Annotated in this window: 53 protein-coding genes and 1 tRNA gene (2 of these 54 running past the window's edge); 18 read left to right on the top strand and 36 right to left on the bottom strand. The window is 70.2% G+C overall.

The genetic code is table 11. The features are described from left to right. The 9 genes from AUV07_RS12470 to AUV07_RS12430 form a co-directional block, all read right to left on the bottom strand. A protein-coding gene (locus AUV07_RS12470; RefSeq protein WP_082802944.1) for a polysaccharide deacetylase family protein crosses the window boundary here: on the bottom strand, window positions 1–223 show its 5' portion. It extends 887 nt beyond the left edge of the window; the window shows 223 of its 1,110 coding nt (coding positions 1–223); it begins with the start codon at window positions 221–223; its stop codon lies beyond the left edge, outside the window. Window positions 224–225: 2 nt separating this feature from the next. Further along, window positions 226–1,341 carry an adenosine deaminase gene (locus AUV07_RS12465; RefSeq protein WP_062636557.1) on the bottom strand — a complete coding sequence of 372 codons (1,116 nt, stop codon included), beginning with the start codon at window positions 1,339–1,341 and terminating at the stop codon, window positions 226–228. Between the two features lie 48 nt (window positions 1,342–1,389). Beyond that, window positions 1,390–2,682: a thymidine phosphorylase gene (locus AUV07_RS12460; RefSeq protein WP_062636555.1), complete on the bottom strand. Its 1,293-nt coding sequence runs from the start codon at window positions 2,680–2,682 to the stop codon at window positions 1,390–1,392. Then, window positions 2,679–3,098: a cytidine deaminase gene (locus AUV07_RS12455; protein ID WP_062636553.1), complete on the bottom strand. Its 420-nt coding sequence runs from the start codon at window positions 3,096–3,098 to the stop codon at window positions 2,679–2,681. The genes AUV07_RS12460 and AUV07_RS12455 overlap by 4 nt, the downstream gene beginning before the upstream one ends. Window positions 3,099–3,126: 28 nt before the next feature. Further along, window positions 3,127–4,410 (bottom strand): ABC transporter permease, encoded by a 1,284-nt coding sequence (locus AUV07_RS12450; protein WP_082802943.1) that lies wholly within the window; start codon window positions 4,408–4,410, stop codon window positions 3,127–3,129. Further along, a complete protein-coding gene (locus AUV07_RS12445) occupies window positions 4,410–5,717 on the bottom strand; it encodes an ABC transporter permease (RefSeq protein ID WP_062636550.1) in 1,308 nt (435 codons plus the stop codon). The genes AUV07_RS12450 and AUV07_RS12445 overlap by 1 nt, the downstream gene beginning before the upstream one ends. Then, window positions 5,714–7,228, bottom strand: a complete 1,515-nt coding sequence (locus AUV07_RS12440) for an ABC transporter ATP-binding protein (protein WP_025105661.1) — start codon at window positions 7,226–7,228, stop codon at window positions 5,714–5,716. Before AUV07_RS12440 ends, AUV07_RS12445 begins: the two co-directional genes overlap by 4 nt. Before the next feature lie 105 nt (window positions 7,229–7,333). Beyond that, window positions 7,334–8,452, bottom strand: coding sequence for a BMP family lipoprotein (locus AUV07_RS12435; RefSeq protein WP_062636898.1), 1,119 nt, complete (start codon window positions 8,450–8,452; stop codon window positions 7,334–7,336). A 147-nt stretch (window positions 8,453–8,599) separates the two neighbouring features. Continuing rightward, entirely contained in the window at window positions 8,600–9,715 is a 1,116-nt protein-coding gene (locus AUV07_RS12430) for a mannose-1-phosphate guanylyltransferase (protein WP_060921492.1), read from the bottom strand. A 165-nt stretch (window positions 9,716–9,880) separates the two neighbouring features. Between AUV07_RS12430 and sdhC the strand changes: the two genes are divergently transcribed. The 6 genes from sdhC to AUV07_RS12400 all read left to right on the top strand — a co-directional run bounded on the left by sdhC (window position 9,881) and on the right by AUV07_RS12400 (window position 15,558). After that, the gene (sdhC, locus tag AUV07_RS12425; RefSeq protein ID WP_082758508.1) at window positions 9,881–10,315 is read left to right on the top strand and encodes a succinate dehydrogenase, cytochrome b556 subunit; all 435 of its coding nucleotides are present in this window, start codon (window positions 9,881–9,883) and stop codon (window positions 10,313–10,315) included. Continuing rightward, the gene (locus AUV07_RS12420; RefSeq protein ID WP_025105657.1) at window positions 10,315–10,755 is read left to right on the top strand and encodes a succinate dehydrogenase hydrophobic membrane anchor subunit; all 441 of its coding nucleotides are present in this window, start codon (window positions 10,315–10,317) and stop codon (window positions 10,753–10,755) included. The genes sdhC and AUV07_RS12420 overlap by 1 nt, the downstream gene beginning before the upstream one ends. A 19-nt stretch (window positions 10,756–10,774) precedes the next feature. Next, window positions 10,775–12,601, top strand: coding sequence for a succinate dehydrogenase flavoprotein subunit (sdhA, locus tag AUV07_RS12415; RefSeq protein ID WP_025105656.1), 1,827 nt, complete (start codon window positions 10,775–10,777; stop codon window positions 12,599–12,601). A gap of 2 nt (window positions 12,602–12,603) precedes the next feature. After that, window positions 12,604–13,371, top strand: a complete 768-nt coding sequence (locus AUV07_RS12410; RefSeq protein ID WP_025105655.1) for a succinate dehydrogenase iron-sulfur subunit — start codon at window positions 12,604–12,606, stop codon at window positions 13,369–13,371. Window positions 13,372–13,503: 132 nt separating this feature from the next. Beyond that, window positions 13,504–14,709 (top strand): YihY/virulence factor BrkB family protein, encoded by a 1,206-nt coding sequence (locus AUV07_RS12405; protein ID WP_062636545.1) that lies wholly within the window; start codon window positions 13,504–13,506, stop codon window positions 14,707–14,709. 9 nt (window positions 14,710–14,718) lie between these two features. Next, window positions 14,719–15,558 carry an exodeoxyribonuclease III gene (locus AUV07_RS12400; RefSeq protein ID WP_062636543.1) on the top strand — a complete coding sequence of 280 codons (840 nt, stop codon included), beginning with the start codon at window positions 14,719–14,721 and terminating at the stop codon, window positions 15,556–15,558. Here AUV07_RS12400 and AUV07_RS12395 read toward each other — a convergent pair. Further along, entirely contained in the window at window positions 15,552–16,217 is a 666-nt protein-coding gene (locus AUV07_RS12395) for a DUF4166 domain-containing protein (protein WP_231868263.1), read from the bottom strand. The two genes, AUV07_RS12400 and AUV07_RS12395, sit on opposite strands and share 7 nt — an antisense overlap. 62 nt (window positions 16,218–16,279) lie before the next feature. Between AUV07_RS12395 and trpS the strand changes: the two genes are divergently transcribed. Both trpS and AUV07_RS12385 read left to right on the top strand, forming a co-directional pair. Continuing rightward, window positions 16,280–17,284 carry a tryptophan--tRNA ligase gene (trpS, locus tag AUV07_RS12390; RefSeq protein WP_025105651.1) on the top strand — a complete coding sequence of 335 codons (1,005 nt, stop codon included), beginning with the start codon at window positions 16,280–16,282 and terminating at the stop codon, window positions 17,282–17,284. 26 nt (window positions 17,285–17,310) lie between these two features. Further along, window positions 17,311–17,943, top strand: a complete 633-nt coding sequence (locus tag AUV07_RS12385; protein ID WP_157524057.1) for a hypothetical protein — start codon at window positions 17,311–17,313, stop codon at window positions 17,941–17,943. Window positions 17,944–17,962: 19 nt separating this feature from the next. Here the strand turns inward: AUV07_RS12385 and pth are convergent, their stop codons facing one another. Both pth and AUV07_RS12375 read right to left on the bottom strand, forming a co-directional pair. Further along, window positions 17,963–18,544 (bottom strand): aminoacyl-tRNA hydrolase, encoded by a 582-nt coding sequence (gene pth / locus AUV07_RS12380; RefSeq protein ID WP_062636539.1) that lies wholly within the window; start codon window positions 18,542–18,544, stop codon window positions 17,963–17,965. A gap of 96 nt (window positions 18,545–18,640) precedes the next feature. Beyond that, the gene (locus AUV07_RS12375; protein WP_062636537.1) at window positions 18,641–19,258 is read right to left on the bottom strand and encodes a 50S ribosomal protein L25/general stress protein Ctc; all 618 of its coding nucleotides are present in this window, start codon (window positions 19,256–19,258) and stop codon (window positions 18,641–18,643) included. Window positions 19,259–19,482: 224 nt separating this feature from the next. Between AUV07_RS12375 and AUV07_RS18135 the strand changes: the two genes are divergently transcribed. Next, on the top strand, window positions 19,483–19,608 hold the full coding sequence (locus tag AUV07_RS18135) for a hypothetical protein (protein ID WP_255218687.1): 126 nt from the start codon (window positions 19,483–19,485) through the stop codon (window positions 19,606–19,608). Here AUV07_RS18135 and AUV07_RS12370 read toward each other — a convergent pair. Together AUV07_RS12370 and AUV07_RS12365 are read right to left on the bottom strand one after the other, a co-directional pair. Beyond that, on the bottom strand, window positions 19,593–20,117 hold the full coding sequence (locus AUV07_RS12370) for a gluconokinase (protein ID WP_062636536.1): 525 nt from the start codon (window positions 20,115–20,117) through the stop codon (window positions 19,593–19,595). The two genes, AUV07_RS18135 and AUV07_RS12370, sit on opposite strands and share 16 nt — an antisense overlap. Before the next feature lie 17 nt (window positions 20,118–20,134). Then, window positions 20,135–21,193: a D-2-hydroxyacid dehydrogenase gene (locus AUV07_RS12365; protein ID WP_062636534.1), complete on the bottom strand. Its 1,059-nt coding sequence runs from the start codon at window positions 21,191–21,193 to the stop codon at window positions 20,135–20,137. 163 nt (window positions 21,194–21,356) lie between these two features. Between AUV07_RS12365 and gndA the strand changes: the two genes are divergently transcribed. Then, a complete protein-coding gene (gene gndA / locus AUV07_RS12360; RefSeq protein WP_062636532.1) occupies window positions 21,357–22,811 on the top strand; it encodes an NADP-dependent phosphogluconate dehydrogenase in 1,455 nt (484 codons plus the stop codon). Between the two features lie 51 nt (window positions 22,812–22,862). Here the strand turns inward: gndA and AUV07_RS12355 are convergent, their stop codons facing one another. The 3 genes from AUV07_RS12355 to AUV07_RS12345 all read right to left on the bottom strand — a co-directional run bounded on the left by AUV07_RS12355 (window position 22,863) and on the right by AUV07_RS12345 (window position 26,425). After that, complete coding sequence (locus AUV07_RS12355) at window positions 22,863–24,113, bottom strand: FAD-binding oxidoreductase (protein ID WP_082802942.1); 1,251 nt, start codon at window positions 24,111–24,113, stop codon at window positions 22,863–22,865. A 75-nt stretch (window positions 24,114–24,188) separates the two neighbouring features. Continuing rightward, window positions 24,189–24,908: an ABC transporter ATP-binding protein gene (locus AUV07_RS12350; RefSeq protein ID WP_197462150.1), complete on the bottom strand. Its 720-nt coding sequence runs from the start codon at window positions 24,906–24,908 to the stop codon at window positions 24,189–24,191. Window positions 24,909–24,955: 47 nt separating this feature from the next. Then, window positions 24,956–26,425 (bottom strand): ABC transporter permease, encoded by a 1,470-nt coding sequence (locus AUV07_RS12345; RefSeq protein ID WP_062636529.1) that lies wholly within the window; start codon window positions 26,423–26,425, stop codon window positions 24,956–24,958. A gap of 164 nt (window positions 26,426–26,589) precedes the next feature. On the opposite strand from AUV07_RS12345, the gene AUV07_RS12340 reads away from it, so the two are divergent. Then, entirely contained in the window at window positions 26,590–27,318 is a 729-nt protein-coding gene (locus AUV07_RS12340) for a response regulator transcription factor (RefSeq protein ID WP_025105641.1), read from the top strand. Window positions 27,319–27,344: 26 nt separating this feature from the next. Continuing rightward, window positions 27,345–28,835, top strand: coding sequence for a sensor histidine kinase (locus tag AUV07_RS12335; RefSeq protein WP_062636527.1), 1,491 nt, complete (start codon window positions 27,345–27,347; stop codon window positions 28,833–28,835). A 510-nt stretch (window positions 28,836–29,345) separates the two neighbouring features. Here AUV07_RS12335 and AUV07_RS12330 read toward each other — a convergent pair. From AUV07_RS12330 to AUV07_RS12305, 6 genes are all read right to left on the bottom strand, one after another. Then, window positions 29,346–30,920 carry an FAD-dependent oxidoreductase gene (locus AUV07_RS12330; protein WP_062636525.1) on the bottom strand — a complete coding sequence of 525 codons (1,575 nt, stop codon included), beginning with the start codon at window positions 30,918–30,920 and terminating at the stop codon, window positions 29,346–29,348. Further along, the gene (locus AUV07_RS12325) at window positions 30,917–31,810 is read right to left on the bottom strand and encodes an FAD:protein FMN transferase (RefSeq protein WP_062636523.1); all 894 of its coding nucleotides are present in this window, start codon (window positions 31,808–31,810) and stop codon (window positions 30,917–30,919) included. Before AUV07_RS12325 ends, AUV07_RS12330 begins: the two co-directional genes overlap by 4 nt. 15 nt (window positions 31,811–31,825) lie before the next feature. Then, window positions 31,826–32,302, bottom strand: a complete 477-nt coding sequence (locus AUV07_RS12320; protein WP_062636521.1) for an FMN-binding protein — start codon at window positions 32,300–32,302, stop codon at window positions 31,826–31,828. A gap of 92 nt (window positions 32,303–32,394) precedes the next feature. Then, window positions 32,395–33,429, bottom strand: coding sequence for a ribose-phosphate diphosphokinase (locus tag AUV07_RS12315; RefSeq protein WP_025105636.1), 1,035 nt, complete (start codon window positions 33,427–33,429; stop codon window positions 32,395–32,397). Between the two features lie 7 nt (window positions 33,430–33,436). After that, the gene (glmU, locus tag AUV07_RS12310) at window positions 33,437–34,867 is read right to left on the bottom strand and encodes a bifunctional UDP-N-acetylglucosamine diphosphorylase/glucosamine-1-phosphate N-acetyltransferase GlmU (protein WP_025105635.1); all 1,431 of its coding nucleotides are present in this window, start codon (window positions 34,865–34,867) and stop codon (window positions 33,437–33,439) included. Window position 34,868: 1 nt separating this feature from the next. Then, a tRNA-Gln gene (locus tag AUV07_RS12305) sits at window positions 34,869–34,940 on the bottom strand. A gap of 123 nt (window positions 34,941–35,063) precedes the next feature. Here AUV07_RS12305 and AUV07_RS12300 point away from each other — a divergent pair. Together AUV07_RS12300 and AUV07_RS12295 are read left to right on the top strand one after the other, a co-directional pair. After that, the gene (locus AUV07_RS12300; RefSeq protein ID WP_062636519.1) at window positions 35,064–35,573 is read left to right on the top strand and encodes a GNAT family N-acetyltransferase; all 510 of its coding nucleotides are present in this window, start codon (window positions 35,064–35,066) and stop codon (window positions 35,571–35,573) included. After that, complete coding sequence (locus tag AUV07_RS12295) at window positions 35,570–36,064, top strand: MarR family winged helix-turn-helix transcriptional regulator (protein ID WP_062636517.1); 495 nt, start codon at window positions 35,570–35,572, stop codon at window positions 36,062–36,064. The genes AUV07_RS12300 and AUV07_RS12295 overlap by 4 nt, the downstream gene beginning before the upstream one ends. 158 nt (window positions 36,065–36,222) lie before the next feature. Here AUV07_RS12295 and AUV07_RS12290 read toward each other — a convergent pair whose 3' ends face one another. Then, on the bottom strand, window positions 36,223–36,693 hold the full coding sequence (locus AUV07_RS12290) for an RrF2 family transcriptional regulator (protein WP_062636515.1): 471 nt from the start codon (window positions 36,691–36,693) through the stop codon (window positions 36,223–36,225). Window positions 36,694–36,755: 62 nt separating this feature from the next. Between AUV07_RS12290 and AUV07_RS12285 the strand changes: the two genes are divergently transcribed. Beyond that, a complete protein-coding gene (locus AUV07_RS12285) occupies window positions 36,756–37,505 on the top strand; it encodes an SDR family oxidoreductase (protein ID WP_062636513.1) in 750 nt (249 codons plus the stop codon). A gap of 219 nt (window positions 37,506–37,724) precedes the next feature. After that, window positions 37,725–38,648, top strand: a complete 924-nt coding sequence (locus tag AUV07_RS12280) for a pseudouridine synthase (protein WP_062636511.1) — start codon at window positions 37,725–37,727, stop codon at window positions 38,646–38,648. Window positions 38,649–38,653: 5 nt separating this feature from the next. Here the strand turns inward: AUV07_RS12280 and AUV07_RS12275 are convergent, their stop codons facing one another. From AUV07_RS12275 to AUV07_RS12250, 6 genes are all read right to left on the bottom strand, one after another. After that, the gene (locus AUV07_RS12275) at window positions 38,654–39,313 is read right to left on the bottom strand and encodes a methionine ABC transporter permease (protein ID WP_062636509.1); all 660 of its coding nucleotides are present in this window, start codon (window positions 39,311–39,313) and stop codon (window positions 38,654–38,656) included. Beyond that, the gene (locus tag AUV07_RS12270; protein WP_062636507.1) at window positions 39,313–40,356 is read right to left on the bottom strand and encodes a methionine ABC transporter ATP-binding protein; all 1,044 of its coding nucleotides are present in this window, start codon (window positions 40,354–40,356) and stop codon (window positions 39,313–39,315) included. The genes AUV07_RS12275 and AUV07_RS12270 overlap by 1 nt, the downstream gene beginning before the upstream one ends. 106 nt (window positions 40,357–40,462) lie before the next feature. Then, a complete protein-coding gene (locus AUV07_RS12265) occupies window positions 40,463–41,365 on the bottom strand; it encodes a MetQ/NlpA family ABC transporter substrate-binding protein (RefSeq protein ID WP_062636504.1) in 903 nt (300 codons plus the stop codon). 100 nt (window positions 41,366–41,465) lie between these two features. Continuing rightward, window positions 41,466–43,244: a Na+/H+ antiporter gene (locus tag AUV07_RS12260; RefSeq protein ID WP_062636503.1), complete on the bottom strand. Its 1,779-nt coding sequence runs from the start codon at window positions 43,242–43,244 to the stop codon at window positions 41,466–41,468. A gap of 39 nt (window positions 43,245–43,283) precedes the next feature. Next, the gene (locus tag AUV07_RS12255) at window positions 43,284–45,176 is read right to left on the bottom strand and encodes an ABC-F family ATP-binding cassette domain-containing protein (protein ID WP_062636501.1); all 1,893 of its coding nucleotides are present in this window, start codon (window positions 45,174–45,176) and stop codon (window positions 43,284–43,286) included. A 42-nt stretch (window positions 45,177–45,218) separates the two neighbouring features. Then, entirely contained in the window at window positions 45,219–45,983 is a 765-nt protein-coding gene (locus AUV07_RS12250) for an alpha/beta fold hydrolase (protein WP_062636499.1), read from the bottom strand. Window positions 45,984–46,085: 102 nt separating this feature from the next. Between AUV07_RS12250 and AUV07_RS12245 the strand changes: the two genes are divergently transcribed. Next, window positions 46,086–47,537 carry an HNH endonuclease signature motif containing protein gene (locus AUV07_RS12245; protein WP_062636497.1) on the top strand — a complete coding sequence of 484 codons (1,452 nt, stop codon included), beginning with the start codon at window positions 46,086–46,088 and terminating at the stop codon, window positions 47,535–47,537. A gap of 98 nt (window positions 47,538–47,635) precedes the next feature. Next, window positions 47,636–48,817, top strand: a complete 1,182-nt coding sequence (locus tag AUV07_RS12240) for a Cmx/CmrA family chloramphenicol efflux MFS transporter (protein WP_062636495.1) — start codon at window positions 47,636–47,638, stop codon at window positions 48,815–48,817. Window positions 48,818–48,924: 107 nt separating this feature from the next. On the opposite strand, the gene AUV07_RS12235 is transcribed toward AUV07_RS12240, so the two are convergent. The 6 genes from AUV07_RS12235 to mgrA all read right to left on the bottom strand — a co-directional run. Beyond that, window positions 48,925–50,043 (bottom strand): substrate-binding domain-containing protein, encoded by a 1,119-nt coding sequence (locus tag AUV07_RS12235; RefSeq protein WP_062636493.1) that lies wholly within the window; start codon window positions 50,041–50,043, stop codon window positions 48,925–48,927. Between the two features lie 59 nt (window positions 50,044–50,102). After that, window positions 50,103–51,473, bottom strand: a complete 1,371-nt coding sequence (gene mmsB, locus AUV07_RS12230; protein WP_025105620.1) for a multiple monosaccharide ABC transporter permease — start codon at window positions 51,471–51,473, stop codon at window positions 50,103–50,105. Next, the gene (gene mmsA, locus AUV07_RS12225; protein WP_082802941.1) at window positions 51,470–53,011 is read right to left on the bottom strand and encodes a multiple monosaccharide ABC transporter ATP-binding protein; all 1,542 of its coding nucleotides are present in this window, start codon (window positions 53,009–53,011) and stop codon (window positions 51,470–51,472) included. Before mmsA ends, mmsB begins: the two co-directional genes overlap by 4 nt. Before the next feature lie 132 nt (window positions 53,012–53,143). Beyond that, window positions 53,144–54,157 (bottom strand): LacI family DNA-binding transcriptional regulator, encoded by a 1,014-nt coding sequence (locus AUV07_RS12220; RefSeq protein ID WP_082802940.1) that lies wholly within the window; start codon window positions 54,155–54,157, stop codon window positions 53,144–53,146. 120 nt (window positions 54,158–54,277) lie between these two features. Beyond that, complete coding sequence (locus tag AUV07_RS12215) at window positions 54,278–55,210, bottom strand: 4-(cytidine 5'-diphospho)-2-C-methyl-D-erythritol kinase (RefSeq protein WP_062636489.1); 933 nt, start codon at window positions 55,208–55,210, stop codon at window positions 54,278–54,280. A gap of 7 nt (window positions 55,211–55,217) precedes the next feature. Next, a protein-coding gene (gene mgrA / locus AUV07_RS12210) for an L-glyceraldehyde 3-phosphate reductase (RefSeq protein WP_062636487.1) crosses the window boundary here: on the bottom strand, window positions 55,218–55,962 show its 3' portion. Its footprint extends 323 nt past the window's final position; only the last 745 of its 1,068 coding nucleotides appear in the window; its start codon lies beyond the right edge, outside the window; the stop codon is at window positions 55,218–55,220.

The following is a 55,962-nucleotide window of genomic DNA, read 5'->3' as shown; positions in this document are numbered from 1 at the left end:
AGATCACGGCACACGCACGAGGATCATCCGCGTCGGCCACGAGCTGTTGCGCCGGCGTCAGCGGATGCGCGATCGGCGCGGACTGTGCCTTCCCGGCCGGGTTCTCCGGCGCCCGATCCATCCCGGCGAAGGCGGCGACGCCTCCCGCGATGAGCAGGACGCCGACGGCGGAGCCGATGACGGCTGCCGTGCGTGATCGTCGGTTCTTCCCCCCGGAAGCCACGATCAGGCGTCGAATCCCTCGGCGATCATCTCCACCAGTTCCTCCCGTTCCTCGACGGGGAGGAAGGCCGCGGCGGCGGCGTTGAACTGGAAGGCCTCGAGGTCGTCGAGGTCGTACTCGAAGGTCTGCACGAGCAGCGCCAGTTCCCTGGTGAGCGAGGTGGCGCTCATGGTGCGGTTGTCCACGTTCACGGTCACCGCGAAGCCGAGCTGGTAGAGCAGGTCGAAGGGGTGATCGGCGAGCGTCGTGCCCCACGCGGCGACCGCACCCGTCTGCAGGTTCGACGACGGGGAGAGCTCCAGCGGGATCTCCCGGTCGCGCACCCAGCGCGCGAGGTCGCCGAAGCGCACCTGCACCTCGTCGCCCTCCTGCGTGACGACCTCGAGGTCCTCCGCGATGCGGACGCCGTGTCCGAGGCGGAGCGCACGACCGTCCAGCAGGGCCGAGCGGATCGAGGCGAGACCCGCCGCCTCCCCCGCGTGCACGGTCACTGGGAAGAAGTTCTCGGCGAGGTAGTCCAATGCCGCGCGGTGGTCCGACGGCGGGAAGCCGTCCTCGGGTCCGGCGATGTCGAAGCCGACGGCACCCCGTCCGCGGAAGTCCACAGCGAGCTCGGCGATCTCCCTGGCGCGGTCGGTGTGCCGCATGGCGGTCAGGAGCTGTCCGACGCGGATGCTGCGACCGTCCCGGTCCGCCGCATCCTCGCCCTCCTCGATCCCCTGCTGCACGGCCTCGACGGCGTCCTCCAGCGAGAGCCCGCCGGCCTGGTGCTGTTCCGGCGCCCAGCGCACCTCGCCGTAGATGACGCCGTCGGCCGCGAGGTCCTGCACGAACTCGCGCGCCACGCGGGTCAGTCCCTCCCGGGTCTGCATGACCGCGGTGGTGAGCTCGAAGGTCTTCAGGTACTCCCCCAGCGACCCTGCGTCGCTCTTCTTCGCAAACCAGGAGCCGAGCGCCGCCGGGTCGGAGGCCGGGAGGTCGAGACCGATCGCGTCGGCGAGCTCGATGATCGTGGCCGGACGCACGGCGCCGTCCAGGTGGTCGTGCAGCGACACCTTCGGCAGACTCCGCAGGGAGACGCCCTGGATGGCGACGTCGCCGTTCGCATCGATCGACATGGGGATCCTCTCGGTCGCGGGGTGTCCGTCCAGGCTAGCGCCCGGGCCTCACGCCGTGATGCGCTCGCGGACGATCGGCCCCACGGTCGGCGCGTCGTCGCCGAGCTCCCAGGCCCCTTCGAGAGCCTCGATGGCCCGTGGGAAGCGCGCCTCGTCCGCCGCCGACAGGGTGAACAGCGGCTGCCCGGCGGCGACCCGGTCGCCCGGCTTCGCGTGCAGGTCGATGCCCGCCTCGAAGATCACCGGGTCCTCGGCCCGCGCGCGGCCGGCGCCGAGACGCCACGCGGCGATGCCGAAGGGGAGCGCGTCCATCCGGGTCACGACGCCGTCCGCGGGCGCCGTGACGACGTGCGTCTCCCGCGCGACCGGGAGGGCCGCTTCGGGGTCGCCGTCCTGCGCGCGGATCATCGCCTTCCAGGTGTCCATGGCGCGGCCGTCGTCCAGTGCCGCCTCCACGTCCGCATCGGGCCGGCCGGCCAGGGCGAGCATCTCCCTGGCGAGAGCGATGGTCAGCTCCCGTACGTCGGCGGGTCCCCCGCCGGCGAGGATCTCGACCGACTCGCGGACCTCGTTGGCGTTGCCGATCGCGCGGCCCAGCGGGACGTTCATGTCGGTCAGCAGCGCCGTGGTGGCGACGCCGGAGTCGGTGCCGAGCGCGACCATCGTGCGGGCGAGCTCGCGGGCGCGGTCGATGTCCTGCATGAAGGCGCCGGAGCCGAACTTCACGTCCAGGACGAGAGCGTCGGTCCCCTCGGCGATCTTCTTCGACATGATGCTGGAGGCGATCAGCGGGATGGCCTCCACCGTGCCCGTCACGTCGCGGAGCGCGTAGAGCTTCTTGTCGGCGGGAGCGAGACCAGAGCCCGCGGCGCAGATCACGGCCCCGACGTCACCCTGCATCTGCGCGAACATCTCCTCGTTGCTGAGCGCCGCGCGCCAGCCGGGGATGGACTCCAGCTTGTCGAGCGTTCCGCCGGTGTGGCCGAGGCCGCGGCCGCTGAGCTGCGGGACCGCCACGCCGAACGAGGCGACGAGCGGGGCCAGCGGCAGGGTGATCTTGTCGCCGACGCCGCCCGTGGAGTGCTTGTCCACGGTCTTCTTGCCGAGGGTCGCGAAGCTCATCCGCTCCCCCGACGCGATCATCGCATCGGTGAGGACGCGGATCTCGTCGCGCTCCATGCCGCGCTGGAAGATCGCCATCGCGAAGGAGGCCATCTGCGCGTCGGACACATAGCCGCGCGTGTACGCATCCACCATCCAGCGCAGGGCCGGCTCGGGCACGACGCCCCCGTCGCGCTTGGCTCGGATCACATCGACCGCGTCGAACGGCTCCACACTCATCGTCCTTCTCCCTCGGGTCCCTGAGCCTGTCGAAGGGCGCGCGGCCCGAACGCATCGGGCAGCACCTCGTCGATCGTGCGGATGCCGGAGACCGTCTCCAGCAGCATTCCGGGTACGGCGTGCTCGAACAGCAGCTGCCGGCACCGGCCGCACGGCATGATCGTCTCGCCGTCGTTGTTCACGCACACGAAGGCGACGAGCTGGCCGCCGCCGGACATGAACAGGTCGCCCACGAGCGCGCACTCCGCGCACAGCGTGACGCCGTACGAGGCGTTCTCGACGTTGCAGCCGGCGACGATCCGCCCGTCGCTGACGAGAGCCGCCGCACCCACGCGGTAGCGGGAGTACGGCGCGTACGCCTTGGTCATGGCCTCCGCGGCGACCTGGCGCAGCTCGTCCCAGTCGATGTCCGTCATGGTGATGGTTCCTTCTTCCCTGCGGGTTCTACGACTTGATGTACGGCTTGCCGCTGGCGGCAGGACCCCGGATCTGTCCGGCGAACCCGGCGACCGCGAGCAGCGTGACCACGTACGGCAGCATGAGCATGAACTCGCCGGGGATCGGCGTCTTCAGGATCGAGAGCAGGTTCTGCAGGTTCGTCGCGAAGCCGAAGAGCAGGGCGGCGAGCGTCGCGCGGATCGGGTCCCAGCGTCCGAAGATCACCGCGGCGAGGGCGATGAAGCCGAGCCCGGCCGTCATCTCCTTGCCGAACTGCGGGACCGAGACGAGGGTGAAGTACGCGCCGCCGATGCCGGCGATCGCGCCCGCAAGCAGCACGTTCCAGAACCGCGTCGGGTTGACCCGGATGCCGACCGTGTCGGCCGCCTGCGGGTGCTCGCCCACGGCGCGGAGGCGCAGGCCCCACTTGGTGCGGTACAGGCCCCACGCGACGACGGCCACGGTGATGAACATGAGGTACACGATGAAGGTCTGGTTGAACAGCACCGGACCGATGATCGGGATGTCGCTCAGCACCGGGATCTCGATGCGGGAGAAGCGCACCGGGGTGTTCAGCTCGGCCTCGTTCGGGGCGAGGAGCGCGCCGTAGAGGAAGCCGGTGAGGCCGGTGACGAGGACGTTGAGGACGACACCGACGATGACCTGCTCGACGAGGTACTTGATCGCGAACGCCGCCAGCACGCTCGCGACGAGAACGCCGCCGATCATGGCGCCGATGAGGCCCACGAAGGCGTTGCCGGTGATGCTGGACAGCAGCGCCGCCGAGAACGCGCCGAGGAGCAGCTGCCCCTCGATGGCCACGTTGACGACACCGGCCCGCTCGCCGATGACACCGCCGAGCGCGCCGAACACGAGCGGCACCGACAGCGACACGGCACCGAAGAGGAGGCTCGTGATGGGGACGAGGCCCCCGGCCGCGGCCCAGACGAGGAACGCGAACACCGCGAGCACGCCGTACGCCACGATGAGCCAGATCGACGGGGCGCGGTACGTCCATGCCCGGAGGAAGGCCCCGACCGTGAGGACGACGAGCACGGCGAAGACCACCCAGAAGGTCGGCGCGGTGGGCAGCCCCACGTCGGGAAGCTCGAAGGCCGACGTGCGGTCGCCGAGCCGGAAGGTGCTGATACCGCTCCGCGGCACGGCGAGGAAGAGCACCGCGAGCAGCGCGGTGACCACCGCGAGGCTGATCGGCGCCTTGAGGTGGCGCTCCCGGACGGTGGCGAGCTGCACCGTGCCGTCGGCGGCTTCGGTCTGCACGAGCGACATCATGCCGTCACCGCCTTCTTCGCAGCCTTGGCTCTCGCCTTGGCCGCCTTCTCTGCGTCGGACTTGGGGAGGAAGAACACCGTGCGCAGCAGCGGCGGCGCGGCGATGAACAGCACGACGAGCGACTGCACGACGAGCACGATGTCGACGGGGATGTCCTGCGCTTGCATCGAGAACGAGCCCGCCTTGAGGGCGCCGAACAGGATTCCGGCCGCGAAGGTCCCCCACGCGCGGCTGCGCCCGAGGAGGGCGACCGTGATGGCGTCGAAGCCGATGCCGGCGTCGATGGTCTCGGTGACGCCCGTGGTGACGGCACCCTGGAGCTGGTTCATCCCGGCGAGGCCGGCGAGGGCGCCCGCGAAGAGCATCGCGTAGACGTAGACGCGCTTGACGCTGATGCCCGCGGCACGAGCGGCGTGCGGGTTCTCCCCCACCGCGCGCATGCGCATGCCCAGCGAGGAGCGCTCGATGAGCCACCACACGAACACCGTCGCGATGACCACGATGACGAAGCCGAGGTCGAGCAGCGGGAACTGCGGGCCGAGCAGGGTCGGGAACTGCGCGCTCTCCGGCGTGGCCGAGCCGAGCGCCTGGTTGGTGCCCGGCTTCTGCAGGAGCCCGGGCGTGCGGATCATCCACAGCAGCAGGTAGTACGCGATGTAGTTGAGCATGATCGTGAGGATCACCTCGTGCGCGCCCGTGCGTGCCTTGATGAGACCGGCGATGCCGCCCCAGAGCGCACCGCCGGCGATACCGGCCAGCAGCGTGGCGGGGAGGTGGAACCAGATCGGCAGGTCGAGGTTGAAGGTCAGCAGGGCCGCGACCGCGACGCCGACGAGCATCTGACCGCGGGCGCCGATGTTGAACAGACCGACGCGGAAGGCGAGCGCGACGCCGAGCCCTGCGGCGATCAGCGGGGCCGCGAAGCCCAGCGTGTTCGTGAGCGGACGGATCTGCGCGGCGAAGTCGGCGCCGCGGGCGTTGAAGATCGCTCCGCGGAACAGCGCCTCATAACCGTTGTAGACCGCGTTCCAGGCCGCGACGAACGTGTCGCTCGGCTTGTTGAAGAAGTACCCGGAGGCTTCCTGCACGTCTTCGTTGGTGAACGCGATGAGGATGCCGCCGACGATGAGCGCGAGGACGATCGCCAGGACCGTCGTGACCGCGCTGCCGCGGAGGATCTCCTTGAGGACGACGTTGCCGCGCGGGGGCGGGGGCACCTCGTCCGCGAGGCCCGTGCTGGGCGGGAGCTGCTCGGGAGGCAGCCCCTTCGTGACGTCTCCTGCACCGGGTGTCGCGCCGCTCACGCGGTCACCTCCGCATCGGCCGCTCCGGCCATCATGAGTCCGAGTGTCTCCCGGGGCGTGTCACCGGGGACGATGCCGACGATGGTGCCGCGGTACATGACCGCGATCCGGTCGGCGAGGGCGGCGACCTCGTCGAGCTCGGTCGAGACGACGATCACGGGGATGCCCGCGTCCCGCGTCTCGATGATGCGCTTGTGGATGAACTCGATCGAGCCCACGTCCACCCCGCGGGTCGGCTGCGCGGCCACGAAGAGCCGCAGTTCCCGGCTCATCTCGCGGGCGATCACGACCTTCTGCTGGTTGCCTCCGGAGAGGGTGCCCGCGGGAGTGTCCGGGCCCTGCGTGCGGATGTCGTACTCCGCGATGCGCTCCTTGGCGAAGTCCTCCAGGGCGCCGCGGCGCAGCGTCCCGGCCCGGCTGAACGCGGGATCGTCTGAGCGGTCGAGGATGAGGTTCTCGGCGACCGAGAATCCGGCGACGAGGCCGTCCTCGGTGCGGTCCTCCGGGACGAACCCGACGCCGGCGTCGAGGATGCCGCGGACGCTCTTGCCCACGAGCTCGGTGCCGTCGAGGATGATGTTCCCCTCGACGCGTGCGGCGAGGCCGACGATGGCCTCGACGAGCTCAGTCTGGCCGTTGCCCTGCACACCGGCGACGGCGAGGACCTCCCCGGGTCGCACGGTGAAGTCGACGTCGTCGACGACGATGGCTCCGGTGGCGGTGAGCACGCGGAGGTTGCGGACCTCCAGGCCGCCCTCGCCCAGCCGCGGAGCCTCCTTGTGCACGGTCAGCTCGACTGCGCGGCCGACCATCAGCGAGGCCAGTTCGGCGTTGGTGGCGGTCGGCGAGGCCTCCCCCACCACCCGACCGAGCCGGACGATCGTGATGCGGTCGGCGACCTCGCGCACCTCGCGCAGCTTGTGCGTGATGAAGACGATCGCGGTGCCCTCGTCTCGGAGCTGGCGCATGATGGCCATGAGCTCGTCGGTCTCCTGCGGCGTCAGCACCGCGGTCGGCTCGTCGAAGACGAGGACCTTGGCGTCGCGGGACAGCGCCTTGATGATCTCGACGCGCTGCTGCACACCGACCGGCAGGTCGCCGACGACCGCGTCCGGATCGATGTCGAACCCGAATCGGGCCGCGACCGCGCGCACGTGCTCGCGCGCCTTCGCGATGTCCAGCGTGCCGAGGCCCTTGGTCTGCTCGTGACCGAGCATGACGTTCTCGGCCACCGTGAACACCGGCACGAGCATGAAGTGCTGATGCACCATGCCGATGCCGGCGGCCATCGCGTCGCCGGGGCCGCGGAAATGCTGCACGACGTCGTCGAGGAGGATCTCGCCCTCGTCGGCCTGATACAGGCCGTAGAGCACGTTCATCAGCGTCGACTTACCTGCGCCGTTCTCGCCGAGGAGAGCGTGGATCTGACCGGGTTCGACCACGAGATCGATGTGGTCGTTCGCCACGAGGCTGCCGAATCGCTTGGTGATGCCGCGAAGTTCGAGCTTCATATCTGCACCTTATCCAGAAGAGTCACCGAGGAGAATCGTCGCCGCCCACAGTGCGGGGCGAGTGGCAGCCTGCGCCACTCGCCCCGTGCTGGGTACGGCTCCGACTCAGCGGGTGGGAGAGTTCTCGGACTCCACCGTGATGTCGCCGGAGATGATCTGCTCCTGCAGAGCGGACAGCTCGTCCATGAGGCCCTCGGGCAGGTCCGCCTCGAAGTCGCCGAAGCCGGAGAGCTTGACGCCCTCGTTCTCGAGCGTGCCGATGTAGGGCTCCGGGTCGAACTCGCCGGCGGCGGCCGCGAGCGTCGCGTCGCGGACGGCCACGTCGATGGCCTTCATGATCGAGACGAGCGTGATGTCGGCGACGCTGGGGTCGGCGACGGCGAGGTCGCTGTCGACACCGAGCATCAGCGTGTCCTTGCCGCTGTCGTTGATCGCCGCTGCGGCGCTCTGGTAAACCGGGCCGCCGACGGGGAGGATGACGTCGACACCCTGGTCGAGCACGCCCTGGGCGGTCTGCTTGGCGGTGTCGTTGGCATCGAAGCCGCCCGTGAAGGAGCCCTTCTGGGTCGCAGCGTCCCAACCGAAGACCTGGACGTCAGCCGACTTGTCCTCGTTGTACTTCTCGACGCCGAGCTGGTAGCCGTCCATGAAGACCGCGACCGACGGGATCTGCATCCCGCCGAAGGTGCCGACCTTGTTCACGCCGGCCTCCGCGGACCAGGCGGCCGCCGCGTAGCCACCGAGGTAGGCGGCCTGGGCGGTGTCGAAGACGAGGGGCTTGATGTTCGGCGCGTCGGTGGTGCCGTCGAAGTCGTTGTCGGCCCAGTCGTCGATGATCGCGTAGTCGATGTCGGGGTTCGCGAGCGCGGACTCGACCGTGGCGGCGGACAGCTTGAAGCCGACCGAGACGATGAGCGAGCAGCCCTCGGAGACGGCGGTCTCCAGGTTCGGCGCGTAGTCGTTGTCGTTCGCGGACTCGAACTCCAGCGGCTTGATGCCGAGCTCGTCGGCGGCGCTGTCCATGCCCTCCTTGGCCGACTGGTTGAACGACTTGTCGTTCCAGCCGCCGGCGTCGGAGATGAGGCAGGGCTTGAAGTCGGAGTCGACGGGGGCGGATCCGCCCTCGGACTCGTCGGTCGGCGCCTGACCGCAGCCGGCAAGAGCGAAGACGACACCGGCGGCGACCGTCGCGCCGAGCAGCTTCTTGGTGGTGGAGATGGTCACGGATGCCTCCCTCAACGAACCCGCGGCCATCGCGGATCGATCAAAGTTACCTAGTGTTTCGACGTTCGTGCACGTCGGCCCCGGGCGGCCGGGCCAATGGTTACAAAGCTGAAATCAACCCTGCCGATGAGCACGGACCGATGCTCATCAGAGCACGTCGCCCTGTCCGTTGAGTTTCAACGACTCCACCACGCCCTTCACCCGCTGCGCGTTCTCGACCGTCGTGACCAGGAGCGCGTCGGGGGTGTCGACCACGACGATGTCCTGCACGCCGACGAGGCTGATCACCCGGGTGGTCTGGCTGACGAGGATGCCGCTGGCCGCGTCGGTGAGCACCCTGGCGCGGGGTCCGAGGACGGCGAGGTCGTTCTTGCGGCCGTTCGTGATGAGCTTCGTCAGCGACGCGAAGTCCCCCACGTCGTCCCAGTCGAAGTGCCCGGGGACCACGGCGAGGCGCCCGCGCCGCGCCGCCGGCTCGGCGACGGCGTAGTCGATCGCGATCTTCTTCAGCCGCGGCCAGATGCGGTCGACGGCCGGCCCGCGGAGCTCCCGGTCGTCCCAGGCCTCGGCGAGCTCGAGCAGGCCGGCGTGCAGCGCGGGCTCGTTCGCCGCGAGCTCGTCCAGCAGGACGCTCGCCTTCGCGATGAACATGCCCGCGTTCCACAGGTAGGTGCGCTCGGCGAGGTAGGCCTTGGCCGTCTCCAGGTCCGGCTTCTCGACGAAGCTCTCGACGAGGGCCGCCTCCCTGGCGCGCTCGACGACCAGCTCCGGCCCCTTCTTGATGTAGCCGAAGCCGACCGCCGGCTCGGTCGGCGCGATGCCGATCGTGCAGATGTAGCCCTCCCTCGCGACCTCGACGGCATCGCGGACGGCGAACTCGAAGACCCGCGTGCCCCGGATGACGTGGTCGGCGCTGAACGAGCCGATGATGACGTCCGGGTTGCGCCGGTGCAGCACGGCCGCCGCCAGCCCGATCGCCGCCGCGGACTCGCGGGGCTCGGATTCCAGGAAGACGTTGAGGTCGGCGATACCCGGCAGCTCCGCCTCCACCGCCGCCCGGTGCGCGCGCCCGGTGACCACCGCGATCCGGTCCGGACCGGCGAGCGGCTCCAGACGGTCCCACGTGTCGCGCAGCAGCGAATGCCCGGACCCGGTGAGATCGTGCAGGAACTTCGGGGCGTCCGCCCGGGACAGCGGCCACAGCCGACTGCCGATGCCGCCGGCAGGGATGACCGCGTAGAAGTCTTCGATCGGCTCGCTCATGCAGGCCAGCGTAGCGGCGGGCCCGACTTAGGCTCCCCTTCGTCGCCCGGGGCGTCCGCGCGGGAATAGGATGGACACCGATCGGGCGTGCCTGACCCTCCTCCAGGCCAGATGTGGACGAAGCAGCGCACGCGACCGAAACACATCGATCCAGGGAGGACGACCGTGTCCACAAGCGCTCGCTTGACACCGTCGATTTCGGAAACCACGTCCAAGACCCCCCGCGGCACCCTCTACCGGGGTCGCGAAGGCATGTGGTCGTGGGTGCTTCACCGCATCACCGGAGTCGCCATCTTCTTCTTCCTGTTGGTGCACGTGCTCGACACGGCGCTGATCAGGGTGTCGCCGGAGGCGTACGACGCGGTCATCGGCACATACAAGAACCCGGTCATGGCGATCGGCGAGGTCGTCCTCGTGGCGGGCATCGTCTTCCACGCCATGAACGGCCTGCGCATCATCGCCGTCGACTTCTGGTCGAAGGGCGCCAAGTACCAGCGCCAGCTCTTCTGGGGCGTGCTGCTCGTGTGGGGCATCATCATGGCCGGCTTCGTCCCGCGCCACCTGATGCTCGCGTTCGCCGGCTTCGGAGGAGGACACTGATGACCGCCCAGACCGTCGCCGCCCCCGCCCGTCGCCAGCGCGGCGTCAACCTCGAGAAGTGGGGCTGGGTCTTCATGCGCGTCTCGGGCGTCGTGCTCGTCGTGCTGATCTTCGGCCACCTCTTCGTCAACCTCATGGTCGGCGAGGGCATCCACGCCCTCGACTTCGCCTTCATCGCCGGCAAGTTCGCCACCCCGTTCTGGCAGTGGTGGGACGTGCTGATGCTCTGGCTCGCACTCATCCACGGTGCCAACGGCATGCGGACGATCGTGAACGACTACGTGACCAACCCGACCGCGCGCAAGGCGCTCGTCTGGGCCCTCGGCCTGGCCGCGGGCCTGCTCATCCTCCTCGGCACCCTGGTCGTCTTCACGTTCGACCCGTGCCTGGGTGTGACCGAGTCGAGCACGCTGTGGGAGACCTGCCAGGCGCAGGGCTAGAAGAAGAGGCAAACGAGAAGTGACTACCCAGACGCAGGATTCCGTCGTCCGTGACGGCGTGCACTACCACCAGTTCGACATCGTCATCGTGGGCGCCGGCGGCGCCGGCATGCGGGCGGCCATCGAGGCCGGCCCCGGCGCGAAGACGGCCGTGATCTCCAAGCTGTACCCGACGCGCTCGCACACCGGTGCCGCGCAGGGCGGTATGGCGGCGGCCCTCGCGAACGTCGAGGAGGACTCCTGGGAGTGGCACACCTTCGACACCGTGAAGGGCGGCGACTACCTCGTCGACCAGGACGCGGCGGAGATCCTCGCGAAGGAGGCCATCGACGCGGTCATCGACCTCGAGAACATGGGCCTCCCCTTCAACCGCACCCCCGAGGGCAAGATCGACCAGCGCCGCTTCGGCGGCCACACGGCCGAGCACGGCAAGACCCCGGTCCGCCGCGCCTGCTACGCCGCCGACCGCACCGGTCACATGATCCTGCAGACGCTGTTCCAGAACTGCGTCAAGCTCGGCATCAACTTCTTCAACGAGTTCTACGTGCTCGACCTCATCACCGTGAAGGACGCGGCGGGCGCGACCCAGATCGCCGGCGTGGTGGCCTACGACCTCGCGACGGGCGAGCTGCACGTCTTCCAGTCCAAGGCCGTGATCTTCGCCACCGGCGGCTTCGGCAAGATCTTCAAGACGACCTCCAACGCGCACACGCTCACGGGCGACGGCGTCGGCATCGTCTGGCGCAAGGGCCTCCCCCTCGAGGACCTCGAGTTCTTCCAGTTCCACCCGACCGGCCTCGCCGGCCTCGGCATCCTCCTCACCGAGGGCGCCCGCGGCGAGGGCGCGATCCTGCGCAACGCCTCCGGTGAGCGCTTCATGGAGCGGTACGCCCCCACCATCAAGGACCTGGCGCCTCGTGACATCGTCGCGCGCTGCATGGTCCAGGAGGTCGCGGAGGGCCGCGGCGCCGGTCCTCACAAGGACTACGTGCTGCTGGACTGCACGCACCTGGGCGCCGAGGTGCTGGAGACCAAGCTCCCCGACATCACCGAGTTCGCCCGCACCTACCTGGGCGTCGACCCGGTCGTCGAGCCGGTCCCCGTCATGCCGACCGCGCACTACGCCATGGGCGGCATCCCCACGAACAACAACGGCGAGGTGCTCGCGGACAACGACACCGTCGTGCCCGGCCTGTACGCCGCCGGCGAGTGCGCCTGTGTCTCGGTGCACGGCGCCAACCGCCTCGGCACGAACTCGCTGCTCGACATCAACGTGTTCGGCAAGCGGTCCGGCCGCAACGCCGTCGAGTACGTCAAGACGGCCGAGTTCGTCCCGCTGCCGGAGAACCCCGCCGGGTTCGTCTCCGACATGCTCGAGGGCCTGCGCAACAACCAGGGCACCGAGCGGATCGCGGTCCTCCGCAAGACGCTGCAGGACGAGATGGACAAGGGCGCGCAGGTCTTCCGCACGCACGAGTCGCTGCAGCACGTCCTCGGCGTGATCGCGGAGCTCCGTGAGCGCTACAAGAACGTGCACGTCGACGACAAGGGCCACCGGTTCAACACCGACCTGCTCGAGGCCGTCGAACTGGGCTTCCTGCTCGACATCGCCGAGGTCGTCGTCTACGCCGCGCAGAACCGCGAGGAGAGCCGCGGCGGACACATGCGCGACGACTTCCCGAAGCGCGACGACGAGAACTACATGAAGCACACCATGGCGTACCTCACGGGCGACCCGCACTCCTCCGACCCGAGCGACCACATCAAGCTCGACTGGAAGCCGGTCGTCTTCACCAAGAACGACAAGGGCGAGTTGAACTACCCGCCGATGGAGAGGAAGTACTGAGCATGTCGAACGCCATCGCCGAAGCGCCGGCCGAGACGACCGAAGACACCGGGATCCAGTCCTTCATCGTCACCTTCAACATCCGCCGGTTCGACCCCGAGGTCGACGCCGAGCCGCACTGGGTCGACTACGACGTGGAGCTCTACTCCACCGACCGCGTGCTCGACGCCCTGCACAAGATCAAGTGGGAGGTCGACGGCTCGCTGACCTTCCGCCGCTCCTGCGCCCACGGCATCTGCGGCTCCGACGCCATGCGCATCAACGGCCGCAACCGCCTGGCCTGCAAGACGCTGATCAAGGACCTCGACATCTCGAAGCCGATCTACGTCGAGGCCATCAAGGGCCTGCCGCTGGAGAAGGACCTCGTCGTCGACATGGAGCCGTTCTTCGCGTCGTACCGCGAGGTGCAGCCGTTCCTCGTCGCGAACTCGGTGCCGGAGAAGGGCAAGGAGCGCACGCAGTCCATCGCCGACCGCGAGATCTTCGACGACACCACCAAGTGCATCCTGTGCGCCGCGTGCACCTCGTCGTGCCCCGTGTTCTGGACCGACGGCCAGTACTTCGGTCCGGCCGCGATCGTCAACGCGCACCGCTTCATCTTCGACTCGCGCGACGACAACGCCGCGGTGCGTCTCGACATCCTCAACGACAAGGAGGGCGTCTGGCGCTGCCGCACGACCTTCAACTGCTCCGAGGCGTGCCCCCGCGGCATCGAGGTCACCAAGGCCATCGCCGAGGTCAAGCAGGCGGTCCTCCGCGGTCGTCCCTGACACGCCGACGCAGGCAACCACGCGAGAACAGGCGGTCCCGGACGGGGCCGCCTGTTCTCGCGTCTGCGCCTGTTCTCGCGGAGGCAGGCCGGGGGCGCGAAGGCGGGGCCCGCGCTTGGGTAGGGTGGGGGCGTGTCCGAGCCCGGTTCCGCGACCGACGGTCGCCTCGATGCCGCGGTCGAGCGCGCGACCGCGCTGACCCGGCGTACCCTCGGCCTCTTCCCGGTGCGGGTGTGGCGGCACTTCCTGCAGCACAACGGCTTCCTGCTCGCCGCCGGGGTGAGCTACCAGGCGCTGTTCGCCATCTTCGCCGCGATCTACCTCGCGTTCGCCATCACGGGCCTCTGGCTCGGCGGCAGTGAGGAGGCCGTGAACGGCCTCATCGACATCATCAACAACTACATCCCGAACTTCATCCTCGACGAGGGCGGCGTCTTCACTCCCGCGCAGGTGCAGGAGATCGCGTCGAACACCAGCGGGTTCCTCGGCATCACCGGTCTCATCGCCCTCGGCACGGTGATCTGGACCGCGATCGGGTGGGTGACCTTCTCGCGGCGGGCCGTACGCGACATCTTCGGCCTCGAGCCCGACCGGCGCAGCTACCTCGTCCTCAAGGCGCGCGACCTGCTCGCCGCCCTGATCTTCGGCGTCGCACTCATCGTCGGCTCTGCGCTCAGCTCCGCCAGCGCCGCGGTCCTCAGCTGGGTGCTGTCGCTGCTGGGCTGGGATGCCGGCTCGGACGGCCTCAACATCAGCATCCGGATCGGCACCGTCCTGGTGTCATTCGTCCTGCTGACGGGAGCGCTGGCGGCGATGGTGCGCTTCCTCACCGGCACCTCGCTGCACTGGGGCACGATCTGGCCCGGAGCCCTCCTCGGCGGCGCGGCCATGACGGTGCTGCAGTTCGGGGTCGGGTTCCTGCTGAGCTACACGCCGTCGAACCCGCTGTTGGCGACCTTCGCGATCTTCGTCGGACTGCTGCTGTGGTTCCGGGTGAACGGGGTGGTGATGCTCGTCGCCGCCTCGTGGATCGCCGTCGCCGCCCAGGACCGCGACCTCCCGCTCCTGCTGCCGACGGAGGCCGAGCGGCGGGTGGCTGAACACGCCACGCTGCTCTCCGCCGCACGCATCCGGTTGCGCGACGCCCGGGCCGCGCGCGACGAGGCCCCGTGGTACCGGACCTGGGCGGCCGGGCACGCCGTCCGCGAGGCGGAGGACGAGGTCGCACGGCTGGAGGCCTCCGCTCCCCCGCCCGCGCCCCCGACCTCCCCTCTCGCGCAGCGCCTGCTCTCCGAGCTCGATCACCGTCAGAACCGCGATGTCGGCGGTGCTCGTTAGGCTGGAGGAATGCCTCACCTGCGTATCGCCTCGGTCAATGTCAACGGGATCCGGGCGGCCGCCCGCAACGGGATGAGCACGTGGCTGGACGCCGCCGACATCGACATCCTCACCCTTCAGGAGGTGCGCGGGCAGGACGAGCACATCGAGGCCGCCCTCCCCGGCTGGACCTTCGTGCACGACGAGGCCACGGCCAAGGGGCGAGCGGGCGTCGCGATCGCCAGCCGCCTCCCCGCGCTCGCCTCCCGGGCGGACTTCGGCCCGGAGGACTTCGACTCCAAGGGGCGCTGGATCGAGGCCGACTTCCTGATCGGCGATCGTCCGCTCACCGTCGTCAGCGCCTACGTGCACTCCGGCGAGGCCGACACCCCGAAGCAGGACGAGAAGTGGAAGTTCCTGAACGCGTTCGAGGCTCGACTGGCGAGCCTGAACACCGACGGCGCTCTCGCCCTCGTCACCGGCGACCTCAACGTGGGGCACCGCGAACTCGACATCAAGAACTGGCGCGGCAACCGCACCAAGGCCGGCTTCCTGCCGCGCGAGCGCGCCTACTTCGATCGCTTCCTCGGTGAGGCGGGGACATCGGTCACTGGCGTCGACGGCTCGGTCGGCACGGGCCTGGGCTGGGTCGACGTCGGACGTCGCTTCCACGGCGAGGTGGACGGGCCGTACACCTGGTGGTCCATGCGCGGGAAGGCCTTCGACAACGACTCGGGATGGCGCATCGACTACCACCTGGCCACGCCCGCTCTCGCCGAGCGCGCGCAGGCGTACCACGTGGCCCGTGCGGCCGCGTACGACCAGCGCTGGAGCGACCACGCGCCGGTCGTCGTCGACTACACCTACTGACCAGGTTCCGGCCGCTCGGAGGGCGACGGCTCCGACTCCCGGTACCATCCTCGGTACTCCAGCACGGTGCCGAGCACGGGGTTCAGGGCGCGCATGTCGATCGTGCGCCGGCGGTGCTCGGCGTCCCAGCCGTCGACGAGGTCCACGCGCACGCCGAGCGGTCCGGGCAGAGCGAACCGCCGCCCGAACAGCCGCAGGGCGACCCGGACGGTGCGCATCCGCAGGAAGCCCTCGGCCGTCACGCTGCACTCCTCGATGAGCTCCACGCGGCCACGGGCGCCGAGGAGATTCCGCACCAGCCCCGGCTGCACGCTCACCGTCAGCCGGTCCACGATCCGTGCCGTCCGACCGGGGAAGAGGAACTCGCGGGTGGAGTCGAGCGTTGCGCGGCCCGACGCCGCGCGCCCGGTCGTCGTGCGCAGCACGAACGACACGTCCCGCCCCGACGTCGGCACCAGCAGACCCGGTCCCACGATCGGACGCGCGAGGGCCGCCCAGCGGCCGAACCGGCTCCCCGCGACCGCGAACACGCCCTCCGCGTGCCCCGCTGAGACGGGCGCACGGTACTGCGCGAGGATCTCCGGGTGGAGGCGCTCCGCCTCCGTGCCCAGGGCGTCGAGGAACACCTGTCCGCGTCTCAGGGGCATGCCGTCCGTCATGACGTCAGCGTAGGGGATGCGACGGCGCCGGGCACCGCGGCGCGGGCGCATAGGATTGACGGGTGAACAAGCCTCGCCTCTACTCCGGAATGCAGCCCTCCGCCGACTCCCTCCAGATCGGCAACTACATCGGCGCGCTCCTGCAGTGGCGGGAGCTCCAGACCTCGTATGACGCGTTCTTCTCCGTCGTGGACCTGCACGCCCTCACGGTCGCCCAGAACCCGGCCGAGCTGCGCGAGAAGACCCGCCGTACCGCCGCGCAGTACATCGCCGCGGGCATCGAGCCGTCGCAGTCGACGTTGTACGTGCAGTCGCACGTCCGTGCGCACGCCGAGCTCGCCTGGATCCTCAGCACGATCACCGGCTTCGGCGAGGCCGGACGGATGACCCAGTTCAAGGACAAGTCGGCCCGCTACGGCGCCGACGCGACCAGCGTCGGCCTCTTCACCTACCCGGTGCTCATGGCCGCCGACATCCTGCTGTACCAGACCGACGTCGTGCCGGTCGGCGACGACCAGAAGCAGCACGTCGAGCTCACCCGCGACCTCGCGGAGCGCTTCAACTCGCGGTTCGGCGAGACCTTCACGGTGCCGGTCCCGGTCATCCAGAAGGAGACCGCGCGCATCTACGACCTGCAGAACCCGACGGCCAAGATGTCGAAGTCGGCCGAGAGCGACGCCGGTGTGCTGTGGATGCTCGACGACCCGGCGAAGTCGGCGAAGAAGATCATGCGCGCGGTGACCGACAACGAGGGCACCGTGCGGTTCGATCGCGAGGCCAAGCCCGGCGTCTCGAACCTGCTCACCATCTACGCCGCGCTGACCGGACGCCAGATCCCCGCGATCGAGGACGAGTACGCGGGCCGCGGATACGGCGACTTCAAGAAAGGCCTCGCCGAGGTCGTCGTGGAGGAGTTCGCTCCGGTGCGCAGCCGTGCCCTCGAGCTCCTCGACGACCCGGCGGAGCTGGACCGGATCCTCGCCGAGAACGCCGCCCGTGCCGACGCCGTGGCCGATCGCACGCTGTCGGACGTGTACGACCGCGTCGGACTGCTGCGCCGGGTGTGAGCCGCGGCCGACCCTAGGATGACATCGTGACCGATCCGCAGCTGCCTCCTCCGCCCGGCGCCGTGCCGCCCCTGCCTCCGACGACCTCGGTCGCGCAGGAGCCGGCCTCCGGTGCCGTCCCGCCGCCCGCATATCCGTCGGCACCGCCGGCCGCTCCGGCACCGTACCCGCCCGCGTATCCGCCGGCACCCCCTGCCGCGCCTCCCGGGGCGTATCAGGTGCCTGTGGGCGGCTACGCGACACCGTCCGGCTCGTACGCCGCACCGGATGCCGCGCCGAAGCCCTCGGGGTTCCTCGGCCTGCTCGCTCTCGGCCTCTCGATCCTCGCGGCCGTCGTCATGCCGATCATCGGCGGTGTCAGCGCGTTCGAGGTCGGCCGCCGCATCCCGCAGGGCGTTAGCGGTTCCACGGGCGATCTCGGGTTCCTGTCCCCCGCGCGGGACCAGGTGCTGTGGACGGAGCTGTCCTTCTGGGCCGGCACGGTGTTCGGCATCGCCGCCATCGTGCTCGGCATCATCGCGATTCGCCGGAAGCAGGGGCGCGGAGCGGGCATCGCCGCGCTCATCGTCGCCGTGATCGGCGCGATCATCTTCTTCGTCGCCGTCTTCACCGCTTTCGCCGTCGGCGGGGCGGCGGGGTACGCCACCTTCACGACCTGACCCGCGACGCGCCGCGTCCTCAGCGAGGGGCGTGGTGCTTCTGCTGCGCGGCGAGCAGCCCCTCGTCGACGAGGAGCTCGACGGCGTCGGCCGCGTCGCCCACGAGGAGGGGCAGGTTCGCGCGCTCGTCCTTACCGAACGGGGAGAGCACCCAGTCGGCCGGGTCCTGACGCCCCACCGGGCGGCCGATGCCCACGCGCACCCGGGGGAAGTCCGGGCTCGTGAGCGCCCGCGCGATGTCGCGGACGCCGTTGTGCCCGCCGTGGCCTCCCCCGGTCTTGAGCTTGACCGTGTCGAACGGGATGTCCAGCTCGTCGTGCACGACGACCAGGTGGTCGAGGGGGGCGGAGTAGAACCGGGCGAGCGCCGCGACGGGCGTGCCCGAGACGTTCATGAACGTGTTCGGCTTCGCGAGCACGAGCTTGTCGGCGCCGGGGCGGAGCCAGGTCTCCACGACCCGGGCGCCGCCCTTGTGCTCCCGGAAGCTCTCGCCGCGGCGGGCTGCGAGCTCGTCGACGACCATCTGGCCGATGTTGTGACGGGTCGCCTCATAGCGGGGTCCGGGGTTGCCGAGACCGACCACGAGCCAGGTCGCTGCCATTCCTCGTCCTCTCTCGCCGGAGCCGTCGCCCCGGTCAGGATACGACGGAGGGGACGCGATCCGATCGCGTCCCCTCCGTGATGAAGCAGGCGGAGATCACTCCGCGGCGGCCTCCTCGGACGCCTCGGCGGCACCCTCGGCGGACTCGCCCTCGGTCTCCTCGTCCTCGACCGGAGCGGCCGGGACGGAGATGGCGACCACGAGGACCTCGGCGTCGGTGAGGAGCGTCGAACCCTTCGGGAGGGTGACGTCGGCGGCGGTGATGTGCGCGCCCTCCTCGAGCCCCTCGACCGAGACCTCGATGTTCTCGGGGATGTGCGTGGCCTCGGCCTCGACCTGGATGGTCGCGGCGTCGAGGTTGACGATGGTGCCGGGAGCCGGCTCGCCGGTCACGACGACGGGGACGTCGATGGCGACCTTCTCGCCCTTCTTCACGACCAGGAGGTCGATGTGCTCGATGATCTGGTGCACCGGGTCCTTCTGCACGTCCTTGACGAGCGCGAGCTGCGAGGTGCCCTCGATGTCGAGGTCGAGCAGCGCGTTGGCGCGGCGGATGATCAGGGAGACCTGGTGACCCGGCAGCGCGACGTGCACGGGCTCGGTGCCGTGGCCGTAGATGACCGCGGGGATCTTGCCGGCGGCGCGCAGACGACGGGCGAAGCCCTTGCCGAAGCTGCTGCGCAGCTCGGCGTGGACCGTGGTGTCTTCAGACATGAGGTTCTCCTTCGGGCACGCAGCGAAGGCGCCGCGCGGTGGTCTTGGAATTGTGGACTCGAACGCGGACGCGTGAGGAAAGCCACCGGGCTTGCTTCGCCGCGTCGATCACGGACGTCCGCGCACGCGCAGAAGCGTCCCTCGCCGAGGTACGACTCCATGGTACCGGATGACCCGATAGGCTGAGGACACCGGTCCCCTCTGCAGAAATTCGGAGTACCTCCATGCTCGACGCCGCGTTCCTCTCTCACGTCCTCCTCTGGGTGATCGGCGCCATGTCGCTGTGCGCCGCCGTCGCGACCGGCGCCGCCCTGTTCTCCCTCGGCCGCTCGGGCTACCGCAAGGACTGAGCGTCCCCCGGTGCTCTCGTGATCGCGACGAGCGCCTCCCGGATCGCCGCCACCTCGCGCCTCAGCGGAAGCGCGGCATCGACGCGGAGCCCGACCTCGTCGTCCCGCAGCGGTTCCCACGCGTCGAGCTGGGAATCGAGCAGCGAGGCCGGCATGAAGTGCTCGGGCCGATCGCCCAGCCGTCGTGCGAGCGTCTCCCGTGCCACGCCGAGCTCGACGAAGACGGCGTCCGGTGCCTCCGCCCTGATGGCATCCCGGTAGCGCCGGCGCAGCGCCGAACAGGCGACGACGATGCGCGTCTCGGCGGCGAGCGTCCGTCCGACCACGCGGAGCCACGGCATCCGGTCGTCGTCGTCGAGAGGGGTGCCCGCCGCCATTTTCTCGACGTTGGTGAGCGGATGCAGGTCGTCCCCGTCCACGAAGCGCGCCCCGAGGTCATCGGCCAGCGCCGCGCCCACCGTCGACTTCCCGGAGCCGCTGGGCCCCATCACGACGATGCGCACGCTCATGCCCGTCGCCTCCCGGCTCAGTAGAACTCGACCGTGTCGACCACTGCACGCAGCTCCCGGCCGTCGAGCAGCCGGGTGGCGTTCTCGGCGAACCTCCGTGCGATGCGCTCCTCCTCCTTCGAGCTCAGAGCCGCCGTGTGCGGGCTGACGAGGACGCGGGGGTGCGTCCAGAGCGGCGAGTCGGCGGGCAGCGGCTCCTGCTCGAAGACGTCCAGCCCGGCGAAGCCGACGCGGCCGTCATCGAGCGCGGCGAGAAGCGCCGTCTCGTCGACGACGCTGCCGCGTCCGACGTTGGTGAGGATGACCCCGGGCTTCACGGCCCGAAGGACCTCCTCCCCGATGAGGTGCCTGGTCTGCTCCGTGCCCGGCAGCGTGACGACGATCGCGTCGACCTCGCCCACCGCGTCCACCAGCTCGTCGGGCGCGATGAGACGGTCGACACCCTCGACCGCGCGGCCGGAGCGGCTGGTTCCCCACACCCGGGCGCCGAGCGCGTGGAAACGGCGGGCGCACTCCGCGCCGATCCCGCCGACTCCGACGACGAGCACGGTCATCTCGTCGACCTGACGCATCTCCCAGCGGTCGGGCCAGGTGCGCTTCCGCTGGTCGTCGAGCAGCCGCGGGAGGCCCTTCGCCCCGGCGAGCACCGCGAAGAGCGCGAACTCGGCCAGCGTTCCGCCGTGGACGCCCGCGCTGGTGGTGAAGACGATGCGGTCGAGGTCGGCGCGGTCGAGTCCCGCCGCCTTGACGGTGCTGCCGCCCCCGGCCGCCGTGGTCATGACCCAGCGCAGTCCCGGATTGGCGGATACCGTCCGCGCCAGTGCCTGCGGGTCGACATCGGGGATGCCGAAGAGCACGTCCGCGGAGTCGACGAGATCGTCGAACGCGCGCTGCTGCTCCGGGGTCCGACTGAATTCCGGGTCCCCCGACCAGTCGGCAGGGCCGCGCATAGGAGGCACGAGCGCCGCATCGTGGACGACCTCGAGCCGCGGCTCGAGCTCTTCGATGAGCCCGCACAGCTCCTCCGCCAACGGCACCGCGACGACGGCGCGGACCTTCTTCTCGGACTCCGTCACGACCGACTCCCTCCAGCTCCTGTGCTCTCCTCAGCGTAGAGGTCCCGAGCGTCCCGGCCGCCCGGCACCGCGGACGATGACAGGGTCGCGTCACGGGTGCGCCTCGATCCGCCCTACAGCGATACGCTGAACTCAACCCTTCTTCACGATCGAGGAGCCTTCCGTGCCCGAAGCATCAGCGAACATCGGAGTCGTCGGACTCGCCGTCATGGGGTCGAACCTCGCCCGCAACCTCGCGAGCCGCGAGGGCAACACCGTGGCGATCTTCAACCGCAGCTACGAGAAGACGCAGACCCTCCTCGACGAGCATCCCGAGGCGGGCTTCATCCCGGCGAAGACCTACCAGGAGTTCGCCGATTCGCTGCAGAAGCCGCGTACCGCCATCATCATGGTCAAGGCCGGAGCTCCGACCGACGCCGTGATCGACTCCCTCGTCGAGGTCTTCGAGCCGGGCGACATCATCGTCGACGGCGGCAACGCCTACTTCCCGGACACCATCCGCCGCGAGAAGGCCGTCCGCGAGACCGGCATCAACTTCGTCGGCGCCGGCATCTCCGGCGGCGAGGAGGGGGCCCTCACCGGTCCCTCGATCATGCCGGGCGGCTCCGACGAGTCCTGGGTCACGCTCGGGCCCATCCTGAAGTCCATCGCCGCGGTCGCCGAGGGCGAGCCCTGCGTGACGCACGTCGGCCATGACGGCGCCGGCCACTTCGTCAAGATGGTGCACAACGGCATCGAGTACGCCGACATGCAGCTCATCGCCGAGGCGTACGACCTCATCCGGCGCGGCACCGGCAAGACGCCCGCGGAGATCGCCGAGATCTTCGCCGAGTGGAACCGCGGCGAGCTGGAGTCGTACCTCATCGAGATCACCGCCGAGGTGCTGCGGCAGGTCGACGCGTCCACCGGCAAGCCGCTGGTCGACGTGATCCTGGACCAGGCCGGCGCGAAGGGCACCGGCGCCTGGACCGTGCAGACCGCGCTCTCCCTGGGCGTGCCGGTCTCGGGTATCGCCGAGGCGACCTTCGCCCGCTCCCTCTCCTCCCACCCCGAGCAGCGCGCGGTCGCCGCGGCGCTTCCTGGCCCGGACAAGGAGTTCACGGTCCCGGCCGACGAAGTCGACGCCTTCGTCGAGGACGTCCGCCTGGCGCTCTACGCCTCCAAGATCGTCGCCTACTCGCAGGGCTTCGACGAGATCCGCGCCGGCGCCGCCGAGTACGGCTGGAACATCGATCTCGGTGCGATCTCCAAGATCTGGCGCGGCGGCTGCATCATCCGTGCACAGTTCCTGAACCGGATCGCGGACGCCTACGCCGAGACCCCCGACCTGCCGGTGCTGATGACGGCTCCGTACTTCGCCGAGGCGCTCACCCGCGGCCAGGCGGCATGGCGCCGCGTGGTGGTCACAGCGGCGCAGTCCGGCATCCCGGCTCCGGCGTTCTCGTCGTCGCTGTCGTACTACGACGGCATCCGCGCCGACCGCCTTCCGGCCGCTCTCGTGCAGGGTCAGCGCGACTTCTTCGGTGCGCACACCTACAAGCGCATCGACAAGGAGGGCACCTTCCACACGCTGTGGTCGGGCGACCGCTCCGAGATCGAAGCCGAAGACACGCACTGACCTCGGGTCTTCGAAGGGCCGGGCACCGCAGGGTGCCCGGCCCTTCGTGCGTCAGACGAGGATGTTGTGATTGCGGTGGAACACGTTCTGCGGGTCCCACCGCGCCTTCACCGCCCGCAGACGCTCGTAGGCGTCGCCGTCGTACATCCCGGACACCGCGTCCGGGCGCTCGCGGTCGACGAAGTTGCTGTACTCGGCGAGGCGGCCCCCGACGATCCGCTGCGCGTCGGCCGCGGCCTTCTCGCGCCCCTGCTCGTCGAGCAGCCCGGGGACGTCGAAGGCACCGGCCATGACGAACCAGGTCGCGGTGCGCGCCGGGAACGCCGTCTCCTCCTGCGGCACGTCGCTGAACGCCCCACCGAGGGATCGGAGGAACACGACCGAGGCCGGGTACTCCCGCCGATAGGCCACCAGCCGATCGATCGTCTCGTCGTCGAGGTCGGCGACGAGACCGTTCCCGCCGAGGAACCCGGGAGGGGCGGGGGCCTCGCCGCCCTCGGGCTGCGGCATCTCCATCAGGATGTCCCGGTAGGCAGGCTCGGTGATCTCCGTCGCGACACCGTCGAGCGCGGTGATCGGCGCGAGCTCCACGCGCAGCGCTTCCGGGTCGGGCCCCGCCCATACGGCGGTCAGCCGGGCACCGGCCGGAGCACTCGGGTCCATGGGCGGCACGTCCATGTACGTGACGGTGAGCTCGCGCGGGGCGTCGCGAAGGAGTTCGCGCGCGGCCCGGAGCACGGCGGTCGCGTCGCCGTCGACGACGGACTCGGCCAGCGCGATCCCCGGCAGGCGATGCGCTTCGAAGTCGAAACGGGTGACGATGCCGAAGTTACCGCCACCGCCACGCAGCGCCCAGAACAGGTCGGGATGCTGCGTGGCCGACACCTCCACCACGTCTCCGCTCGCGGTGACGACCTGGGCGCCGACGAGCTGATCGACGGCGAGGCCCCACGCGCGCACCATCCAGCCGATGCCGCCGCCGAGCGTGAGGCCGCCGACACCGACGCTGGCCGTGTCGCCGGAGCTCAGGGCGAGGCCGTGGCCGGCGAGGGCTGTCGCGACATCGCCCCAGACCGCACCGCCACCGATGCGCACGGCGGTGCCGTCGACCTCGATCGAGGAGAGCTCCCCGAGTTCGAGCCGCAGACCGGGAGCGGAGGCGTGGGACCAGGGCCCGTGTCCGCCGGAGACGACGGTCAGGGGGACCGCCTCCTGCGCGGCGGCGCGGACGAGCGCGGCGACCTCGGAGACGGTGGAGGGACGGTGGACGGTGGGCTGTGCGGATTCGACGTGGTCGACCATGAGCACACGGTAGACCCGGGGTCGGACATCGCGGAAGAGGGGCGGCCCACCGTCCGCCCCTCCCCGCGCCGCCCGCTATCGGGTGATGTCCCTCACCATCCCCTGCGTCAGACGCAGCCGTTTCGTCGCCCGCCGCGCCACCGCGGAGTCGTGCGTGACGACGACCATCGTGATGCCCTCCGCGCAGAGGCGTTCCAGCAGGTCGAGGATCTCGTCACGCATCCTCTCGTCGAGGTTGCCCGTCGGCTCGTCCGCGAGCAGCACCCGGGGGCGTTTGACGATCGCCCGCGCGATCGCGACACGCTGCTGCTGCCCGCCGGACAGCTCCGCCGGACGATGGTCTCCGCGGTCCGCCAGGCCGACGTGCGCGAGAGCGGCGGCGACCCGGGTGCGTCGTTCCGCCGGGTCGATGCCGAGCGGCTCCAGGGCCATGTCGACGTTCTCCGCCGCCGTCAGCGTGGGGATCAGGTTGAACCCCTGGAAGACGAATCCGATCTCCTGCGCGCGGATCCGTCCCAGCTGCGACGGCGAGGCCGACGACAGTTCACGGCCGTCCAGCTGCAGCGTCCCGGAGGTCGGTGTGTCGAGCGCCCCCAGCAGTTGCAGCAGCGTCGACTTGCCCCCTCCGGTCGGCCCCTGGATCGTGACGAAGGCGCCGGGCATGATCTCCAGGTCGACGCCGGTGAGTGCCGTCACCGTCCGTCCCCTCCGCGTATAGGTGCGGGTGACGCCCGTCGCCCGGTACAGCGGGGTCGCCGCCGACGGGGCCGGAACGCGGGCCTCGGAATCCGTCATCGTGGTCATCTCGGTCTCCTTCTCTCCTGTGTGGTTCGCGACGCCGCTCATGCGACGGACCGCAGGGCCTCGGCGGGGCTCAGTCGCGCCGCCCGCCAGCCTCCGAAGGCGCCGGCGACGAGCCCGCCCAGCACCGCGAGGCCCACGGCGGCGACGAGCACCCAGGGGGTCAGCGGTGCCTGCAGCACGATGTCGGTGGCGGTCTCCGCGCCCGGGGCCATGCCGCCGGGGCCACCGAAGCCGCCTCCTCCCTCCGGGCCTCCGCCGACGGCCGCGGAGCCGGCGGCCACGGTCGGCTGCGCGACGGTGATGATCAGGATCCCGGCGAGGCCGAGCACGAGACCTGCCGCTCCTCCGAGGAGTCCCTGCACCATCGACTCCCCGGCGACCTGACGCACGACGCGGCCGTTCGACCACCCCATCGCCTTCAGGGTGCCGAACTCGCGGGTGCGGCGTCCGACGCCGGAGAGCGTGAGGAGCACCGAGAGCAGCACGGCGACGGCGAGGACGATGATCGACAGCCAGGTGCCGAGGTTCGTGACGAGCGCCGTCGCGTTCGAGAGCGAGCCGGACACGGTCGCGGCGAGCTCGGACTGCGAGGAGACGGTGGCGTCGGGAAGCTCCTCCGCCAGGGCCGTCTGCACCTCGTCGATGGACGCCGCCGAATCCGCCTGCACGTACACCGTGGAGATCACGTCCCCCACCCCGGCCAGCTCCTGCGCGGTGTCGAGCGGGAGGTAGACGTCCGCCGCGGTGTCTGCGGCATCCGACGCCGAGGTGAGGAGGCCGACGACCTCGACGTCGGAGCCCGCGACGTCCAGGGTGTCGCCGACGGCGATGTCCTCGCTCGCGGCGTAGGTGCTGTCCACCAGCGCGACGAGCGCTCCGCTGTCATCGGCGTCCAGCCCACGCCCCTCGCCGATCTCGGCGGAGGCCAGCGGCCCGACCTCCGACGCGGACGGGTCGATGCCCAGGACGGTGAACGACTCGATGCCGAACGCACCGCCCCCGCCCCCGCCGCCGCCACCCTGCGGAGGAGCCTGGCCCTCCGCGGGCGCCTCGCCGCCCTCCGCACCGTCCTGCCCGCCGAAGCCGCCGCTCGGCAGCTCACCGGAGAAGGTCGAGTTCGTCAGGCTCAGCGCACCGGTCGCGGCGGCGACGCCGTCGGTACCGGCCACCGTGTCCAGCACCGCGGCATCGAGCGTCGTCCGGCCGAAGTCCGTGCGCAGGGTCGACTGCTCCAGGGTCGTGGTCTCGCCGTCGCTCTCCCCCGCGTCCTCGTCGAACTCGAACCGCGGCCCCGTCCCGTCGCCCGGTTCCGCGGCCGCACCCGTGACGGTGAGATCCGTCCCGACCCCGTAAACCGCCGCGAGCGACTGCGCCTGGGCGTCGCGCACACCGGTCGTCAGGGCGTTCACCACGATCACGAGCCCGATCGCGATCGCGAGACCGATGGCCACGATCGCCGTCTGCTTTTTGCGGCCCGCGAGTTCGCGCCGCAGATATCGTCCGTACATGTCTCTCCCCCCGCCGCGACGATCGCGGCGCGGAACCGACGCTAGGGACGACCGTTATGCGGATTCGAGGGACGGATGATGAGGGTTCTATGAGGCGGACATCTCCCAGAGAACCCATAGCCCGCTCCATAGAAATCACATAGGAACTTCCGCAGAATAGAGGCATGACCAGCGACCTGCCCGAACTGCGCCGCCCCGACGGCTCCCCTCTGCGCATCCTCGCCGTGGACGACGAGCAGATGCTCACCGATCTGCTCGCCATGGCCTTGCGCATGGAGGGCTGGGAGGTGCGCACCGCCTCCTCCGGTCTCGAGGCGATCCAGGTCGCGAAGGAGTTCGAGCCGGACGCCCTCGTGCTCGACATCATGATGCCCGACCTCGACGGGATGGCCGTGCTCAAGCGTCTCCGCGAAGCCGGCAACCTCGTCCCCGTCCTCTTCCTCACGGCGAAGGATGCCGTGGGCGATCGCGTCGCCGGGCTCACCGCCGGGGGCGACGACTACGTGACCAAGCCGTTCAGCCTCGAGGAAGTGATCGCCCGCCTCCGCGCGATCATCCGGCGCACCGGACACGCCAGCGCCGACGACGGGCAGTCCATCCTCCGGGTCGCCGATCTCACGCTCAACGAGGACAGCCACGAGGTCGTCCGGGACGGCGTGGAGATCGAGCTGACCGCGACCGAGTTCGAGCTGCTGCGCTACCTCATGCGCAACGAGCGCCGGGTGCTGTCCAAGGCGCAGATCCTGGACCGCGTCTGGAGCTACGACTTCGGTGGCAAGTCGTCGGTCGTGGAGCTCTACATCTCCTACCTCCGGAAGAAGATCGACGCCGGGCGCACGCCCCTCCTGCACACCGTGCGCGGCGTCGGCTACATGATCAAGGCCCCGCAGTGAGCGGAGCGACGGTGACGCGACGGCCCATGAGCCTGCAGACGCGGCTGATGACCGCGGTGATCGGGTTCGTGTCGCTGATCCTCGTCATCGTCGCCGTCATCACCAGCGCCACGCTCGGCAGCACGCTGGAGGACCAGCTCGACAACAAGGTGAAGAGCTACGCCGCGACGATCCGGGACGGGATCGTGGAGCGGGTCGCGCCCTCCGAGGCGACCGTCGACAACATCCTCCCCCTCCTCAACTCCCGCGTCCCCGGACTGCTGCTCTCGCTCGGGAGTCCCGTGGCCGGACCGAGCGGTGTCACGTTCCAGGAGAGCCGTGGGGCGTTGAACAGCACGCCGCAGCCGCTCACGCCCGAGCAGTTGCAGAGGTTGTACGGCACGGTCGCACTCGGGACCCCTGCGACGGTCTCCTTCGACGGTCTCGGCTCGTATCGGGTCGTCGCGACCACCGCGAGCAACGGCGTCGTCGTCGTCACGGGACTCCCCCGCGACGACATCCAGAATCAGCTCACGCAGCTCCTCACCGTGATCCTGCTCGCGACGGCGGGCGGCCTGATCCTCCTCGCCCTGACGACGGCGGTCACGATCCGCGTCGGGCTGCGGCCGCTGCGGGCGGTCGCGGCGACCGCGACGAGAGTCGCCAATCAGCAGCTCGACCGCGGCGAGGTCAGCATCACCGAGCGTGTACCGGCGAGCGAGGCCGATCCGCGGACGGAGACCGGGCTCGTCGGCGCCGCGCTCAACAAGCTCCTCGACCACGTGGACACGTCCCTCTCGGCGCGGCAGAAGAACGAGGAGCAGATGCGCCGGTTCGTCGCCGACGCGAGCCATGAGCTGCGTACGCCCCTGGCTTCCATCCGCGGCTACTCGGAGCTCTCGTTGCGGGCGCTGCGTCAGGCACCGGAGGCGACGAAGGAAGACGCGGTCATCGAAGGCACGACCTCTTCGCTGGAGCGTATCCAGGCGCAGTCGCTGCGCATGACGCGGCTCGTGGAGGACCTCCTGCTCCTCGCCCGTCTCGACGAGGGACGCGAACTCGTGTACGGCACGGTCGACCTCGCCCAGCTCGCCCTCGAGGGCCTCTCGGATGCGCGGCCGACGGCGGTCGATCATCACTGGAACATCGAGGTGCCGGATGAGCCGGTCACCGTCGTCGGTGATGCGGGGCGGCTGCATCAGGTCGTCGCGAACCTGCTGGCCAATGCCAGGACCCACACCCCCGCGGGGACCACGGTGACGTTGAGCGTGGCCCGGGAGGGCGACGAGGCCGTGCTCCGCGTGCACGACGACGGCCCCGGGATCGATCCTGCCCTCCGCGACGAGCTCTTCGCCCGATTCGCCCGCGGGGACAGCTCCCGCGCCCGGCAGACCGGAGGCACCGGACTCGGTCTCGCGATCGTCAAGGCCATCGTGGAGGGCCACCACGGCCGCATCTCGGTCGACAGCGAGCCCGGCGACACGACCTTCACGGTCCGGATCCCGATGACTCCTCCCGGCGAGACCCCCGACGTCTGACCCGTCCCCCTGTCCTGCACCCGTGCCGAATGCACGATCCGGGGGCGGATGCACGACCGGAACCCGCCCGCACGACTGATCCATTCACACCGTCGTGCACCGGTCCCCCGGTCGTGCAGGTGTCCCCGGCCGGTCTCCGAGGTCGACACGAGCCCGTGCTCACCCGCACGACCCGAACCCGCCCACACGACCCATCCGTTCATCCCCTCGTGCACCCGTCCCCCCGTCGTGCAGGTGCCCCCCAGTCGTGCAGGTATCCCCCGGTCGTGCACCCGTCCCCCAGTCGTGCAGGTGTCCCCGGTCGTGCACCCGTCCCCCGGTCGTGCACCCGTCCCCCGGTCGTGCAGGTATCCCCCGGTCGTACACCCCGTCCCCCTGTCATGCACCCGCGCCATCTGCACGATCCGGGGGCGGATGCACGATGTGACCGGGGAATCCGTCGTGCGGGTGTCGCGGGGTCGTGCAGGTGTCGCAACCTCCCCGGGCCGAGCGAACGGAGGACGATCCGGGTCAGTAGCCGGCGAAGGCGTCGGTGGTGAGGGAACGGGCCTTCTGCAGCGCGGGCGCGAGGTCGGCGATGAGCCGCGGCGGCCCGGAGATGAAGGCGTGCCGCGCCGAGAGGTCCCCCACCGCGTGCTCCAGGGTATCCGCGTCCAGGCGGGCCCCCTGCGCCCAGGTCCAGTGCGCGGGGAGGTCGTCCGGCTCGTCGCGGGTGAACACGACCGCGCGCACACCCGTCGCGGCGAGCTCGTCACGGAAGGCGAGCTCTTCCGCCGAGGACGCCACGTAGACGAGGACGATGTCGCGCCGCTCCCCCGTCGCCTGGAGCTGCCGGAGCTGCGACACGAACGGGGTCACGCCGATGCCGGCCGCGACCATGAGCACCGGCTGCTCGCCGCGCGGGAGGATGAAGTCGCCCCAGGTTCCGGTCACGGCGAACGTCGCACCGGGCTCGGCCGCCGCGAGAGCCCGCTTATAGCTCGACGGGTGCTGCTGGTCGCCGTTCTTGTACGCGATGCGAAGGGTCGGCAGGTCGGCCGGAGCGGACACGATGCTGAACTCGCGGCGCGTCCCGCGCGCGTCCGGCCGTCGGTGCGGCACGTCGAGCTCGAGATACTGCCCGGGGAGGAACCGCACGCGGCCCTTCGCCCGGAAGGTGAGCTCCTGGGCGGTCGGCGTCACGGAAGTGCGGCTCTCGAGGACGAGACGCACGGACCCGCGGAGCGCGAACGCGAAGGCCACGAGGTTCCCGATGAGCAGAGCGCGCTCCTGTCCGAGCGTGAACAGACCGGCCACCGAGATCGGCCACCCCGCGAGCACGCCCACCACGACGGCGACGACGAGCTGCTGGCGACGACGCGGCGGGAGCGTCAAGGGCTCCGACAGCATGAACGCGCCGAGGAAGAGGAACGGCGACTGGAGCACCGCGAACGACAGCGCCGTCACGAGGTCGAAGGAGACGTCGAACTGCACGGCCTGCACCGCCTGCCGCACGATCGAGGTGGCGACGGCGACGACGAGGAAGAGCAGGACGACCCCGACCTTCTCCGTACGCCAGAGCACGGTGAGCCCGAGGAGGACGACGGGGATTACGAGCACCGGCGTGCCGACCCACCAGGAGGACGAGGTACCGAGCCAGCTGAACGCCCCGAACGCCCCCAGGATCGACACGACCGCGGCACCGAACGCCGCCGGGTTGAAGATGTGCCGTCCTCGCCAGGCGATGAGGTACTTGGACACGCTGGCCACCGCGCCCGCGATGGCGAGGCCGAGCAGCGCCGACGGCTCGATGCCGGGACGCAGCACGAACAGCAGGATGAGGGCCGTGACGAGTGAGGACTCCACGCGCCAGGGCAGGCGGAGCAGGCGCTGCGCGACCGCGTCCACGGCCGAGATCACGACCGCGAGCACGAGGAAGGACGCCACCAGCTCCATCGGCGTCGGAGAGACGATCACCCCGAGCAGGGACAGCACGAGGGCGATGAGCGCGAGGGCCGTCAGCGCGAACAGCACGAGACGGTACATCGACAGTGAGCCGAGCACGGCGAGGACGCGCTGGCGGGCGGCGGCGAAGGCGGTGGTCATGGTGTCCTGTCTCCCACGGTTCCGGCGGCTCGCGCAGGAGCTGCGGTGAAGAGCTCGGCGTGGCAGCCGGGCGAGCGCTGCACACGGCCGTCGGTGGTCATGCGCACCCACTCGACGCCCCAGCGGGCGGCCAGCTCCGGGCCGCCGTCGAAGAACAGCGCGGTGGCCACGGCATCGGCCGTCATCGCCTCCGGGGCGAGTGCCCACGTTGCGGCCCAGGTACGGACGGGCTGTCCTGTCCGCGCATCGAGCACGTGGTGGAGGCCCTCGCCCCAGGCCCGTCGATTGACGGCCGAGGCGCACAGCGCGCCATCGGTGATCTCGACGACGCCGATCGCCTTCCGCGCATCGAACGGATGCTCGAGAGCGACGCGCACGCCGGCGCCGCGCACCCGGATGTCTCCGCCGGCATCCACGACCACGTCCCCGGGGACGTCGGTCAGCACTGCCATCACCCGGTCGACGAGACGCCCCTTGCCGAGGGCGCCCACGTCGAGGAGGGCGGGCTCCTGCGCCTCGACCGTGTCGGCGGACCAGGTCAGCCGGGACGTCCAGGATGCGGGAGCGGGGCGGGGCTCCCCGGCCCGCAGCGAGTACGCGGCGTCATAGCCCAGGGCCTCCAGGCTGTCGGCGACCAGGGGGTTCACCGCACCGGCCGTCGCGGCATCGAGCTCGCGATAGGCATCGAGCATCGGCCCCGCGTCCGGAGCGGACAGCGAGCCGCCCGACCGGCCGAGACGCACCACGTCGGAGTCGTCTCGGAAGCGGGACCAGAGGCGATCGAAGCGCTCGATCTCGGCGGTCACGGCCGCGCGGACGTCATCCGTGAGCGCGGCACCGGTCTCGATCTCCCACCCGGTGCCGATCGCCTCGAATCGCCACTCCCCCATGAGGACGCCTCGCGCCTAGGCGGCGGCCTGCTCCTTGATGGAGGCCACGGCGTCGTTGAAGCCGCCGCTCGTGAGCGACGACCCGGCGACCCGGCTGACGTTCAGCTCGTCGATCGGCTTCCCCACGACCTCGTCCGCGATCCCGTCGATGAACTCGCCCTGGTACCGCTCGGTCTCCGGAGCCTTCGGGTCGCCGGTCACCTCGACCTCCGTCACGACGCCGTCGGCGAGGGTGAGCGTGACGGTGATCTCCTCCACCGTCTCCGGGGTCTGGTACGAGCCGTCGGCGGTGTACGTGCCGTCGGTGTAGGTGCCGGAGGCGTCACCCCCGCTCGACGAGGACGAGGTGCTCGACCCCGCGGTCTCGTCGGTGCCGGTCGAGGTGTCTGCGGCGTCGCCGGTCGACGAGCATCCGGCGAGGACGAACAGCCCCGCGATCCCGAGAAGGGCGGAGCCCGTGCGGACAGAGGTCGGAACGGTCGTGCGGATCATGGGGTCCTCCGTGGTCGTCGTCGGTCGACTCTTCCGTCGATGACTCGACCGTAAGCACCGGGGCTATGCGCGGGCTGTGCCGTCCCGATGAATTACGCGTCCCCGCCGAACATGCTCGTGACGGAGCCGTCTTCGAAGACCTCGTGGATCGCCCGCGCGAGCAGCGGCGCGATCGGCAGCACCGTGAGGTTCTCCCAGCGACGCGACGCGGAGAGCGGGATGGTGTCCGTGACGACGACCTCGTCGATCGCCGCGTCCTGCAGCCGCTCGGAGGCCGGGTCGCTGAAGATCGCGTGGGTCGCCGCGACGATCACGCGGTGCGCGCCGTTCGCCTTCAGCGCCTGCGCGGCCTTGACGATCGTGCCGCCGGTGTCGATCATGTCGTCGACGAGGAGGCAGGTGCGCCCCTCGACGGTGCCGACGATCTCGTGCACGGAGACCTGGTTGGCGACCTTCGGGTCGCGGCGCTTGTGGATGATCGCGAGCGGCGCGCCGAGGCTGTCCGACCAGGTGTCGGCCACGCGGACGCGCCCCATGTCCGGGGAGACCACCGTGAGGATCTCGCGGTCCTCCGGCGTGAGCGTGCGCTCGAAGTGGTCGAGGAGCACCGGCTTGGCGAAGAGGTGGTCGACGGGGCCGTCGAAGAAGCCCTGGATCTGGGCGGCGTGCAGGTCGACGCTCATGACGCGGTCGGCGCCGGCCGTCTTCAGCAGATCGGCGACGAGGCGGGCGCTGATGGGCTCGCGGCCGCGGCCCTTCTTGTCCTGACGCGAGTACGGATAGTACGGGGCGACGACGGTGATGCGCTTCGCCGAGGCGCGCTTGGCGGCGTCGATCATGATGAGCGTCTCCATGAGCCACTCGTTGACCGGCTCGCCGAAGGTCTGCACGAGGAAGAGGTCGCAGCCGCGGATCGAGACCTCGAAGCGGGCGTAGATCTCGCCGGAGGCGAAGGTGCGGTGCTCGACCGGAGCGATCTCGGTGCCGAGCGACGCGGCGACGGCAGCCGTCAGCTCGGGATGCGATCGACCACCCGCGATGACCAGACGCTTCTTCGTCTTGGCGACGAGGCCGGGGGCCACGCCGTTGTCGCGATCCAGGTCGACCGTCTTCTTCTTCCGGGCCATGCTCCGCCTATTCCGCCGAATTCTCCCGGGCCGCGGCATCCGCCGCGCCCGTCCCTGCTCTGTTCTTCTCGACCCACCCCTCGATGTTGCGCTGGGGGGCCACGCTCATGGCCAGGGCACCGGCCGGGACGTCCTTGCGGACGACGGCGCCGGCGCCGGTCTTCGCACCAGGACCAAGCCTAACGGGCGCGACCAGCACCGTGTGCGAGCCGGTGTGCACCTCGTCGCCGATCTCCGTGCGGTGCTTGTTGACGTCGTCGTAGTTGGCGGTGATGGTGCTCGCCCCGAGGTTCACCCCGCGGCCGATGGTCGCATCGCCGACGTACGACAGGTGCGGGACCTTGCTGCCCTCGCCGATCTCCGCGTTCTTCGTCTCGACGTAAGCGCCGATCTTGCCCTTCGGCCCCAGCACGGTGCCGGCGCGGAGGTAGGAGAACGGGCCGACGGTCGCTTCGGCGCCGATCACGGCCAGAGTGGCGTCGGTGCGACGGACGACCGCATCCTCCCCCACCTCGCAGTCGACGAGCGTGGTGTCCGGACCGATCGTCGCCCCCGCGGCGATCGTCGTCGCGCGCAGGATCTGCGTGTTCGGCAGGATCGTGACGTCGGGGGCGAGCGTGGCGTCGTCGTCGATCCACGTCGTGGCCGGGTCGACGATGGTGACACCCTCGAGCTGCCAGCGGCGCACGATGCGGGCGTTCAGGCGACGGCCGACCTCGGCGAGCTGGGCGCGGTCGTTGACCCCGAACGTGACCTCGACGTCCGACACGATCGACGCCGCGACCCGGTCGCCGTCCCGGCGCACGAGGCCGGGCACGTCGGTCAGGTACATCTCCCCCTGGGCGTTGTCCACGCCGATCCGCGGCAGGTAGGTGCGCAGCGTGGCGGCGCGGAACACGTACATGCCGGCGTTGATCTCGCTGACCGCCGCCTCCTCCGCCGTGGCGTCCTTCTGCTCGACGATCCGGTCGACCGTGCCGTCGGCGTCGCGGATGACCCGCCCGTAGCCGGTGGGGTCGTCCACGAGGGCGGTCATGAGGGTCGCCGGGGCTCCGGAGGCGCGGTGCTCGTCGAGGAACGTGGAGAGCGTCTCGGCATCGGCCAGCGGGCAGTCGCCGGAGAGCACGAGCACGTCGCCGTCGAAGTCCGCGGGCAGCGCGTCGACCGCGACCTGGACGGCGCGGCCCGTGCCCGGCACGTCGTCCTGGTCGACGAAGACCGCGTCCGGATAGTCCTCGCGCAGCGCCGCCACGACCTGATCGCGCTCATGGCGCACGACCACCTCGATGTGCGCCGGCTGCAGACGGGTGGCCGTCGTCAGCACGTGTCCGACCAGAGGCCGTCCGCTGATCCGGTGCAGCACCTTCGGCAGGCGCGACTTCATGCGCGTGCCTTGGCCCGCGGCGAGGACGACGATGGCGAGGTTGTTCCCAGTCATGCTCCGCCGCCAGGACTCGAACCTAGACCTCACAGCTCCAAAGGCTGTCGTGCTGCCATTACACCACGGCGGACCGCGGCACCCCGGGGGCGCCGCCCGATAAGTCTGCCACGTCCCGGTGTCCGTTCCTGTGTGTGCGACCCGCGTCGCGTCGGCCCGTCATCCGCCCGAAACACCGCTCTGCGATGCTGGGACGATGACCCTCGTGATCGACCGTGTCACCGTCGCCGCCCCCGAGATCGCGGCCTTCGTCGCCGCCCACCACGCGGAGATGGACGGCACCGCTCCACCCGAGAGCCAGCATGCGCTCCCGCTCGACCGGCTGCTGACTCCGCGCGTCCGGTTTTTCACGGGACGGGTCGACGGACGGATCGCTGCGACGGGCGCCCTCGCGGTCGTGGAGGACGGACATGAGGAGCTGAAGTCGATGCGCACCGATCCCGCCTTCCGCGGGCGCGGGTTCGGGCGGGCGATGCTCGGTCATCTCCTCGACGACGCCGGCGCGCGGGGCGTCCGGCGGCTCTCACTCGAGACCGGCCGCGACCCCTTCTTCGCCCCCGCGCGGGCGATGTACGCCGCCGCCGGGTTCCGCGAGGGCGCCCCGTTCGGCTCCTACCTCCCCGACCCGCACAGCGCGTTCCTCACGATGCTCCTCCCCGCGTCCTCCGCGGCCACGACGCCGCCGCGCGCGATAATGAACGGATGAGCGAGGCGGATGAGGTCGATCGGATCGTCGGCGCGTGGAACACGCAGCGGCCCGACCTCGACTTCTCCCCGCTCGAGGTGCTGTCCCGCATGGACCGCCTCTCCCGGCACCTCGACCGCGCGCGCCGCGAGGTGTTCCGCCGGAGCGACCTCGAACCGTGGGAGTGGGACGTGCTGTCGGCGCTGCGCCGGGCCGGGTCGCCGTTCCAGCTCTCCCCCAAGCAGCTCCTGCAGCAGACCCTCGTGTCGAGCGGCACCATGACCAACCGCATCGACCGTCTCGTCGGCCGTCGCTTCGTGCGCCGTGAAGCCGACCCGGCCGACGGCCGCAGCGTGCTCGTGACCCTGACCGACGACGGCCGGGTCCGGGTGGACGCCGCGATCACCCGGCTCGTGGACGCCGAGGCCGACCTCCTGCGCGCCCTCTCCCGCGCCGACCGGGACCGACTGGCCGCCCTGCTGCGGAAGCTGAGTCTCAGCTTCGACGCCTGACCCGGACCCGGTGTGGTTCGGTCCGGCCCGTCCGGTCTGTTCCGTTTGCACGATCCGTGCACGGCTGCTGGGGAAAGTGGTCATATCGTCGTGCATCCGGACCCGGGTCGTGCAGGCGTCGCAGGACCGACCCGGCACGGATCGGGCGAACGGGCAGGTCAGGGTCCGAGGAGGAGTCGCCGGTTCTTGGCCGGGACGGTGTCGGGGAGCGTCCCGACGACCTCCGCGATGGACACCGCCTCCAGAGAAGTCCTCCAGGCCTCGTGGGCACGGCGCATGACGACGGCGAGTCCGCACGGCGCGGTGCAGTCCTCCGGACGGGCGGCGCCCCTCCCCTGCTGACGGAGTTCGCGGCAGATGTAGGGGTCGGCGGCGCCGTCCACCGCGGTGACGAGATCGAGGATGCTGATGCTCTCGGGCTCCCTGGCCAGGCGGAAGCCGCCGCGGGGCCCCGTGCTCCCGGTGAGGATGCCGGCGCGGACGAGCTTCGCGAGCTGCTTCGAGAGGTACGGCCCCGGCACGCCGAAGTGCTCGGCGAGCTGTGCTCCGGACACCGTCGACCCCGCGGGGAGCTGAGCGATCACCGCCACGGTGTGCAGCACCCATTCCGAGGTCTCCGGGAGTTTCACTTGCCCATCGTATCCGGGCGCCCTATTGTGGACACACAATATCCATGATTGAAGGAGTGGGCATGCGCATCGCGGTCGCGGGAGGAACGGGCCGGATCGGGCGACTGGTCGTCGAAGAGGCCCGGCGTCGGGGGCACGACCCGCTTTCGCTCAGCCGCAGCGAGGGTGTCGACCTGACCGCGGGCGAAGGTCTCGCGGCGCTGCTGCGCGGAGTGGATGCGGTCGTCGACGCGACGAATCCTCCGGTATCCGACGTCGCCGAGGCCGAGCGGGTTTTCACCACGCTCAGCCGCACCCTGCTGTCCGCCGGCGCCGAGGCCGGGGTCGGCCACCACGTGACCCTCTCGATCGCGGCGCTCGATCGCGTGCGCGGCAATCCGCACTACGCAGGCAAACGCGCCCAGGAGCGAGAGGTCACTCGTGGCCCCGTCCCGTTCACCATCGTGCGGGCGACGCAGTTCCACGACTTCCCCGCGATGATCGCCGAGTGGAGCATCGAGGACGGCGAGGGCGTCGTGCCCCCGCTGCTCCTGCAGCCCGTCGCGCCCGCGGACGTGGCCGTCACCCTCGTCGACGCGGCGGAGTCGTCCGCGCTCGGCGGCTCGTTCGACGTCGCCGGACCCCGCACGGAGGACGCCGTCGACATGGCGCGCCGCACTCTCGCCGCGTGGGGTCGCGACCTCCCGCTGCGCGCCGCGTGGAAGGGTGCCGCGCTCGGCGTCGAGTTCGCGGGTGAGGTGCTGCTCCCCGGCGACGACGCGCGCACGGCGGCGACGACCTTCGACGACTGGCTCGCCGCCGAAACCCGCTGACACCCCGACCGGTTCCGGGGCCTCCCGTCCGGCCCCCTCGCTCCGGATGCACGACCAGGGTCCGGACGTGGGACGAGAACCCCGGAACGGTCGTGCCGGCGCAACGGGATCGTGCAACCGAGGCAGACAGCGGCCCTGGCCCACGGACCTGCCCGAGCGGTCGCCTAGGCTGGGAGTACCCGGTCGCAGCCCCGCGACCCCCGCTCCGAAGGCCGAGACATGGGCATGCCCTCCCCGCTTCCCGTGCGCGACGGGGTCGGCGCGACCCGGCTGCACGTGCCGATGGCGGGTGCGTGGCCGACCGTCGCCGCCTACATGGTCGAGCGGTTCTTCCACCTCGATCCGGAGCGGCTGCTCGTGCGCTTCGACCGCGGGGAGATCGTCGCGCGCGACGGCCGGCCGCTCTCCCGGGACACGCCTCTCGGCGCCGAGGAGTTCGTCTGGTACTACCGGGAGCCTCCTGTCGAGAAGGAGATCCCGTTCACCGAGGAGATCCTGCACCAGGACGAGCATCTGGTGGTGGTGGACAAGCCGCACTTCCTCCCCACCACGCCGGGCGGCAAGTACCTGCAGAACTCCGCCCTCGTCCGGCTGCGCAATCGCCTCGGCAACCCGGATCTCACGCCCATCCACCGCCTCGACCGGGCCACGGCGGGGCTGCTGATGTTCTCCGCCCGCCCTGCCACCCGCGGCGCCTACCAGCTGCTGTTCGAAGACCGTCGTGTGGAGAAGGTGTACGAGGCGGTCTCCGCGCGCCCGGCGGACTGGGATCCGTCGCGGTTCCCCCTCGTCTACCGCAACCGGATCGAGAAGCTCCGCGGTCAGGTGTGCGTGCAGGTGGATGAGGACGGCGAGCCGAACTCCGAGACGCTCATCGAGGTCATCGCCGCCGACGATCGCGTCGTGCACACGCTTCTCCGTCCGCATAGCGGGAAGATGCACCAGCTCCGCGTGCACCTCGCCGCGCTCGGCCTCGGCATCCTCCACGACGGCTTCTACCCCGTGCTGCAGCCGGAGCGCCCGGACGACTTCACCCGCCCGCTCCAGCTCCTCGCACGCGAGCTCCGGTTCACCGATCCGCTGAGCGGGCAGGAGCGCACCTTCACCACGCGCCGGAGCCTGCAGGAGGCCCCGGCACGCTGATCGGCTCAGCGGCGCATGACCTTCCGCGCGAGCCGGGTCCCGAGAAGCTGCACGAGGTGCACGAACACCACGATGAGGATGATCGCCGCCCACATCACGAGCGGCTCGAACTGCCGGAAACCGTAGATCTGCGCGAAGGCCCCGAGCCCGCCGCCACCGATGAGTCCCGCCATCGCGGTCATGTCGATGAGCGCGACGACGATGAAGGTGTAACCGAGGATGAGGGGGCCGAGCGACTCGGGGATCGCGACGGTGAAGAGGATCCGCCACGGCCCGGCGCCCATCGCCCGCGCCGCCTCGATCACGCCCGGCGATACGGAGACGAGATGCTGCTCGACGATGCGGCCGATCGCGAAGGCCGCCGCGAGACCGATGATGAAGGCTCCGGCGGTGGTGCCGATGCCGCTGCCGACGACCAGGCGCGCGAACGGCTGCGCCACCGCCATGAAGATGACGAACGGGATCGGTCGGAAGAAGTTCACCACGAAGTTCATGAGCCCGGAGACGACGCGGTTCGGCATCAGTCCGCCCGGGCGCGTCACGTACAGCAGGACGCCCACCGCCAGCCCGAGGATCCCGCCGAGCACGAGCGCGAACGACGTCATGTACAGGGTCTCGAGCGCGGCCTGCCAGAACTCCGGCCACAGTTCGTTCAGACGATCCATCAGCGACCCTCCTCTCCGGCGATGACGGTGACTTCGACGCGCTCCGCGATACGCGCCAGGGCGTGATCGATCGCCGCGCGGTCACCCCGGATGGCGAGCGTGAGGTGGCCGAAGGCACGACCCCGGATGTCGTTGATCCCGCCGTAGACGAGCTCGAAGTCGAGACCCGCCGCGGCGAGGTCGAGGAACACCTGGGCCTGCGACGAGTCGCCGTCGCGGAACGACAGGGTCACCAGGCGTCCGGTATGCCGGTCCCGCAGCACCGCGAGTTCCGACGGAGAGGGCACCCCCTTCACCACCGTGCCGACGAACCGCTGAGACGCCGGATTCCGCGGGGCGGAGAAGACATCGAAGACGTCGCCCTGCTCGATGACCCGCCCGTTCTCCATGACGGCGACGCGGGTGGCGATGGTCTGGATCACATCCATCTCGTGGGTGATGACGACGATCGTGACGCCCTGCTCCTCGTTGACGCGCTTGAGCAGGTCGAGGACCTCGTGCGTGGTCTGCGGATCGAGCGCGCTCGTCGCTTCATCCGCGAGGAGGATGGCGGGCTTGGTCGCGAGCGCGCGGGCGATCCCCACGCGCTGCTTCTGTCCACCGGAGAGCTGCTCCGGGTACGCCTTCGCCTTGTCGGAGAGTCCCACGAACGACAGCAGCTCGGCGACGCGCGCCTCGATGTCCGGTTTCGACCAGCCGGCGAGCTTGAGCGGGTACGCGATGTTGGCCTTGACGCTGCGCGACGAGAACAGGTTGAACTGCTGGAAGATCATCCCGATGCCGCCGCGCACGGCGCGCAACTCGCTCTCCTTGAGCGCCGTGATGTCGACACCGTCCACCGTGATGGTGCCGTGGGTGGCCGGCTCGAGCGCGTTGATGAGACGCACGAGCGTCGACTTCCCCGCACCGGAGTATCCGATGATGCCGAAGACGTCGCCCTTGTCGATGGAGAGGGTGACGTCGTCGACGGCGACGATCTCGCGATCGCCCTGGCTGCGGGAGGGGTAGGTCTTGGAGACGTTCGTCAGGGTGACGATCGGCATGTGGTGCTCCGGTCTGGTTCTCGGGAAACGGAGAATCGGGCGGCGCACGAAGCGCCACCCGATTCTCCCTCATCGAACAGGGGGCGGATCACACCCCGGCGTCCGTTTACTTCTCTTCGGCGTCCTTCTGGACCTTCTCCAGCGAGGCCACGAGGTCCTCGACCGGGGTACGCAGCGCCACCGCGGTGTCGCCGGAGGACTCGAGCAGCCCCGCCTGCACATCCTCGTTCGTCTGGAAGATCTCGACGAGCTTCTGATACGTCTCGTTGTCCGCGTCCTCTGCCCGCGCGGCGAAGATGTTGACGTACGGGAGGGCGTTCGGGTCCTCCGGGTCGTCCTGCGCGATCGCGTCGTCGAACGTCAGTCCGGCGTCCTCGACGAAGTCGTTGTTGATGATCGCGGCCGCGACGTCCGGGAGCGAGGTCGGGATGAGCGCACCCTCGAGGGCCGTCACCTTCACCTTGGACTTGTCGGCATCGATGTCGGCGAGGTCGGAGTACGGCGTGCCGCCGCTCTTGAGCTCGAGCAGGCCCGCCTGCTGCAGCACGTTGAGCGCGCGTGCCTGGTTCGAGGCGTCGTCGGGAACCGCGACCGTGTCGCCCTTCTTGATGTCGTCGACGTCGTCGTACTTCGTCGAGTACAGGCCGAGCGGGTAGATGGCGGTCGAGCCGATGGGCGTGAGGTCGGAGCCCGAGGCGTTGTTGTACTCCGCGAGGTACACGATGTGCTGGAACTGGTTGAGGTCGATATCCCCCTCGGTCAGCGCCGGGTTCGGCTGCTCGTAGGAACCGAAGTCGACGAGCTCGACCGTGATGCCCTCGTCGGCGGCGGCCTCGACGAAGGGCGCCCACTGCGCGTCGCCCTTCCCGACGACACCGATCTTGACGGTCTCGTTCTCGGAGCCGCCGTCGCCGGAACCCGCGTCGGACGAGGTGGCGCACCCGGCGAGGGCGACGAACAGCGGGACCACGGCGAGCGCGGCGAGGGCGGAGGTGGTGCGGCGGGACATGATGAGGGTTCCTTCCTGGCGGGACTCGACAACGTTAGACAGGAGGGCGCGCTGTCGCGGAATCGGGATGTCACACGGCGTCACAGCCGCGCGGGATCGGTCAGTCGAACTCTTCGATGCCCTGCAGACGCACCTGCTCCAGGTCGAGACGGGCGGAGATCCGGCGGACCACCATGTCGTCCACGGTGCCGGCGCCGCGGAGCCCGAGCAGCACCTCGCGCTTGCGGTCGAGCAGCGCGAGCTTGAGCCGGGTGTGCTCCTCGTGCCGCACGAGCGGCGAGCGCTGGGCGAGGTCGACGTCGGCGGAGGCCGCGATCATCTGCAGCGTCGTGCCGTCCGTCGCCTCGGGCTCCGGGGCGGTCCCCGCGGACACGGCGACGTCCCTCGCGTCCTCGTCCTCGCGGCTGCGCGCCTCTCCCCCGGTGCCGTAGGGATCGGGCGCGCCGAGCATCTCGTCCAGCGCGTCGGCCTCGGCGTCGATGAGCGCCTGCTCCCGCGCGAGCGTCCTGGCGTTCGCGAACTCCAGCGCCTGGTACCCCTCGGCACGCACCCGGTCGCGCACCTCCTGTCCGATGCCGTGCTCCGCGGCGAGGTCGTCGAGCGCTGCCAGGGCCGCACCCGAGATCGCCCGCTCAGCGAGCTCGTACTCCTCGTCCTCGGCATGGTCGACCGGGAATCGCGCCCACCGCACGAGCGCGGGAAGCAGGGGCGCCTGAACGAGGAGGCTGAGCAGGATCACCCCGGCGGTCACGAAGACGATCTCGTCGCGACCGCCCACGACGCTCCCCTGGGAGACCTCGGCCGGCACCGACAGCGCGATCGCCAGCGACACCGCGCCGCGCATGCCGGCGACCGTCGACACGAGTCGGGCACGGGAGCGGGCGCCGCGCGGCGGGCGTTCGGCCGGGCGGCGCTGGAACAGCACGTTGAGGAGCTGGAACACGTACCGCACGGCGAAGAGCGTCGCCCATACGGCGAGCGTCACGAGCACCAGGCGGCCGATGGCGGCGGCGGAGATCTCGTGCGCGACGAACTGCACCTCGAGGCCGATGAGCACGAACAGCGCCCCGTTCAGCAGGAAGACGCCGAACGGCCAGGCCGCGTCGGCCTGCCGGCGCGAGGCTGCCGTCGTCACGCGCGGCGACACCCAGGCGACGATGAGTCCGGCCACGACCACGGCGAGCACGCCGGACGCGTGGACGAGCTCGGCGAGCAGGAACGCGGAGAACGGCACGAGCAGCAGCGTGACGTTGATGACGATGGTGGAGGAGATGCGGCGCAGCAGCAGCGTGGCCAGGGCCGCGACCGCGATCCCCGCGGCGATCCCGCCCACGTACGACACCAGCACGTCCCAGGTGACCGAGAGCGGCGTGACCTGGCCGCCCAGTGCGAGGGACACTGCGATGGCGTAGAGCACGAGCGCGGTGCCGTCGTTGGTCAGGCTCTCGGCCTTGAGCTTCATGAACATCCGACGAGGCAGCAGCCGGCCGAGGGCGGCGACGGCCGTGGCATCGGGCGGCGCGACCGCGGCCCCGAGGATGAGGGCGATCTCCCAGGGCATGCCGAACAGCACGCCGATGCCGGCCACCGCGAACGCGGAGGCGACGACGAGGAGCGTGCTCATCGGCACGATGTAGCGGAAGTCGCGGCGGATAGACCGCAGCGATGTCGTGAGGCTCTCCCAGAACAGCATCACCGGCAGGAACAGCAGCAGCACGGTCTCCGGCGGCAGCTGGACCTCGCGCAGCGGCGGGACGAATCCCAGCAGCAGTCCGAGGATGACGAGGACGAGGGGCAGCGCGAGACGCACGCGCGGGGCGATCAGGGTTCCGACGAGGATCGTGAGTCCGAGCAGGACGGTTACTTCGAGGCCTTCCATCGCTACTCCCAACAGTCGTGGGAGAAGGATATTCCTCCGTCAGCCGATCTGCTCCGTGAGTTCGAACCAGCGCAGCTCCAGCTCCTCGATCTCGGCCTCCTGCGCGGTGATCGCCTTCATCCGCTCGCCGAGGCCCGCGTAGTCGGACTGGTCGTGGTCGGCGAGGGCGTGCTTGGCCGCGTCGACCTGCTGCGTGAGCTTCTGGATGCGACGCTCGAGGGCGGCGGCTTCTTTCTGCGCCGCCCGGAGAGCCGCGCCGTCGAGACCGCTCGCTGCGGGGGCCGACGCCGCCGTCGAGGTCGCCGGGGCGCTCTCGACGCGCTGCCGCAGACGCAGGTACTCGTCGACGCCGCCCGGGAGATGCCGCAGGCGCCCCGCGCCGTCCGGACCGGGAAGGATCGCGTACTGCTGATCCGTCACCCGCTCCAGGAAGTACCGGTCGTGGCTCACGACGAGGAGCGTGCCCGACCAGGAGTCGAGGAGGTCCTCGATCGCGGCGAGCATGTCGGTGTCCATGTCGTTCGTGGGCTCGTCGAGGATGAGCACGTTCGGCTGGTCGAGCAGCACGAGCAGCAGCTGCAACCGGCGCTGCTGGCCGCCGGAGAGATCCTTCACCGGCGTCGATAGCTGAGCCGAGGAGAACCCGAGCCGCTCCAGGAGCTGTCCTGGTGTGAGCTCCTGCGCCTTCGACCCGGCGCCGAGCGTGTACGACGTGCGCAGGCCCGAGATGACCACGCGCACGGGGTCGTTCCAGTGCGGGAGGAGTTCATCGAGGCGCTGCGTGAGCGTGCGCACCTGCACGGTCTTCCCCCGCTTGATCCGCCCCTCTGTGGGCTCGACCGTGCCGGAGATGAGCCCCAGGAGTGTGGACTTCCCGGCGCCGTTTACCCCGAGGATGCCCGTGCGCTCGCCCGGGGCGATCCGCCACTCCACGTCCTTCAGCACGGTCTTCCCGCCCGCCCCTGAGCCCGCCTGGGTCCCTGAGCCTGTCGAAGTCTGGGTCCCTGAGCCTGTCGAAGTCTGGGTCCCTGAGCCCGTCGAAGGGTACGTCACCCCCACATCGAGCAGGTCGACGACGTCCTTACCCAGCCGTGAGACGGCGAGCGACTGCAGCGAGACCTTGTCGCGGATCTCGGGCACGTCGGCGATGAGCTCGTTGGCCGCGTCGATGCGGAACTTGGGCTTGCTGGTGCGGGCCGGGGCACCGCGGCGCAGCCAGGCGAGCTCCTTGCGGGCGAGGTTCTGCCGCTTCGCCTCGGTCGCCGCCGCCATGCGGTCACGCTCCACGCGCTGCAGGATGTAGGCCGCATAGCCGCCCTCAAAGGGCTCCACGATGCGGTCGTGCACCTCCCACGTCTCGGTGCAGATCTCGTCGAGGAACCACCGGTCGTGGGTCACGACGAGGAGGGCTCCGGCGTTCGCGGACCAGCGCTTCTTGAGATGCCCGGCGAGCCAGGTGATCGCCTCGACGTCGAGGTGGTTCGTCGGCTCGTCGAGAGCGATGACGTCCCAGTCTCCGGTGAGCAGCTTCGCGAGCGACACGCGGCGGCGCTGACCGCCGGAGAGGGAGCCGATCTGCGCGTCCCAGGGAAGATCGGTCAGCAGCCCCTCGATCACGTCGCGGACGCGGGCGTCACCGGCCCATTCGTGCTCGGCCATGTCGCCGACCACGGCGGCGCCGATCGTGATGTCGTCGGGGAGGGTGTCGGCCTGGTCCAGCACGCCGATGCGGGTGCCGCCGCGGACGGTCACCCGACCGGAGTCCGGCTCTTTCGTGCCGGCGAGCATGCCGAGGAGGCTCGACTTGCCGTCGCCGTTCCGGCCGACGATGCCGATGCGGTCGCCCTCCTCGATGCCGAGGGTCACGGCGTCGAAGACGACGCGGGTCGGGTATTCGAGGTGCAGGGCTTCGGCCCCGAGAAGATGTGCCATGTCCTCTCCAGGGTAGTCGCGCCGCGCTGGACGGTCTCCCGGTCAGACCAGCGACGGGGCGAAGAGCTCCGGCAGCGCGGCGGTGAAGACCTCGAAGTGGCTGTACCAGACGGTGTGGGCGGCCCCGGGGATGCTGCGCACCGTGACCCCGCCATGCTCGAACCGCCGCGCGTCCTCGTCGGTGACCCAGGCACTGGGTTCCGCGCGGACGACGATGGAGCCGGGGGCGGCGGTCCAATGACCGTCCTCCCCGCAGGAGACGGAGGCCGCGGTCGGCGGATCGAAGCGCTCGGCCGCCCGCGCCTCGACCGTGGCGTCGTCGACGGAGTAGAAGGGCCGGAGCTTGCGGAGTTCCGCGGGCGACATGCGCGCGCGGCGGTCGTGCTCGTACTGCGAGATGAGAGAGGCGCGGTCCTGGCCGCCCTGGAGGGCGAGCGGCGCGTCGACGTAGACCGCGAGACTCGGGTCGAGGCGGGGCGCAGCGGCGGCGAGCACGGTGGCGCCGAAGGAGTGCCCGACGGCGACGGCGAGCGGGAAGGCAGCCTCGTCCCTCACTGAGGAACCTGTCCCCGAAGGAAGCGCCCTCTGCGCGAGCGTGGCGACGACGGCATCGGCCGCCGTCTCGATCGTGAGCTCCGGGTCACGCGGAGAGAGGCCGTGGCCGGGCAGATCGAGCGCGAGCACGCGGAAGCCGCGTTCCACGAGCAGCGGGACCACGCGGTGCCAGCTCTCGGCGGACCCCATCATGCCGTGCAGCAGCACGGCGACGCGGTCGCCCTCCCCGGCTTCGATGACGTTCAGGAGCACGGAGCCAGTCAATCACGGTCGTTATCCTTTCGTGATACGACTTTCGGCCAGATTCCTTCGAACCTTCGTTCGAATGTCGGTGGTCGGTGATGGACTGCCGTCATGCCCGCACTGCTCGACGCGACCGACTCCCAGATGGCGATGCTCGCCGATCTGGTGGAGGGGCTGGAAGCGGCGGAGAAGACGCTGAGCAGCATGCAGGCGGCCCGCGACGGACTGCTCGCGATGGCGGGGCGACTGGCGGTCGACATCGCCCGGCAGGCGCGGCATCCGGACGGCGCAGACATGGCGATCCGCACGGTCGCCGCGGAGATCGGGGCCGCGCAGCGCGTCAGCGACCGCACGATCGAGCGGCGGATGTCCGATGCGTCGTGGTTGGTCGAACGGTTCCCCGCCGTCTGGGAGGCTCAAGGCGCCGGGCGGATCAGCGCCGCGCATGCACGCGTGATCGTGGAGGCGGGGGCTCACCTCGACGACGCCGACGATCGTTCGCGTTTCGCGGCGGAGGCGATCGAGGTGGCCGCTGCGGAATCTCCGAACCGGATACGCCGACTCGTGCGCCGACTGGCCGACCGGTTCCAGGAGCGGACCCTCGTCGAGCGACATCGTGACGCCAGGGAGCTGCGCCGCGTCTGGGTGACCGATCTCGAGGACGGCATGGCCGAACTCGGCGCGCGCGGCCCTGCGGCGCTCGTGCACGGGATGTACGACCGGCTCTCCCAGATGGCGCATGCCGTGCGGGAGGAGAACGCGCGGGCGCGGCGTCCCGAGGCGGAGGAGAGCGTCCTCGACGACCGCACGGTCGATCAGCTGCGCGCGGACCTGCTCGCCGATCTCGTCCTGACCGGCGCTCCGGCGGGGCATGACTCGGAAGAAGGACTGCTCTCGGAGCTTCGAGCGCGCGTCGAGGTCACCGTGCCGGTGCTGACGCTGATGCACGGCGAGCTGATGCACGGGGAGCTGATGCACGGGGAGCTGATGCACGGGGAGCAGGAACGGACGACAGAGGGCACTCCGATCCTCGCCGCCGAGCTGGACGGGATGATCCCGATCGATCCGGCCACGGCCCGGAGACTGGCCGGCGCGGCGAGCGGCTGGGATCGGGTGCTCACCCACCCGATCAGCGGGGCATTGCTGGCCGTCGACCGGTATCGCCCGAGCGAAGACCTCCGCCGACACCTGCGGGCCCACGATCAACGCTGCCGCTTCCCGGGCTGCGGTCTCGCGCCGCGGAAGTGCGACCTCGATCACAATCACGATGCGGCGCTCGGCGGCGAGACCGTGCACGACAACCTGGCGACCTTCTGCCGACGACATCACATGCTCAAACACCACTCTCCGTGGCACGTCGAGCAGGGGCCGGGCGGCGTTCTGGAGTGGACGAGCCCCACCGGCCGGACCTACATCGACCGACCGCCGCCTCCGCACACCGTCACCTTCGCCGAGGAACCTCCGTGGGCTCCCGCCGACAGCCCTAGAGTGGAGGGCATGTCGAGCCCCGAATCAGACAGGTCGGGGGCTGCCGGTCACACGGTCAGCCCCGCGAACCACTGATCCCTTCGTCCGCCCTGCCAGCGGGCGCGCGCCGGTGACCCGGGCGCTGACCGTGGTGACGAGAAGCATTCCTCTTCCCTCTCACCTCGGAGCACTCGATGCCTTTCCCCCTCTATGCCCTTGCCCTGGCGGTCTTCGTCATGGGCACCTCCGAATTCATGCTCGCGGGACTCCTCCCCGCGATCGCGCACGAGCTCGACGTCCCGGTCGGCACGGCGGGCCTCCTCACCTCCGCCTTCGCGGTCGGCATGGTCATCGGCGCACCCGCCATGGCCGCGTTCGCGCGCAGCTGGCCCCCACGCCGCACACTCGTCGCCTGCCTCGCGCTCTTCGCCGCGTGCCATGCCGTCGGCGCGGTGACGTCCCTGTTCGAGCTTCTGCTCGTCACGCGCGTACTCAGCGCCCTCGCGAACGCCGGCTTCCTCGCCGTCGCCCTGCGCACGGCGACCCTCCTCGTCCCCCGCGAGCGCACCGGACGAGCGCTCGCGGTGCTGCTCTCCGGGACGACCGTCGCCACCATCGTCGGCGTCCCCGTGGGCGCCATCCTCGGCACCGCGCTGAGCTGGCGGGCGACCTTCGCCGCTGTCGCGCTCCTCTGCCTCCCTGCGCTGCTCGGAATCCTCCGCGGCGTGTCGACGACGATCCCGGGCACGGAGCGCGACCCCGCCCCGGCACCACTCCTCCGGAAGGAACCGGCCCTCCGCACGGAGCTCGCGCTCCTGGGGACACCGCGCCTGGCCCTCGCGATGACCCTGGCGGCCCTGGTGAACGCGGGGACCTTCGCGGTCTTCACGTTCCTCGCGCCGATCGTCACCGAGGTCGCGGGCCTGCCCGACGCTGCGGTCCCGCTCGCGCTGGTCCTGTTCGGTATCGGCTCGTTCCTCGGCGTGACCATCGCGGGTCGGTTCGCCGATCGACATGCCGCTGTGCTCCTCGCGGTCGGCGGCCCGCTGCTCCTCGGCGGCTGGATCGTCCTGGCGGCGGTCGCGACGCAGCCGACGCCCCTCCTGTTCCTCGTCTTCGTACAGGGCATGGCCTCGTTCGGCGTCGGAAGCACACTGATCACCCGGGTGCTGTACGCCGCCTCCGGCGCCCCGACCATGGGAGGGTCCTACGCGACCGCGGCCTTGAACATCGGCGCTGTGATCGGACCGGCGTCGGGAGCGTGGACCCTCGCGAGCGGGGCGGGTCCGCTCTCCCCCGTCGCTCTCGCGGCCACGCTGACGATGGCGGCGCTCCTCCTCGCCCTGGCGACGCGGCGATGGCGGCCCGTCGGCTGAGGGCAGACGGTGACGCGCCGCAACGGCGACGAGCCGCCCGGACCCGAGGGTCCGGACGGCTCGTCGTGTCCGATGTTCTCTGGGAACCCGGATGTTCGCGCTACGGCTTACTCGTACGACTTCACGATCTCGAGGAGGCTCGGGACGTTGGCGTAGGCCTCGGCCGCGTTCTCCTTGGTCACGATGACCGGCGGGAGCAGGTAGGCCGGGACGACCTTCTTGCCGTTGTCGTACTGGTCGGTGTCGTTGACGTCGACCTCGTCACCCTTCTGGAGCTGACCGACCATCTTGATGGCCTGCTCCACGAGCAGCGTGGTGTCCTTGTTGATCGTGGAGTACTGCACGCCCTCCATGATCGACTTCACCGACTCGACCTCGGAGTCCTGACCGGTGACCACCGGGACGGGCTTGCCGGCCTGCTGCGCCGAGGTGATGATGGCGCGGGCGAGGGTGTCGTTCGGGGACAGGACGCCGTCGAGCGTCTCCGAGCCGTAGCTCGACGTGAGGATCGAGTCCATGCGGCGCTGGGCGTTCTCCGGCTTCCAGCCCTCGGTCGCCGTCTGGGAGATCTCGGTCTGCCCGGAGACGACGTTCAGCGTGCCGTCGTCGATCTTCGGCTGCAGCACCTCCATCGCCCCGTTGAAGAACACCGCCGAGTTGGCGTCGTCCGGCGAGCCAGAGAACAGCTCGATGTTGTACGGCGCCTCGTGATCCGCGCGCTCGGCGAGCCCGTCGAGCAGCGCCTGGCCCTGGAGCTTGCCGACCTCGAAGTTGTCGAAGGCGACATAGTAGTCCACGGCGTCGGTGTTCTCGATGAGACGGTCGTAGGCGATGACCGCGACACCGGCGTCGCGCGCGGCCTCCACCTGCGTGGTGAGCTGCTTGCCGTCCTTGGCGCCGATGATGATGACCTTGGCGCCACCGGTGACCATCGCCTGGATCTGGTTCTGCTGCTCGGCGACCGTGTTGCTGGCGGGCGCGTACTGCACGTCCGCCTTGAAGCCGGCCTTCTCGAGGCCGTCGGTGAACAGCTGACCGGCCAGGACCCAGTTCTCCGAGGTCTTGTCGGGCAGAGCGACACCGATCGTGGAGCCGGCGTCGAAGCCCGAGGCGGCCTCCTCGCCCGACCCCGAACCCGAGCCACCGCCGCGCTCCGAAGAGCAGCCGGTGAGGGCGAATGCGCCCGCGACGACAAGCGCTGTCGCCGACAGAAGGATCTTCTTCATGTGATCTCTTTCTCTGGTGTGTGCAGGTCCCGTCGCGCCTGCGTTGCGCGACGCGGCCCTTACTTTCCGCGCGTCTCCTCGACGGCGGGGGCTTCGTACTTCTGACTGGTGGGGTAGTTCGTCTTCGTGGGATCGAACGTGTCGGTGGCCGGATCCTGCTTGCGGCCGAGACGGCGCGTGAGGAAGCCGATGATCGACGGACGGCCCTGCTGCTTGTTCCACACGTCGACGCCGACGGCGAAGAGGAGCACGAGGCCCTTGATCATCGAGACGACGTCGGCACCGGCGCCGAGCAGCGCGAGGCCGTTGTTCAGGAACGCCATCACCAGACCACCGATGATCGAGCCGATCACCGTGCCGATGCCACCGGAGACGGCCGCGCCGCCGATGAAGACCGAGGCGATCGCGTCGAGCTCCCAGCCGTTGCCGTCCTGCGGACCGGACGCGGTCGCCCTGGCGACGTAGATCATGCCGGCGAGCGAGGCCAGGACCGACATGTTCATCATCACGAAGAAGTCGACCCAGCGGTCCTTCACGCCCGAGAGGCGCGCCGCCTGGCGGTTGCCGCCGACCGCGTAGATGTGACGGCCGAAGACGGTGTTGTTCGTGATGAATGAGTAGAGGATGACGAGAGCGAGGAGGATGACGCCCGAGATCGGGAAGCTCGTGCCCTCACGCCCCGTGGCGAACAGCCAGCCGGCGACGAGGATGACGGCCGAGATGAGGACCACCTTCGTCACGCTCACCCACAGCGGCGCCATGTCGGAGCCCATCTTGCGCTGGATGCGCCGGGTGCGGATCTCCCAGAAGACGATCCATGCGACGCCGGCGAGCGCCAGCAGCATGGTCGGGATGTTGAACGGAAGCGGCAGGGCGATCTCCGGCAGGTAGCCGGCGCCGATGATCTTGAAGCCTTCCGGCACGGGCACCGACTGCGAGTCGCCCACCGCCTGGTTCGCACCGCGGAAGAACAGCATGCCGGCCAGCGTCACGATGAACGCCGGCACCCCGACGTAGGCGACCCAGAACCCCTGCCAGGCACCGACGAGCACGCCGACACCGAGACCGAGGAGGATTCCCAGCGGCCAGGGGAGGTTCCAGTCCTGCATGGCCTTCGCCACGACGATGCCCGTGAACGCGGCGACGGATCCGACCGAGAGGTCGATGTGCCCCATGATGATGACCATCACCATGCCGATCGCCAGGATCAGGATGTACGAGTACTGGTTGACGACGTTGATGAGGTTGCCGGAGGACAGCGTGAGGCCGGTGCCCTTGAAGATCCACGTCAGCACCTGGAAGACGACGAGGATGACGACGAGGCTGCCGAGGATGCCGAACTGACGGAGGGTCGACTGCCCTCCCCCGAACATCTTCGTGATGTCCTTGAAGTGGAAGCCGCGCTTCGCGGTGGTCGAGTCGGTGGTCATGCGGATGCTTTCTGGGTCGCGGAGGTCATGCTGCGCATGAGGTCTTCGGGGGTCGCCTGGTCGGCCGGGATGCAGTCGGTGACCCGGCCTTCGAACACGGTGTAGATGCGGTCGGAGATGCCGAGCAGCTCGGGCAGCTCGCTGGAGATCACGATCACGCCCTTGCCCTGGGCGGCGAGCTCGTTGATGATCGCGTAGATCTCGTACTTGGCGCCGACGTCGATGCCGCGGGTGGGCTCGTCGAGGATCAGCAGGTCGGGGTCGGTGAACATCCACTTCGCCAGGACGACCTTCTGCTGGTTGCCTCCGGAGAGCTTGCCGACGCCCTCCTCCACCGACGGGGTCTTGATGCGCAGGGTCTTCCGGTAGCGCTCCGCCACCGAGAACTCCTCGCGGGAGTCGACGACGCCGTTGTGCGCGATCTTGGAGAGCTTCGCCGCGACGATGGACCTCTTGATGGTGTCGAGCAGGTTGAGCCCGAGCACCTTGCGGTCCTCGCTCACGTACGCGAGGCCGTGCTTGATCGCGGCGGCGACGTCGGGGAGCTCGATCTCCTGGCCGTCCTTGACGAGCGTGCCGGAGAGGAACGTGCCGTAGGAACGGCCGAAGATGCTCATCGCCAGCTCGGTGCGGCCGGCCCCCATGAGGCCGGCGATACCCACCACCTCGCCGCGGCGGACGTTGATGCTCGACCCCTTCACGACCATGCGCTCCGGGACGGTCGGGTGCTGCACCCACCAGTCCTTGACCTCGAAGAACACCTCGCCGATCTCCGGCGTGCGGTCCGGGTAGCGGCTCTCCAGCGAGCGGCCGACCATGCCGCGGATGATGCGGTCCTCGTTGATCTCGCCGCGGGAGATGTCCAGCGTCTCCACCGTGCGGCCGTCGCGGATGATCGTGATCTCGTCGGCGATCTGCTCGATCTCGTTGAGCTTGTGGCTGATCATGATCGACGCGATGCCCTTGGCCTTGAGCCCGAGGATCAGGTCGAGGAGGTGCTGCGAGTCGTTCTCGTTGAGCGCGGCGGTGGGCTCGTCGAGGATGAGCAGCTTGACGTCCTTGTTCAGCGCCTTGGCGATCTCGATGAGCTGCTGCTTGCCGACGCCGAGGGTCTTGATCGGCACGTCCGGGTCCTCGTCCAGGCCGACGCGAGCGAGCAGCTCGATCGTGCGCTCCTTCTGCGCCTGCCAGTCGATGCGGCCGAAGCGACGGATCTCGTTGCCGAGGAAGATGTTCTCGGTGACCGAGAGCTCCGGGATGAGCGCGAGCTCCTGGTGGATGATGACGATGCCCGCCTGCTCGCTGGCCGCGATGTCCTTGAAGCGCTGCTCCTCGCCGTACAGGAGGATCTCGCCGTCGTAGCTGCCGTACGGGTACACCCCCGAGAGGACCTTCATCAGCGTCGACTTCCCGGCGCCGTTCTCGCCGCAGATCGCGTGGACCTCGCCGGCGCGGACGGTGATCGAGACGTCGGCGAGCGCCTTGACTCCCGGGAACTCCTTGGTGATGCGGCGCATCTCCAGGATCGGGCCTGACACGGTCGGCAACGTTGCTGTGGTGCTCACGGATCTTCCTCGCGACGTGCGGTCACCTTCGATGTGACCGTTCACATCGGTATATCGTCGTCTTCCGCGGGAGCGGTGTCAAGTCCGCGGCGTGTTTTCGTGTCGCTACCGTGATGCAGCGGATTCGCGCGCCCGCAGGAGGGTCTGCAGCGGCCCGAACGCGGGGGTCTTCTCGCCGCGGATCTCGGCGAGGAGGATCCGCACGGCGCGCCGCCCGAGCTCGGGGAAGTCCTGATGCACCGTGCTCAGCGTCGGCGCCACGTGCGCCGCGACCGGGATGTCGTCGAAACCGATCACGCTCACGTCGTGCGGCACGCGCACCCCGGCGTCGCGGAACCCGTGCAGCAGCCCGATGGCCATGAGGTCGTTGGCCGCGAACACTGCCGTGAAGTCGCGCCGCAGGGACAGCTCCTTGCCGGCGAAGTAGCCGAAGTCGGCCGTCCAGTCCCCGCGGATCGGCGGGAACGTGGGCAGGTCGGCGTCGCGGAGCGCATCCAGATACCCGCGCATCCGGGACTCCGCCTCGATCCAGTCCTGCGGCCCGGCGAGATGGAGGATGTCGCTGTGACCGAGCGCGATCAGGTGCTCGGTCGCCGCTTTCGCCCCCGCCACCTGGTCGGCGGAGAGGCTGACGCCGTCCGACCCCGAGGCGGTCTGCAGGGTCACGAAGGGCATGGTGACGTTCATGCCGCGCAGGACATGGAAGACGCGCACCTGCGGCGCGAGCACGACGATGCCGTCGACCTGCTCGCGTTCGAGCTGGCGGACCGCGTTTCCGATCGCCTCCGGCGTGGTCGCGGGGAGGTTGAGCGTCGAGACGGAGTACCCCTCCTCGCGCGCCGCGTCCTCGATCCCGGCGATGGACGACGTCGGCCCGAACTCCCCGATCGTCGCGGAGAGGATGCCGAGCATGTTCGACTTGCTCGTCACGAGCGCGCGCGCCGCGAGATTGGGACGGTAGTCGAGCACGGCGATCGCGTCGAGCACCTTCGCCTTGGTCTCGGGGCGGATGCTGGGATGATCGTTGAGCACCCGGGAGACGGTCTGATGCGAGACGCCGGCGAGACGGGCGACGTCGCGGATGCTCGGCATGCGGGCACGCTCGGAGGAGGTGGACATCCAGCCTCCTCGCGTGTGCACGGTCACATGACTACTTCATTATGTCTGCGATGACCCGTCGGGTGCACCTCGACCGCGCGCACGCTCCTCGCGGCTCGGACGCCAGGGAGCGGGGCAGGCTCAGCCGATGATGCGGGCCCCGGGGACGGCGCCGTGCACGTGCAGCGGATCGAGACCATCCTCGCGGAGGGCCGTCTGCACCGCCTGCGCGGACTCGGGATCCGCGCAGAGGAGGGCCACGGTCGGCCCCGAGCCGGACACCAGACCGTGCAGCGCACCGGCAGCGACCCCGCGTTCGATGGTCTGCGCCAGATCCGGTCGCAGGTCGAGCGCGGCCGCCTGGAGATCGTTGTGGAGTGCGTCGGCGAGCTGCCAGGCGTCTCCGGTCCGCAGCGCCTGCAGCACCGGGATCGGCACGTCGAGCGAGAGCGGCGGATCGTCGGCGAGAGCCCCCTCCTCCTCGCGCAGCTCGTCGAGCCGGGTGTACACGGCGGGCGTGGACAGCCCCTCGTCGCTGGTCACGAGCAGCCAGTCGAAGCGCCCGCGGGCGAGCGCCGGGTTGAGCTGATCGCCGCGGCCGGTGCCCACGGCGGTGCCGCCGTGCAACGCGAAGGGGACATCCGCACCGAGTCGCGCGGCGAGGTCGTGCAAGCGCGCCGCGGAGAGTCCCGTGCCCCACAGGGCGTCGCAGGCGACCAGGGCGGCCGCGGCGTCCGCGGAGCCCCCGCCCATGCCACCGGCGACCGGGACGCTCTTGCGGATCTGCAGCGCGACCCCGCCGGGGTGATCCGTCGCCGTCGCCAGCAGCTTGGCGGCCCGCATCGCGAGGTTCCGGTCGTCGAGCGGAACCGAGCCGTCGTCCTCCACCCCGGTCACCGTGATCGAGAAGTCGTCGGCCTCGCGGGCGATCACGTCCTCGTACAGCGACACCGCCTGGAAGACCGTCGCGAGGGCGTGATAGCCGTCGTCATGGCGCCCGCCGACACCGAGGTAGACGTTGATCTTCCCCGGCGCGCGCACGTGCACGGACCCGGAGGACGCGGCGAGGCTCATGAGCGGGTCACAGGTCCGAGGAGGTCGCCCACAGGTTCACGTCGATGGCGCCGGCGAGTTCGTCGATGCGGCGGAGCTCCTCGTCGGTGAAGGCGGGACCGTCGAGGGCGGCGAGGTTCTCGTCGAGCTGCTCCGTCCGGGAGGCGCCGATGAGCGCCGAGGCCACGACCGGGGTGCGCAGCGTCCACTGCAGCGCGAGCTGGGCGAGCGACTGCCCCCGGCCCTGCGCGACCTCGTTCAGCGCCCGGAGCGTCTGGACCGCGTCCTCGGACAGCTTGCCGTTCGGCAGCGAACCGCGCTGCTGTGCACGTTCGGCCGTGCCGTCGCCGAGGTACTTGTCGGTGAGCAGCCCCTGGGCGAGCGGGGTGAAGGCGATGGCGCCGAGGCCCGACTCCTCCAGGGTCTGCGTGAGGCCGTCCTCGATCCAGCGGTTGAGGATCGAGTACGCGGGCTGGTGGATGACCAGGGGCGTCCCCAGCTCCTTCGCCACGGCGACGGCCTCGGCCGTGCGCTCCGCGCTGTACGAGGAGATGCCGACGTACAGCGCCTTGCCCTGGCGGACGAGGGTGTCGAGCGCGCCGACCGTCTCGGCGATCGGGGTGACCGGGTCGACGCGGTGCGAGTAGAAGATGTCGACGTAGTCCAGCCCCATGCGGGTGAGGGACTGCTCGGCGCTCGCGAGGATGTACTTCCGGCTCGCGTAGTCGCCGTACGGTCCGGGCCACATGTCCCAGCCGGCCTTGGACGAGATG

It is taken from the genome of Microbacterium sp. CH1, assembly GCF_001595495.1.
Taxonomy (GTDB): Bacteria; Actinomycetota; Actinomycetes; order Actinomycetales; family Microbacteriaceae; genus Microbacterium.
Note: the sequence above shows the minus strand (reverse complement) of the source record. Positions and strands in the feature narration are given on the sequence as shown.

Excerpts from the sequence above, each read along its gene's own strand:
- AUV07_RS12465 (WP_062636557.1), bottom strand. The coding sequence starts at position 1,341 with ATGTCGATCGATGCGAACGGCGACGTCGCCATCCAGGGCGTCTCCCTG.
- AUV07_RS12460 (WP_062636555.1), bottom strand. The coding sequence starts at position 2,682 with ATGAGTGTGGAGCCGTTCGACGCGGTCGATGTGATCCGAGCCAAGCGC.
- AUV07_RS12455 (WP_062636553.1), bottom strand. The coding sequence starts at position 3,098 with ATGACGGACATCGACTGGGACGAGCTGCGCCAGGTCGCCGCGGAGGCC.
- AUV07_RS12450 (WP_082802943.1), bottom strand. The coding sequence starts at position 4,410 with ATGTCGCTCGTGCAGACCGAAGCCGCCGACGGCACGGTGCAGCTCGCC.
- AUV07_RS12440 (WP_025105661.1), bottom strand. The coding sequence starts at position 7,228 with ATGAAGCTCGAACTTCGCGGCATCACCAAGCGATTCGGCAGCCTCGTG.
- AUV07_RS12430 (WP_060921492.1), bottom strand. The coding sequence starts at position 9,715 with ATGAGCGAGCCGATCGAAGACTTCTACGCGGTCATCCCTGCCGGCGGC.
- AUV07_RS12420 (WP_025105657.1), top strand. The coding sequence starts at position 10,315 with ATGACCGCCCAGACCGTCGCCGCCCCCGCCCGTCGCCAGCGCGGCGTC.
- AUV07_RS12410 (WP_025105655.1), top strand. The coding sequence starts at position 12,604 with ATGTCGAACGCCATCGCCGAAGCGCCGGCCGAGACGACCGAAGACACC.
- AUV07_RS12400 (WP_062636543.1), top strand. The coding sequence starts at position 14,719 with ATGCCTCACCTGCGTATCGCCTCGGTCAATGTCAACGGGATCCGGGCG.
- AUV07_RS12395 (WP_231868263.1), bottom strand. The coding sequence starts at position 16,217 with ATGACGGACGGCATGCCCCTGAGACGCGGACAGGTGTTCCTCGACGCC.
- pth (WP_062636539.1), bottom strand. The coding sequence starts at position 18,544 with ATGGCAGCGACCTGGCTCGTGGTCGGTCTCGGCAACCCCGGACCCCGC.
- AUV07_RS12375 (WP_062636537.1), bottom strand. The coding sequence starts at position 19,258 with ATGTCTGAAGACACCACGGTCCACGCCGAGCTGCGCAGCAGCTTCGGC.
- AUV07_RS18135 (WP_255218687.1), top strand. The coding sequence starts at position 19,483 with ATGCTCGACGCCGCGTTCCTCTCTCACGTCCTCCTCTGGGTGATCGGC.
- AUV07_RS12370 (WP_062636536.1), bottom strand. The coding sequence starts at position 20,117 with ATGAGCGTGCGCATCGTCGTGATGGGGCCCAGCGGCTCCGGGAAGTCG.
- AUV07_RS12355 (WP_082802942.1), bottom strand. The coding sequence starts at position 24,113 with ATGGTCGACCACGTCGAATCCGCACAGCCCACCGTCCACCGTCCCTCC.
- AUV07_RS12350 (WP_197462150.1), bottom strand. The coding sequence starts at position 24,908 with ATGACGGATTCCGAGGCCCGCGTTCCGGCCCCGTCGGCGGCGACCCCG.
- AUV07_RS12345 (WP_062636529.1), bottom strand. The coding sequence starts at position 26,425 with ATGTACGGACGATATCTGCGGCGCGAACTCGCGGGCCGCAAAAAGCAG.
- AUV07_RS12340 (WP_025105641.1), top strand. The coding sequence starts at position 26,590 with ATGACCAGCGACCTGCCCGAACTGCGCCGCCCCGACGGCTCCCCTCTG.
- AUV07_RS12335 (WP_062636527.1), top strand. The coding sequence starts at position 27,345 with ATGAGCCTGCAGACGCGGCTGATGACCGCGGTGATCGGGTTCGTGTCG.
- AUV07_RS12330 (WP_062636525.1), bottom strand. The coding sequence starts at position 30,920 with ATGACCACCGCCTTCGCCGCCGCCCGCCAGCGCGTCCTCGCCGTGCTC.
- AUV07_RS12325 (WP_062636523.1), bottom strand. The coding sequence starts at position 31,810 with ATGGGGGAGTGGCGATTCGAGGCGATCGGCACCGGGTGGGAGATCGAG.
- AUV07_RS12320 (WP_062636521.1), bottom strand. The coding sequence starts at position 32,302 with ATGATCCGCACGACCGTTCCGACCTCTGTCCGCACGGGCTCCGCCCTT.
- AUV07_RS12315 (WP_025105636.1), bottom strand. The coding sequence starts at position 33,429 with ATGGCCCGGAAGAAGAAGACGGTCGACCTGGATCGCGACAACGGCGTG.
- glmU (WP_025105635.1), bottom strand. The coding sequence starts at position 34,867 with ATGACTGGGAACAACCTCGCCATCGTCGTCCTCGCCGCGGGCCAAGGC.
- AUV07_RS12300 (WP_062636519.1), top strand. The coding sequence starts at position 35,064 with ATGACCCTCGTGATCGACCGTGTCACCGTCGCCGCCCCCGAGATCGCG.
- AUV07_RS12295 (WP_062636517.1), top strand. The coding sequence starts at position 35,570 with ATGAGCGAGGCGGATGAGGTCGATCGGATCGTCGGCGCGTGGAACACG.
- AUV07_RS12285 (WP_062636513.1), top strand. The coding sequence starts at position 36,756 with ATGCGCATCGCGGTCGCGGGAGGAACGGGCCGGATCGGGCGACTGGTC.
- AUV07_RS12280 (WP_062636511.1), top strand. The coding sequence starts at position 37,725 with ATGGGCATGCCCTCCCCGCTTCCCGTGCGCGACGGGGTCGGCGCGACC.
- AUV07_RS12275 (WP_062636509.1), bottom strand. The coding sequence starts at position 39,313 with ATGGATCGTCTGAACGAACTGTGGCCGGAGTTCTGGCAGGCCGCGCTC.
- AUV07_RS12270 (WP_062636507.1), bottom strand. The coding sequence starts at position 40,356 with ATGCCGATCGTCACCCTGACGAACGTCTCCAAGACCTACCCCTCCCGC.
- AUV07_RS12265 (WP_062636504.1), bottom strand. The coding sequence starts at position 41,365 with ATGTCCCGCCGCACCACCTCCGCCCTCGCCGCGCTCGCCGTGGTCCCG.
- AUV07_RS12260 (WP_062636503.1), bottom strand. The coding sequence starts at position 43,244 with ATGGAAGGCCTCGAAGTAACCGTCCTGCTCGGACTCACGATCCTCGTC.
- AUV07_RS12255 (WP_062636501.1), bottom strand. The coding sequence starts at position 45,176 with ATGGCACATCTTCTCGGGGCCGAAGCCCTGCACCTCGAATACCCGACC.
- AUV07_RS12245 (WP_062636497.1), top strand. The coding sequence starts at position 46,086 with ATGCCCGCACTGCTCGACGCGACCGACTCCCAGATGGCGATGCTCGCC.
- AUV07_RS12240 (WP_062636495.1), top strand. The coding sequence starts at position 47,636 with ATGCCTTTCCCCCTCTATGCCCTTGCCCTGGCGGTCTTCGTCATGGGC.
- AUV07_RS12235 (WP_062636493.1), bottom strand. The coding sequence starts at position 50,043 with ATGAAGAAGATCCTTCTGTCGGCGACAGCGCTTGTCGTCGCGGGCGCA.
- mmsB (WP_025105620.1), bottom strand. The coding sequence starts at position 51,473 with ATGACCACCGACTCGACCACCGCGAAGCGCGGCTTCCACTTCAAGGAC.
- AUV07_RS12220 (WP_082802940.1), bottom strand. The coding sequence starts at position 54,157 with ATGTCCACCTCCTCCGAGCGTGCCCGCATGCCGAGCATCCGCGACGTC.
- AUV07_RS12215 (WP_062636489.1), bottom strand. The coding sequence starts at position 55,210 with ATGAGCCTCGCCGCGTCCTCCGGGTCCGTGCACGTGCGCGCGCCGGGG.